54 protein-coding genes, 2 tRNA genes and 2 pseudogenes (1 of these 58 cut by a window edge) are annotated in these 57,671 nt (G+C 43.2%); 24 read left to right on the top strand and 34 right to left on the bottom strand.

Going from position 1 to position 57,671, the window contains the following annotated elements:
* The 12 genes from RMY63_RS20180 to RMY63_RS20125 form a co-directional block, all read left to right on the top strand.
* Positions 1-639, top strand: the 3' portion of a protein-coding gene (locus RMY63_RS20180) for a hypothetical protein (protein ID WP_322730408.1). It extends 438 nt beyond the left edge of the window; the window shows 639 of its 1,077 coding nt (coding positions 439-1,077); the start codon falls outside the window, past its left edge; the stop codon is at positions 637-639.
* Between the two features lie 128 nt (positions 640-767).
* Complete coding sequence (locus tag RMY63_RS20175) at positions 768-1,835, top strand: DUF2891 domain-containing protein (RefSeq protein ID WP_322730407.1); 1,068 nt, start codon at positions 768-770, stop codon at positions 1,833-1,835.
* A 203-nt stretch (positions 1,836-2,038) separates the two neighbouring features.
* Positions 2,039-2,617: a hypothetical protein gene (locus RMY63_RS20170; RefSeq protein WP_322730406.1), complete on the top strand. Its 579-nt coding sequence runs from the start codon at positions 2,039-2,041 to the stop codon at positions 2,615-2,617.
* A gap of 232 nt (positions 2,618-2,849) precedes the next feature.
* Positions 2,850-2,925 (top strand) — tRNA-Met (locus tag RMY63_RS20165).
* Positions 2,925-2,999, top strand: a tRNA-Met gene (locus RMY63_RS20160). The genes RMY63_RS20165 and RMY63_RS20160 overlap by 1 nt, the downstream gene beginning before the upstream one ends.
* 398 nt (positions 3,000-3,397) lie before the next feature.
* Entirely contained in the window at positions 3,398-3,718 is a 321-nt protein-coding gene (locus tag RMY63_RS20155) for a hypothetical protein (protein ID WP_322730405.1), read from the top strand.
* A gap of 391 nt (positions 3,719-4,109) precedes the next feature.
* Complete coding sequence (locus RMY63_RS20150; protein ID WP_322730414.1) at positions 4,110-5,636, top strand: slipin family protein; 1,527 nt, start codon at positions 4,110-4,112, stop codon at positions 5,634-5,636.
* A 140-nt stretch (positions 5,637-5,776) separates the two neighbouring features.
* Entirely contained in the window at positions 5,777-6,376 is a 600-nt protein-coding gene (locus RMY63_RS20145) for a hypothetical protein (protein WP_322730404.1), read from the top strand.
* Positions 6,377-6,507: 131 nt separating this feature from the next.
* Positions 6,508-6,795, top strand: a complete 288-nt coding sequence (locus RMY63_RS20140) for a type II toxin-antitoxin system HigB family toxin (RefSeq protein ID WP_322730403.1) — start codon at positions 6,508-6,510, stop codon at positions 6,793-6,795.
* Positions 6,795-7,028, top strand: coding sequence for a hypothetical protein (locus RMY63_RS20135; protein WP_322730402.1), 234 nt, complete (start codon positions 6,795-6,797; stop codon positions 7,026-7,028). Before RMY63_RS20140 ends, RMY63_RS20135 begins: the two co-directional genes overlap by 1 nt.
* An 11-nt stretch (positions 7,029-7,039) precedes the next feature.
* A complete protein-coding gene (locus RMY63_RS20130; RefSeq protein WP_322730401.1) occupies positions 7,040-7,219 on the top strand; it encodes a hypothetical protein in 180 nt (59 codons plus the stop codon).
* A 146-nt stretch (positions 7,220-7,365) separates the two neighbouring features.
* Positions 7,366-8,655 (top strand): hypothetical protein, encoded by a 1,290-nt coding sequence (locus RMY63_RS20125; RefSeq protein ID WP_322730400.1) that lies wholly within the window; start codon positions 7,366-7,368, stop codon positions 8,653-8,655.
* A gap of 377 nt (positions 8,656-9,032) precedes the next feature.
* Here RMY63_RS20125 and RMY63_RS20120 read toward each other — a convergent pair.
* Positions 9,033-9,587 (bottom strand): annotated as a pseudogene (locus RMY63_RS20120) (nitrogenase component 1); the annotation flags it as partial.
* A 988-nt stretch (positions 9,588-10,575) separates the two neighbouring features.
* On the opposite strand from RMY63_RS20120, the gene RMY63_RS20115 reads away from it, so the two are divergent.
* Positions 10,576-10,794, top strand: coding sequence for a hypothetical protein (locus tag RMY63_RS20115; protein WP_322730399.1), 219 nt, complete (start codon positions 10,576-10,578; stop codon positions 10,792-10,794).
* A 759-nt stretch (positions 10,795-11,553) separates the two neighbouring features.
* Here the strand turns inward: RMY63_RS20115 and RMY63_RS20110 are convergent.
* From RMY63_RS20110 to RMY63_RS20095, 4 genes are all read right to left on the bottom strand, one after another.
* Positions 11,554-12,354 (bottom strand): KilA-N domain-containing protein, encoded by an 801-nt coding sequence (locus RMY63_RS20110; RefSeq protein WP_322730398.1) that lies wholly within the window; start codon positions 12,352-12,354, stop codon positions 11,554-11,556.
* Positions 12,355-12,411: 57 nt separating this feature from the next.
* On the bottom strand, positions 12,412-12,588 hold the full coding sequence (locus RMY63_RS20105; protein ID WP_322730397.1) for a hypothetical protein: 177 nt from the start codon (positions 12,586-12,588) through the stop codon (positions 12,412-12,414).
* Positions 12,589-12,605: 17 nt separating this feature from the next.
* Positions 12,606-12,815: a KilA-N domain-containing protein gene (locus RMY63_RS20100; RefSeq protein WP_322730396.1), complete on the bottom strand. Its 210-nt coding sequence runs from the start codon at positions 12,813-12,815 to the stop codon at positions 12,606-12,608.
* Between the two features lie 229 nt (positions 12,816-13,044).
* A complete protein-coding gene (locus RMY63_RS20095) occupies positions 13,045-13,335 on the bottom strand; it encodes a hypothetical protein (protein ID WP_322730395.1) in 291 nt (96 codons plus the stop codon).
* Positions 13,336-13,351: 16 nt separating this feature from the next.
* On the opposite strand from RMY63_RS20095, the gene RMY63_RS20090 reads away from it, so the two are divergent.
* The 4 genes from RMY63_RS20090 to RMY63_RS20075 all read left to right on the top strand — a co-directional run bounded on the left by RMY63_RS20090 (position 13,352) and on the right by RMY63_RS20075 (position 15,219).
* Positions 13,352-13,546 (top strand): hypothetical protein, encoded by a 195-nt coding sequence (locus tag RMY63_RS20090; RefSeq protein WP_322730394.1) that lies wholly within the window; start codon positions 13,352-13,354, stop codon positions 13,544-13,546.
* Between the two features lie 202 nt (positions 13,547-13,748).
* Entirely contained in the window at positions 13,749-14,006 is a 258-nt protein-coding gene (locus RMY63_RS20085) for a hypothetical protein (RefSeq protein ID WP_322683263.1), read from the top strand.
* 50 nt (positions 14,007-14,056) lie between these two features.
* On the top strand, positions 14,057-14,287 hold the full coding sequence (locus tag RMY63_RS20080) for a hypothetical protein (RefSeq protein ID WP_322730393.1): 231 nt from the start codon (positions 14,057-14,059) through the stop codon (positions 14,285-14,287).
* Between the two features lie 545 nt (positions 14,288-14,832).
* Positions 14,833-15,219, top strand: a complete 387-nt coding sequence (locus RMY63_RS20075) for a hypothetical protein (RefSeq protein ID WP_322683265.1) — start codon at positions 14,833-14,835, stop codon at positions 15,217-15,219.
* Between the two features lie 111 nt (positions 15,220-15,330).
* On the opposite strand, the gene RMY63_RS20070 is transcribed toward RMY63_RS20075, so the two are convergent.
* Positions 15,331-16,737: a site-specific integrase gene (locus tag RMY63_RS20070; protein WP_322730392.1), complete on the bottom strand. Its 1,407-nt coding sequence runs from the start codon at positions 16,735-16,737 to the stop codon at positions 15,331-15,333.
* Positions 16,738-16,835: 98 nt separating this feature from the next.
* A pseudogene (locus RMY63_RS20065) lies at positions 16,836-16,973 on the bottom strand (nitrogenase); the annotation flags it as partial.
* Between the two features lie 44 nt (positions 16,974-17,017).
* Between RMY63_RS20065 and xisF the strand changes: the two are divergent.
* Positions 17,018-18,367 carry a fdxN element excision recombinase XisF gene (gene xisF / locus RMY63_RS20060; RefSeq protein ID WP_322730391.1) on the top strand — a complete coding sequence of 450 codons (1,350 nt, stop codon included), beginning with the start codon at positions 17,018-17,020 and terminating at the stop codon, positions 18,365-18,367.
* Between the two features lie 118 nt (positions 18,368-18,485).
* Here the strand turns inward: xisF and RMY63_RS20055 are convergent, their stop codons facing one another.
* The 11 genes from RMY63_RS20055 to RMY63_RS20005 form a co-directional block, all read right to left on the bottom strand.
* A complete protein-coding gene (locus tag RMY63_RS20055; protein ID WP_322730390.1) occupies positions 18,486-20,681 on the bottom strand; it encodes a hypothetical protein in 2,196 nt (731 codons plus the stop codon).
* A gap of 301 nt (positions 20,682-20,982) precedes the next feature.
* The gene (locus RMY63_RS20050; protein WP_322730389.1) at positions 20,983-21,438 is read right to left on the bottom strand and encodes a hypothetical protein; all 456 of its coding nucleotides are present in this window, start codon (positions 21,436-21,438) and stop codon (positions 20,983-20,985) included.
* Between the two features lie 88 nt (positions 21,439-21,526).
* Complete coding sequence (locus tag RMY63_RS20045; RefSeq protein ID WP_322730388.1) at positions 21,527-23,737, bottom strand: zinc ribbon domain-containing protein; 2,211 nt, start codon at positions 23,735-23,737, stop codon at positions 21,527-21,529.
* Between the two features lie 18 nt (positions 23,738-23,755).
* Positions 23,756-23,980: a hypothetical protein gene (locus tag RMY63_RS20040; protein WP_322730387.1), complete on the bottom strand. Its 225-nt coding sequence runs from the start codon at positions 23,978-23,980 to the stop codon at positions 23,756-23,758.
* A 107-nt stretch (positions 23,981-24,087) separates the two neighbouring features.
* The gene (locus RMY63_RS20035; protein ID WP_322730386.1) at positions 24,088-24,756 is read right to left on the bottom strand and encodes a hypothetical protein; all 669 of its coding nucleotides are present in this window, start codon (positions 24,754-24,756) and stop codon (positions 24,088-24,090) included.
* A gap of 85 nt (positions 24,757-24,841) precedes the next feature.
* On the bottom strand, positions 24,842-25,051 hold the full coding sequence (locus RMY63_RS20030; protein ID WP_322730385.1) for a hypothetical protein: 210 nt from the start codon (positions 25,049-25,051) through the stop codon (positions 24,842-24,844).
* 10 nt (positions 25,052-25,061) lie between these two features.
* Positions 25,062-25,226 (bottom strand): hypothetical protein, encoded by a 165-nt coding sequence (locus RMY63_RS20025; RefSeq protein ID WP_322730384.1) that lies wholly within the window; start codon positions 25,224-25,226, stop codon positions 25,062-25,064.
* A 65-nt stretch (positions 25,227-25,291) separates the two neighbouring features.
* On the bottom strand, positions 25,292-25,723 hold the full coding sequence (locus RMY63_RS20020; RefSeq protein WP_322730383.1) for a hypothetical protein: 432 nt from the start codon (positions 25,721-25,723) through the stop codon (positions 25,292-25,294).
* An 85-nt stretch (positions 25,724-25,808) separates the two neighbouring features.
* Positions 25,809-26,054, bottom strand: coding sequence for a hypothetical protein (locus RMY63_RS20015; RefSeq protein WP_322730382.1), 246 nt, complete (start codon positions 26,052-26,054; stop codon positions 25,809-25,811).
* Between the two features lie 121 nt (positions 26,055-26,175).
* Positions 26,176-26,520, bottom strand: coding sequence for a hypothetical protein (locus RMY63_RS20010; protein WP_322730381.1), 345 nt, complete (start codon positions 26,518-26,520; stop codon positions 26,176-26,178).
* 1 nt (position 26,521) lies between these two features.
* Positions 26,522-27,592 (bottom strand): hypothetical protein, encoded by a 1,071-nt coding sequence (locus RMY63_RS20005; RefSeq protein ID WP_322730380.1) that lies wholly within the window; start codon positions 27,590-27,592, stop codon positions 26,522-26,524.
* Positions 27,593-27,850: 258 nt separating this feature from the next.
* Between RMY63_RS20005 and RMY63_RS20000 the strand changes: the two genes are divergently transcribed.
* Together RMY63_RS20000 and RMY63_RS19995 are read left to right on the top strand one after the other, a co-directional pair.
* Positions 27,851-28,195 carry a hypothetical protein gene (locus RMY63_RS20000; protein ID WP_322730379.1) on the top strand — a complete coding sequence of 115 codons (345 nt, stop codon included), beginning with the start codon at positions 27,851-27,853 and terminating at the stop codon, positions 28,193-28,195.
* Between the two features lie 82 nt (positions 28,196-28,277).
* On the top strand, positions 28,278-28,454 hold the full coding sequence (locus RMY63_RS19995; protein WP_322730378.1) for a hypothetical protein: 177 nt from the start codon (positions 28,278-28,280) through the stop codon (positions 28,452-28,454).
* A 13-nt stretch (positions 28,455-28,467) separates the two neighbouring features.
* Here RMY63_RS19995 and RMY63_RS19990 read toward each other — a convergent pair whose 3' ends face one another.
* Positions 28,468-30,219, bottom strand: a complete 1,752-nt coding sequence (locus tag RMY63_RS19990) for an ABC transporter substrate-binding protein (RefSeq protein WP_322730377.1) — start codon at positions 30,217-30,219, stop codon at positions 28,468-28,470.
* A gap of 3 nt (positions 30,220-30,222) precedes the next feature.
* On the bottom strand, positions 30,223-30,918 hold the full coding sequence (locus RMY63_RS19985; RefSeq protein ID WP_322730376.1) for a hypothetical protein: 696 nt from the start codon (positions 30,916-30,918) through the stop codon (positions 30,223-30,225).
* A gap of 337 nt (positions 30,919-31,255) precedes the next feature.
* Here RMY63_RS19985 and RMY63_RS19980 point away from each other — a divergent pair, with 337 nt between their 5' ends.
* The gene (locus tag RMY63_RS19980; protein ID WP_322730375.1) at positions 31,256-31,486 is read left to right on the top strand and encodes a helix-turn-helix transcriptional regulator; all 231 of its coding nucleotides are present in this window, start codon (positions 31,256-31,258) and stop codon (positions 31,484-31,486) included.
* A 73-nt stretch (positions 31,487-31,559) separates the two neighbouring features.
* On the opposite strand, the gene RMY63_RS19975 is transcribed toward RMY63_RS19980, so the two are convergent.
* From RMY63_RS19975 to RMY63_RS19925, 11 genes are all read right to left on the bottom strand, one after another.
* The gene (locus RMY63_RS19975; RefSeq protein ID WP_322730374.1) at positions 31,560-32,213 is read right to left on the bottom strand and encodes a DUF4276 family protein; all 654 of its coding nucleotides are present in this window, start codon (positions 32,211-32,213) and stop codon (positions 31,560-31,562) included.
* The gene (locus RMY63_RS19970) at positions 32,210-33,298 is read right to left on the bottom strand and encodes an AAA family ATPase (RefSeq protein WP_322730373.1); all 1,089 of its coding nucleotides are present in this window, start codon (positions 33,296-33,298) and stop codon (positions 32,210-32,212) included. The genes RMY63_RS19975 and RMY63_RS19970 overlap by 4 nt, the downstream gene beginning before the upstream one ends.
* A gap of 174 nt (positions 33,299-33,472) precedes the next feature.
* Positions 33,473-34,408, bottom strand: coding sequence for a ParB/RepB/Spo0J family partition protein (locus RMY63_RS19965; protein WP_322730372.1), 936 nt, complete (start codon positions 34,406-34,408; stop codon positions 33,473-33,475).
* On the bottom strand, positions 34,405-35,163 hold the full coding sequence (locus RMY63_RS19960) for a ParA family protein (protein ID WP_322730371.1): 759 nt from the start codon (positions 35,161-35,163) through the stop codon (positions 34,405-34,407). The genes RMY63_RS19965 and RMY63_RS19960 overlap by 4 nt, the downstream gene beginning before the upstream one ends.
* A 265-nt stretch (positions 35,164-35,428) precedes the next feature.
* A complete protein-coding gene (locus tag RMY63_RS19955) occupies positions 35,429-36,874 on the bottom strand; it encodes a hypothetical protein (protein ID WP_322730370.1) in 1,446 nt (481 codons plus the stop codon).
* A 73-nt stretch (positions 36,875-36,947) separates the two neighbouring features.
* On the bottom strand, positions 36,948-38,114 hold the full coding sequence (locus tag RMY63_RS19950) for a DUF4407 domain-containing protein (protein ID WP_322730369.1): 1,167 nt from the start codon (positions 38,112-38,114) through the stop codon (positions 36,948-36,950).
* Positions 38,115-38,134: 20 nt separating this feature from the next.
* Positions 38,135-38,350 carry a hypothetical protein gene (locus RMY63_RS19945; RefSeq protein WP_322730368.1) on the bottom strand — a complete coding sequence of 72 codons (216 nt, stop codon included), beginning with the start codon at positions 38,348-38,350 and terminating at the stop codon, positions 38,135-38,137.
* A gap of 66 nt (positions 38,351-38,416) precedes the next feature.
* Complete coding sequence (locus RMY63_RS19940; protein WP_322730367.1) at positions 38,417-40,990, bottom strand: type IV secretion system DNA-binding domain-containing protein; 2,574 nt, start codon at positions 40,988-40,990, stop codon at positions 38,417-38,419.
* A complete protein-coding gene (locus tag RMY63_RS19935) occupies positions 40,962-41,231 on the bottom strand; it encodes a type II toxin-antitoxin system YafQ family toxin (RefSeq protein ID WP_322730366.1) in 270 nt (89 codons plus the stop codon). The genes RMY63_RS19940 and RMY63_RS19935 overlap by 29 nt, the downstream gene beginning before the upstream one ends.
* 120 nt (positions 41,232-41,351) lie before the next feature.
* The gene (locus RMY63_RS19930) at positions 41,352-42,014 is read right to left on the bottom strand and encodes a SprT-like domain-containing protein (RefSeq protein ID WP_322730365.1); all 663 of its coding nucleotides are present in this window, start codon (positions 42,012-42,014) and stop codon (positions 41,352-41,354) included.
* A 560-nt stretch (positions 42,015-42,574) separates the two neighbouring features.
* Positions 42,575-43,237: a hypothetical protein gene (locus tag RMY63_RS19925; protein ID WP_322730364.1), complete on the bottom strand. Its 663-nt coding sequence runs from the start codon at positions 43,235-43,237 to the stop codon at positions 42,575-42,577.
* Between the two features lie 281 nt (positions 43,238-43,518).
* On the opposite strand from RMY63_RS19925, the gene RMY63_RS19920 reads away from it, so the two are divergent.
* On the top strand, positions 43,519-45,009 hold the full coding sequence (locus RMY63_RS19920; protein WP_322730363.1) for an ATP-binding protein: 1,491 nt from the start codon (positions 43,519-43,521) through the stop codon (positions 45,007-45,009).
* An 84-nt stretch (positions 45,010-45,093) separates the two neighbouring features.
* Positions 45,094-53,499: a tetratricopeptide repeat protein gene (locus RMY63_RS19915; protein ID WP_322730362.1), complete on the top strand. Its 8,406-nt coding sequence runs from the start codon at positions 45,094-45,096 to the stop codon at positions 53,497-53,499.
* 269 nt (positions 53,500-53,768) lie between these two features.
* On the opposite strand, the gene RMY63_RS19910 is transcribed toward RMY63_RS19915, so the two are convergent.
* Positions 53,769-54,575 carry a mobilization protein gene (locus tag RMY63_RS19910; RefSeq protein WP_322730361.1) on the bottom strand — a complete coding sequence of 269 codons (807 nt, stop codon included), beginning with the start codon at positions 54,573-54,575 and terminating at the stop codon, positions 53,769-53,771.
* Positions 54,576-54,586: 11 nt separating this feature from the next.
* On the opposite strand from RMY63_RS19910, the gene RMY63_RS19905 reads away from it, so the two are divergent.
* Positions 54,587-55,375 carry a DUF6753 family protein gene (locus tag RMY63_RS19905; RefSeq protein WP_322730360.1) on the top strand — a complete coding sequence of 263 codons (789 nt, stop codon included), beginning with the start codon at positions 54,587-54,589 and terminating at the stop codon, positions 55,373-55,375.
* Between the two features lie 7 nt (positions 55,376-55,382).
* Here RMY63_RS19905 and RMY63_RS19900 read toward each other — a convergent pair whose 3' ends face one another.
* Positions 55,383-55,679, bottom strand: coding sequence for a hypothetical protein (locus RMY63_RS19900; RefSeq protein WP_322730359.1), 297 nt, complete (start codon positions 55,677-55,679; stop codon positions 55,383-55,385).
* A 14-nt stretch (positions 55,680-55,693) separates the two neighbouring features.
* The gene (locus tag RMY63_RS19895; protein ID WP_322730358.1) at positions 55,694-57,160 is read right to left on the bottom strand and encodes a hypothetical protein; all 1,467 of its coding nucleotides are present in this window, start codon (positions 57,158-57,160) and stop codon (positions 55,694-55,696) included.
* Positions 57,161-57,671: the final 511 nt, after the last annotated feature.

Below are 57,671 nucleotides of genomic sequence, written 5' to 3'. Positions count from 1 at the left end.
GCAGGACTTAGAAGCAAATCAGAACTAAAGCGGGAAGTTGGCAATGCTTCTGACAAAAGGATATCTAAAATTGTTGCAAACAAAATAGCAGAGCGTATTAACCGCAACTTAAAAATTCGTCCTTTCTCAAAAGAAAGACTTTTGCAATCTGTTGAACCTACTTTAGAAGGAATAGTGCGCGATCTAATAGGAAAAGTCCTACTAGAAAACATAGTTGCTGATGCATTATCTGATTTACAAGTACCTTTTATGCGTGAATCAGAATATGAAAGCCTTAGAGGAGTTATTTATGATTTCCGTGCTGACTTTGTAATACCAGATGCTCAGAATCCACTTGCTTTTATTGAAGTGAGAAAAAGTTCTTCGCGCCATGCTTCACTATATGCTAAAGATAAAATGTTTTCTGCAATTAATTGGAAGGGAAGAAATAAAAAGCTTCTAGGCATTGTGGTTGTAGAAGGAGCTTGGACAAGAGAAACTCTTCGTGTCATGGCAAATGTTTTTGATTACGTCACACCTTTAACTCGTGTTTCTCAAGTTGCAGAAGTTATCAGAGCATATCTAGATGGCGATGAGACAAAGCTGAAGTGGTTGGTTAATTTTAATATTGAAGAGGCAAAGTACAACAACGTCACCTAACACTGCGTTGGGGCAGATGGAATATATAAAGTGCAATGTAACCTACTAGCCAGCGACTTGATACTATTAACAAAGTTAGCGTCACCAAAATGCTAAAAAGGTAATTGTAAGACTACTGCTGAGAAACCATGCAACTTGAAGCAATAGAGATTGACGTAGCGATCGCAGCCAAGTTTGTTCAATTGGTGCTGAACTGTATTAACCAAGAGTATCCGCACAACAATATTTTTTGGTTTGAAAGCGATGAGGACATTAAGCCGCCACGCGAATTAATGCCAGCATTTTATGGTTGTTTGGATTGGCATTCTGCCGTACATGGGCATTGGTTACTTGCAAGGCTAGCTCGTTATTTTCCTGATGCTGAATTTCAGCCGACAGCAAGGCAAGCACTAACCCAAACCCTGACTCCAGAAAAAATTCAAGGAGAGATTACCCATTTTAATCGATGTCCCTTCTTTGAATGTCCTTATGGATTTTCATGGCTGTTGCAACTCGCTACGGAATTGCGTGAATGGGATGATTCTCAAGCTAAAGAATGGCTAGCGGCGTTAGAACCCCTAGAAACCTTAGTTGCTAACAACTTTTATCACTGGCTTGAAAAACTTGAACTTCCCAATCGCACTGGAGCACATTCTCAAACCGCGTTTCCACTTGGTTTAGCACTCGATTGGGCGCAAAGTCAGAAGAATAAAGACTTTGCCGATCTGATCGAAGACAAAGCCCAAAAATTTTATCAGAGCGATCGCAACTATCCATTGCATTTTGAACCATTGGGTTATGATTTTGTCTCTCCCTGTCTTGCGGAAGCGGATTTAATGCGACGCATTCTTTCACCAACAGATTTTGCAAATTGGCTTACCGATTTTCTTCCACATTTACTCACAGAAGATGCAGTAAACTGGTTGCAACCTGTACAAACAACTAAACCTAACGACTATTTACAATCTCATTTTCGGGGTCTAAATCTCAGTCGAGCTTGGATGCTTGAGGGAATAATCTCTCAATTACCCGATAATGATTCTCGACTCGATACCCTGCGTTCTGTTACTGTTTTACATCGCCAATGCGGGTTGGTAGATGTTGCAAGTGACCATTATTCTAGTAGTCATTGGTTGGGAACGTTTGTAGTTTATCTTATAACCGCACGTGGATTAGATAGATATAGAAATCTTACCTGGACTGGATTAAATAATTGATTATATCTAAAATTATTAAATGAGCCGGGTAGAACAATTCAAAATACTAGCAATTTGATAACATTAACAAAAAGGGCAATGTCTACGACGAACTGTGACGCTCTTGCGGACGCTCTCTACGAGACGCTGCGCAAACGTAGACTCGCTACCGCTACGCTAACGCTATCGGTGACGCCCTCTTCAGCAGAAAATGTAAAAACACTATGGCAAAGCGTAAAAAAAGTAATCTTCAGTGGATAAAAGAAACGCTTGAACTAAAACCTGACCATCGCTGGGAATCTCCATCAGGCTATAAAATTTTTGTAGCAGATCGAGGCGCTGTTCGTTTCAATGTTCCCCAGAATTGGGTTTTTGAGCCACAAGAGAAATCCTTCAAGTTCATGGATAAAAAACCACCTAACGATGATTGCTGTCTGGAAGTATCTTTTAATCGCCTGCCACCCAATGACTGGAGCCAGTTTCCGCTAAAATCCACCTTGAAGAAAGTCTTGGAAGACGACAGCCGCAACGTCATTGAGAGGGGAGAAATAGTTACCGTCAAGCGTCAAACCGCCAGAATTGTCTGGACAGAGATGAAGTTCATTGACACTCAAGAAGAACCACGGGAAGCTTTTTCGCGGACTTGCATTGGTTTGGGGTCAAATGTTCAATGCTTAATTACATTCGATTATTGGGCAGATCAAGCAGAACAATTAATACCCGTTTGGGATGAAGCGATGCGTAGTCTCACATTAGGGTTGTATATTCGTGACCCCATGACTGGTTTAGCTTTCCCAGACTGAAGCTCAAGAATAATTGCTCAAACTTCCTTGGGAAATATCATTGAGGGGGGCATAGGGGTACAGGGGATAATTTCTAACTCTTAACTCAGCACTCCCAATGCCCAATTCCTTTATGCTAAATTTGGAGCGGGATAGTAACAAAGTTACAAAGCTGTGGTTTAGGTTATATATGCCTAACTGGTGCGCCAACCTTTGGTATGAGCGTATATCGCCGAGTGCTTTAAACTATATTGCTTGATTAGCTCAGTTGGTAGAGCGATCGACTCATAATCGATGCGTCACAGGTTCGACTCCTGTATCAAACCCCAGGAAGTTAGCTCACTGGTAGAGCAATCGACTCATAATCGATGTGTTGTAGGTTCGATTCCTATACTTTCACCCAACCCTGTCCGGGTTAAAAGACAATACCCTTCCAAGGTAGCCAATATGGTACGGATCTTAACAGATTCGAGACCCCTCATTTTCTCAACTCTGCGGTGCAAGTGTTCTGCTGTTGGTCATTACTCATAAGGGTAATGTTCGGTAGCCACAGTCAAGGAGTAAGCGCAACTGCATTTTTCCCTAACTTGAGTATGTCCCTTCCTTTCCTACATCTAGTTTTCCTTCAGGATTCTAGATTGGCAAAGTGAACGGTATATCTGAGCGCGGTTCTTTTTTCTAGATTGCTATTAAGCAGTCTTTTGAAAAGTAACAGCAATCTTAATCCAGTTTTGGAGAAGCTTTTGCCCACACCTAAACTGTAAAAACTTGTACTTGCAGAGTAAAAAAATATTTTGTATTATGTACAGCAAAAATCTAACCACTACCCCATTAGCGACTGAAAGTAATCTAGAAAAGTTGCAAACTGATAATTTAGCACTTTTGCGATCGCATGGTTTAGCTGAATATAATACTGCCAAAAAAATCGCTTTGGCGATGGGCATAAGTCTGAAAAAACTACGCTTTTTAACAACTAGTACATCCCTAACTAAACATTATTTCCCTTTCAAAATCTCAAAAAAGGCAGGTGGAGATAGAATTATTTCTGCACCAAAGCCTGAACTTAAAGCTGCTCAAAGGTGGATTATAGAGAATATTTTTCCTACATCTGGTTTTCCTTAGGGGATTCTGGATTGGCAAAGCGAACGGCATATTTGAGCGCGGTTCTCTTTTTTTTAGATTGCCATTGAGCAGTTTGGAAAAAGTAGCAGCAATCTTAATCCAGCTTTGGAGAAGCTTTTGCCCGCACTGACAGAGTAAATATTTTTTTGTAGTATATAGTAGTACAAGTTGCTAAAACTAATCCTTTAGCTTTTGTTTACAAGGTTGTAAAGCCTAAAGAACCTCAAAATGAATTCTGTCTACTCCAGTAGTTAAGCTGTGAAACACAGGTGGTATTTGAGTTCAAGCAAGGTTATAAATGTGTTCAGCAAATCTTCTTAGCTAGTTGCGCCCAACCCAGGCATCACCTAACTTACTTAAGCTATCACACAAATTATTTATGCAAATTACCATGTGGGAAACGTTTTATATTAAACCTAACGAAATCGGCATCTTATATCACCGCAGTGACTTTAAGAAAATTTTGCAACCCGGTACACATACATATTTTGGTCGGCATTGGCAAGTAAAAATTTATGACCTCAATCAGCCACTAGCTCAGATTGAAAACCTAGAACTGTTGTTGCGAAATCACCAAGCCGAACTACAAGAACATTTATTAATTATCAGAACCGCATTCAACCAAGCTGCTTTAGTCCGCTACGGTCAGAATTGGGTAAGCGTTGCACCAAATAAATTGATTGCTTTTTGGCGTGGTTTTATTGAGGTAGAGTCTCATATATTCAACTTGGAAGAAAGCTTAGAATTACCTAGTTACTTTGTGCAGCAATTGCGCTCAGTTGCGTTGAGCGGACTGAAGAAGTTCCAAATCTCAGAGTATGAGATTGGTTTACTATATCTGCAAAATAATTTTGTGCGACCTCTAGAACCAGGAGAGTATGCTTTTTGGTCAGTAGATAGAGATGTTACAGTCCGAACCCTCAGCCGGATTATTCCTAACCCAGACTTTCCTCTGGAAGATGTTCTAATTGAAAAACATCCCAATTTTATTGCTGCCTACTGTGAAGCCGTGCAATTACTGGCTTCGCAAGTTGCAATTGTGCGATATCGAGGTAAAGTGATTTCTATTTTGCCACCCACCAGCCGCAAGCTGTTTTGGCAAGGTGTTGAGGTAGAAATTATCGACATCAGTGCTGATGCTCAGTTGCAGCCTACCTTAGTAGCTGAGTTGGTTGAGGGTTCAACAGAAGTGAAATTGCTCAGTCGCAACTGTTTGCATATTTGCCAAGTTCCTGCACAACACGTTGGACTAGTATACATTAATCAAGAGTTTCAAGGACAGCGATCGCCAGGAGTACACGCTTGGTGGTTATTTGGACGCTCTTTTCAAACCGAAACTATCGACCTGCGATTGCAAAATATGGAAGTATCCGGTCAAGATATCCTCTCAAAGGATAAAGTACCTCTGCGGTTAAATTTAACGGCTGGCTTCCGCATACTCGACCCATTGAGGGCAAAAAACGGGTTGGCAGATATTTCTGGGTTCTTGTACAAAGAATTACAGTTTGCTTTGCGTGGTGCAGTCGGCGAACGCAACTTAGATGCTCTATTAGAAGATAAAGGTGCAATTGATAGAAGTATCTCTGAATACATTCGCCAGAAAGCCGCAGACTATGGAATTGAAGTAGATTCTGTAGGTGTTAAAGATATTATTTTACCTGGTGAGATTAAGACTATCTTGAGCAAAGTAGTCGAGGCAGAAAAAGCCGCTCAAGCCAACGTAGTCAGACGTAGAGAAGAAACTGCTGCTACTCGCAGTATGCTAAACACTGCCAAAGTGATGGAGGATAACCCCGTTGCATTGCGTCTAAAGGAACTCGAAGTATTAGAGCGGATTGCAGAGAAGATCGATCGGATTCAAGTTAACGGCAGCTTGGATAGTATTTTAACAGACTTGATTCGGATGAATCCGCAATGATTTGGCAAATTAGCCTTCAAAAATTTTCAAGTACTACTTCGGGAGCATTATCACACAGAATCCTTTGACAACTCTACAACAAGGGTAAAATAAAAGTAATTTCCTTTTATAACGTCATATACTCAAAGCAGTACAAAACTATGGCGTATAGCGACTTTACTCTAGAAAAAGCTGCGGCTGTTTTGGGAATCACCACCCAAGAAGGAGATTTGTTTCCCAGGCTTGTACCTCTTTCTATTCCTTCGTGGTTAAATGAAACTTTAGGAAAGCGAACCCAATTAGCTCTGATTAGTGAAAAAGCTCGAAGCGAATTTATTATTGTACCGATTTTATTAGCCTGTCGGGATCTCAGCCAAGATAGCTTGGCTATTTTCTCTGGACAAAGACTTGATGTTGATCCTGCACAGGGTTTGATTGGGGAATGTGATTTTATTTTAGCAATAGCTCCACCTTTACCACCGTTGCGATCGCCAATTATCACTGTTGTGGAAGCAAAGAAAAATGATGTTGAAGCTGGGTTAGGACAGTGCATCGCGCAAATGGTGGCGGCGGATTTATTTAATCGTTCATCTGGACAAGCAGAAATACCCGTGTATGGATGCGTGACAACAGGAGAAGTATGGCAGTTTCTGCAACTTTCGCAAAAAGTCGCTTTGCTTGATAAGCAAAGATATTACTTAGATAACGTAGGAGCTATTTTGGCAATTGTACAGACAATTGTTCAGAAATTCAGTAGTTAATTTTTATAACACTTTCTTTTCACAAGTGGATGAATCTACTTTTGAGTTGGGGCGATGATTAGAATATAAGATTAGCGATCGTAGGTGAATTATATGGATAACAGAATTATTAAAATATCAAGGATTTTCAGATGCACGTTATTACTCGTAAACGGCTGAATGAATTTGCTAAACTTTATCCAGATACAAATAATGCCTTGGCTCAGTGGTATCAATTGATTAAGGGAAATGAGTTTGCCTCATTTGTGGAACTCCGTGAAATGTTTCCATCAGCAGATCAAGTCGGTAAATTGACAGTGTTTAATATTGGCGGTAACAAAGTTCGACTCATTGCTGCAATTCACTACAACCGCCAGAAAGTCTACATTCGGGCTGTGTTAACACATTCAGAATATGATGAAGGAAAGTGGAAAGAATAATGCAAAGTTTCAACCTCGATCAAACCATCACTGCTTGGTCATCCATTGCCGAAAACGTCTTTGTTCCTCACACAGAAGAGGAATATGAACGTTTAGTTGAGATCCTCGATTGTCTCATCGATCAAGTCGGTGAAGACGAGACGCATCCACTCGCGTCTCTAATGGAAGTTATCGGTGTTTTAATTGAAAACTACGAAACTGAATATATTCCTGAGTTAAAGGCGATCGCTTAACTTCACCCAGTATGAATATACAGTGGTGTGTTGTCGAATTGGGGCGATCGCAACAACAGTCTACTTCTTTTACTGTGATGTCTACGACAGGCTATTCGGCGATCGCACTTTCTCGTAAATTAGTTTTATTAACACGCAACCATCGGGATTTCAGCAAGATACTTGGATTGTTAATACAAGATTGGACATGATTCATGTGGTGCATTGCGCGAGGGACAACGCACCCTACTAGCTTAACTAATTACTACTCAGACCGCTGAGGTATCTGTGGGGAACGTAGTTGCAGAATCACTTATGGGACGTGTATCGTGGATTAAAATGTATGTAGATATTATTGATGGCTACAATAAAAATTTTGTTTCTAGCAGCCGATCCCAGTGATTCTGTCCGATTGCGGTTAGGACAAGAATTACGAGATATCCGCGAAAAACTGCAACTTTCTAAATATCGAGACAGCTTCTCTTTAGAATCCCGTGAATCTGTACGCACGGGAGATATAACTCAAGCAATTTTCGATGTTGAACCTCAAATCGTTCACTTCTCAGGACATGGTACTAGTACTGGAGAGCTTTGTTTTGAGGATATTTTAGGGAAAACAAAACCAGTAAAACCTGACGCACTTGCCAACCTATTTAAATTGGTGGCTAGTCAAGTAAGTTGCGTAGTCTTAAATGCCTGTTATTCAGAGGTTCAAGCAAAATCTATTGCCAAACATATCTCCTTTGTCGTTGGCATGAATCAGGCTATCGGAGATAAGGCTGCAATTGCATTTGCCGTGGGATTTTATAAAGCACTAGGAGCAGGTCGTTCGGTTAAAGATGCTTACGAATTTGGTTGTGTAGAAATTCAGTTGGCAGGCATTCCTGAACACTCCACTCCTATTCTTTTGGAAAAAGAGAAGATAATAAGGGAAGTAGATCACAACAAAACAAGTTTGTCTATTAGTACGACTTCCTTTTTTTCGGAAAGATTTTCAAAATCTTTTCCTGGTGTTAGAGGTATTCAAACATTCAGTTCATCCAGTGAAGCGATTACAAGATTGGCCAAGCTACTAAAAGATCCTTTGACATTGAAAAAAGGCAATTCGGAAACTCAACCAATATGGTGGTTTAGAGGTTATAGAAATCTTCAAATAGAATTTTTTCAACATCTAGAAGATGACATTGTTCTCATAAATGAGCAAGAATTAAAAATTAAGAGCGTTACATCTGTCAATAGTCGTGATTATTATCAATGCTTTGTTTATATTGAAACATACCCAATGGAACCCAGTGGTCTTTATAACTATGAAAAACATGAGATCCAGAATTGGATAGAAAAACATGGGTACTATTCTGAAGAATTTGGAGTTTATCAAAGGGAGTTTTTAGTTAAAAGATCTGAGTATGATGATGGTGCTGCCACTCTTGACGGAAAACTTATAGAACTAGATTGGAGAGCAACTGAGCTAAGAGCTAGATATTTATCCCCCTATAATTTAGTTATTGCGGCTATTGACAGTCCCATAAATAATCTTTCATTCGATAACTCTTTTGAAGAGATCATGAATAATATTCTGAGAGGTAATGCAAGCATAGAAGATTTAAATCGAGCTGTTCTTGAATTGCCTAAACGGTCACATAGATAAATTTTATGCTAAGTCTTAATTCCTGTCATTGACGTAGTGAACAATTTAAATGCAACGGACAGACGAAAGCCGCTTGTGCTGAGTTCACTGTTACTTGCGATCGCTGATTTGAGCCGTTAAAGCAAATTTAGGTTTGACATATCCCAGATGAATTATTCTCGGTTTTGCTAATTGCACCCCTCATCCCTCAATTATCATATTGTTAAGTGAAGCCGATCGCACCATTTAATCTAAAAAATAGTCATTAAAAATAGTCTTTAATTTTACAGTTTTTCTTTGAGCAAAATGCAATAAAAATTTAAAAACCATACTTCATAAGAGTTATACTGTCTGAAGCATCAAAACAGATTGTTAGTGAATAACCCTGTAACTTGCATTTAGGCTAGAAATAGGCTCTTTTTTCTCCCGCCGCGAAAAACCCTTGCATTATATGATGTTGAAGTGCGATCGCTAGGTTCGGAGTAATCCCAAGAGTGCATTTGACGGAAAGGTAGACCCATCTTTTGGAAGACGTACTTCTCTTTCACACCAGAAGCTACCAAATCAGGCTTCAGCGCTTTGATAAATTCCTCGAATTCGTAAGCGGTAACGTCGTCATAAACGATGGTGCCGTTTTCGATGTAGTGAGTGGTACGTTTGTAGTCGTCATTATGAGCGAACTCATAACCTGTACCAATCATCTTCATGCCCAAGTCTTGGAAAGCTGGGACAACGTGGCGAGGACGTAGACCACCAACCATGATGGCAACAGTCTTACCTTCCAAGCGGGGGCGGTACTTAGCGACTACCGCATCCATTGTTGGCTGATACTTGGCGATAACCTTCTCAGCGTTTGCTTGGATTGTTTCGTCAAACTTGGAAGCGATTTCCCGTAAAGATTCAGCAATCTTGGTGGGACCGAAGAAGTTGTATTCTAACCAGGGTATACGGTAGATTAAAGCCTGAAATCCTTATATATCAAACAGTTATACAAGTCTGCGTTTCGTGTGGCTTGTTTTTGTCTTAAAGCTTGTGATTTAAACATTCAAAACTCTAGTGAAATGGTAATTTGATTTGCAAATTGTGGCTTAAGGTTGTGAAGTTTTGGCTGTATACCCAACAGAATTAGGAATCGAGCCTTAACTCTCGACTGGAGATGCAACAGTGGTGCATAAGTCAAAATTCGCAGCCGGATAACATATATGTTGTCCAGCAAATTTTTGCAACAGAGTGCAGGTTATCTGTCAAACTTTATACACTTGTTTAAAACACAAGTGTATTTGGTATGGAAGTACTGGGAAGGCCGATAAGCCAAAACAAGATGCTGCACCTAATGGATAGCGTAAATCCGCGATCGCAAACTTGGTTTACTTTGTGCGGTTGCAGGATTCGTACAAGCTACGCTCTACCGTTAGAAAATTTTGATTTTGGTGAAAACTGCTGTACAGTTTGCGCCAGGATGCAACGCAGTAATGACTTGCAGAAGCAACGCCTTTTTGTGAGATGGGTAAGCAGGGGAGGCAAGGGAAGAGAAAGAAATAAGTGTATAAGCAATCCGCTGTGGTAGTAAAAATGTACTAAAAATGTCTCTTTACTCCCCCTGCCCCCTGCCTATTTCATGAGGATCTCACTTTTTGCGTTGCTCCCTGATTTGCTGCACTCTCAGTTAGCCACAAATTTTGATAAACGTTTACGCGGACAAGTTAACTTGTCTGCACGAACTGCTCACTCTCTTCAGAAGTAGAAAACATTCTTTAGACAGGTTAACCTGTCTAAAAAATGTTTTCACTTCAAACCTACTCAACCGAGAGGTTATAAGTCCGCAACTAGACTGCCTTTAAAATCCGTAGACGTTTCTGGCGAAACCTATTAGGTTTTTATCTTTATTGTTTACGGATGTTTTTCGACGCGAGGGGTTAAGACTCCGCCAGCGCGATCGCGTTGCAGATAATTTACGGTAGCCTTCAGCGATCGCTCGACGTTTTTGTACACAATCGGCGGCGACTGCTCTTGGTGCTGCACGTTGCGGCAACTTCCAACTTCAACTTACAACTTCAGCAGCTAGTTGGTGGAAGTCGGAAGTCAAAACCGGAAGTTACATCTACTCAATTGCGATCGCAATCCAGCAGGCGTGTACGCCATTGCGTTGTCGTTGAGTGAAACTCAGTCAAGGGTTAAGGCTCGACCGCGAGAGTAAGCGATCGCGCATTTGTCACCGCCCCTTTACTCCCCCCCCCTGTTTGTGACTAGGGGGTATTCTTTAACGATAAAGCTGACTGTGTACACACAATTATTTTCAGAAAAGTTTGGCAAATCTAATGGATCAAATGGATCATCTGGATCAAGCCAGTCACAGCAAGGCTTTGAATATGATCCATTAGATTTTTTTTTAATGGATCATAATGGATCAAATGGATCACTAATATAAGAATTGTAACTTTGTACACCCGTTAATATTTATTGCCTTCGTATTAGCAACAGGTAAATGTGCTGCTTTAGACTAATAATTCTTCTTACTGATCCAGATGATCAGAGATTTGACTGGCATACTGTATGTCAGTCAAATCTCTCGTCAACTGAAAAATTTGACAAAATCCGTGGTTTATCTGGATCACTGATGGAAAAATTGTATTTCTGCACACCTATTAATTTTGGGTTTAGTCGTGTTAACAACAGGTAGGCGTGCTGGTTTAGACTAAAAAGCTCTGAGTGATCCATTTGATCCATTAGAAAAAAATCTAATGGATCATCTAGAACCTAGTCATAGCAGGCTTGATCCATTTGATCCATTTGATCCATTAGATTTGCCAAACTTTTCTGAAAATAATTTTGTGCAAACACAGTTGTCAACGGATGTAGATCGCCAAAAAAAACAACCCCCCAGTCACGAACAGGGGGGGGTATCCTGAAAACCAAACCTCAACTTAATTTTTGCGGTCTCGGATACTCTTTTGTCGGTACAAAATGTCTTATATCAATAAAGCTCCGAAACGTCGGTTCAAATCTCTGCTGATTCGCAGCATCCATTAAAGGATAGGTATTGGCTATGGCTAGAACCTTAACGATTGATCTTGCATCCTCATGTGTGACCTTGACATGAAGTTCTTCTTCAAGCTTGATTTTGAGAAACCGTAACTCTAAAGGACTCCCATTTAATTGAATTTCTTCAGTAAGAGTGTTGTAGCGTAGCTTATCTCCCCAAGCGTCTCTGATCATGTAATAAGCTCTCATTAACTTAGACCCAAGAAACTCGTAACGCTCCTGGACTGCCTTGTTAATGATGTCCAGTCCCTCGGTCGTTTCCTGCCTTGAGGCAATGTCAGCGGCGAGAGTGGGGTCAGCAGTGACGTACCTGATAAAAGTCTTGGCTACATAGTTGGCGAAGTCTGGATCGAGGTAGCTGGCTAGGTGAACTGCCATGACACGGTGAATCCAGGTTACAGCCCTGTACCCTCTACCACTAGTGTAAATTAATTCTTTAGATACCGAGTGACTAATTTCTAGCCGCTCGGTATCATCTGTATAATCTACTTCTTTAGATACCGAGTGACTAATTTTTAGTTCTTTAGAAAGTGCTGCTAGTCTAGCCTTTGTTTCTGGCAGCTGCTTCCAGTTATTAAGTCGATACCCAAAATGCTTACACCATTTAGTAGCATTGATGTAATCGTCATCTCGCCGTGCGTCTTGCACCCATTTGTCAAATTGCTCTATTTCTGACATATAATTCTCCTTGTTTTTAAAAGGTTAAGCAATCCCCGCTCAGACATGGATTGCTTTTTATTCTTCGTAGCGCTCATAGACTACCTTGTTAATGATGTTCAGCCCCTCGGTCGTTTCCTGCCTTGAGGCAATATCAGCAGCGAGGGTTGGGTCAGCCGCAGCGTACCTGATAAAAACCTCGGACATATAGTTGATAAAACCTTGATCAAGGTAGCTGGCTAGGTGAACTGCCATGATTGGGTGAACCCATGTCACCAAGTTTTACCTACGCGCTCAACAATCCAGGGTTCAGCATTTAACTCTGTAGTTTTCAAAGACTCTAATCTAGCTTTTGTTTCTGGCGATCGCTTCCATCTGTCAAGTCGATACCCAAAATGCTTGCACCATTTGGTAGCGTTGATGTAGCCGTCGTCTCGCCGTGCGTCTTGCATTAATTTCTCAAAAAGCTCTTTTTGTGACATATAGTTCTCCTCATTTTTAAAATATTGAGCAACCCCCGCTCAGGCAGGGGTTAGTTTTTTGTTCACGGGCACTAGGTGATACCCCCTCCAACTGAGAATACTGATCCAGATGATCCATTAGATTTTTTTCTAATGGATCATATTCAAAGCCTTGCTGTGTCTGGCTTGATCCAGATGATCCATTTGATCCATTAGATTTCTCAACTTTTCTGAATTAGCAGATCATTGATTACATCAGCTCTAGCTCATGGTCATCGACCCACTCCCGCTCATTGTCATCTGGCTCAAACCAAGGATGATCTTCTGGGAGGGAGACGCTGTACTGCCAGTCCATGCCAGTCCAGGAAAGTCCCAGGACTGTTACCGGGTACAAAATCTCACCCTGCTTCACCTTTATCTTGTGCAGCACGGTTTGACCAATGTAATATTCGGGCTTGCTGAATTCTTTACTCACTCGCAAACGCCAAAACTTTGACGCTTGACGAAAATTGCCCAAACTGGGCGCGTCTAACGCTATCATTCTTATTGCCTCCTTAATGGGACTGAACAACTGGCAAGGGGGAAGTCGTGCCAGTCAGAGGACTTCGACCTCCTCTGCACTGGGGCGCATTCAAGCGCTGACTTCATTTGTAGTATCAGGTACTGGAATCATTGAACCAGACTTCGTTTCAAAAAGCGATCGCTTACGCCATCGCGCTATTTCTGGGACAGATGATCATTTATCTATCTAATGTGGGTAGGAGAGAACTAGGGGGGCGATACGACACTACGATTTACTCGCTGCAACCAAAGTTTACTACTGTTTACTTTTTTGTCTACGACTAGCTTAAGCTAATTACTGAAGATTGTCAACGATACTGTATACAAAGCTGTGGACAAATCATTATAGTTGACCTAATATGTCAACCATAGGTGTTTACAGGCAGTCTACAAATGCGTGGTAATATAATTTCATTTCGCTTCGACGATGCTGAGTTAGAAGCACTGCAAGCTTTACAGACTCCAGAGGACAAATCCCCAAGTCAGACAGCTGCAAGATTAGTAAGGGGTTCATTTAGTCGGTCTATAGCTGTATCTACAAAAACTCCAGATGTAGACGTACTGGAAGCGTTTAAGCAAGAGGTGGCAGCGAGTTTTAGTGAAGTGCGATCGCAACTGGAGGAACTGCGGGGAAAATTGAAAGCCCGGTAGTAGAGGAGAATAGCACTACCGGGCAGCCAAGCAACGTTGAGTCAACTGTAGTGAACAGTGAAAACATCGACCAGTTACAGTCCCAAGTCAAAAGCCTGGAGAGGGAAAACCAGCAACTCAGGCAACAGTTACAGACAACAGGTAATTTCGCGCAGCCGGACTATGAAGCAACCCGCGATCGCACACTCAACAAGCTAAAAGTTGGCAAGCAATCAACGGCAGGAAAGGCGATTGAAGCCTTTATTAAAGAGCTTACGCGTGCGTCAATCGGCTCTCTATAACCTGACTTAAGTAGCTCATGTGTGCATCTACAGTGCGCCTACACCTTGTCTACAGTTGACTTAAGTAGCTCATGTGTGCATCTACAGTGCGCCTACACCTTGTCTACAGTTGACTTAAGTAGCTCATGTGTGGCACACGTCTAGCTTATATATGCCACATGTCATGCTCATGTGTGGCACTATTGAGGCTCAATACCTCATCTCTCATCTGTCTACACTGTCTACAGAAAACTTGCCCTAAAATTAGGGCTGTAGACGGCTAAAAACCGCTCTGGACAACATTTTTAGCCACTGTAGACAAATTTTTTAGTGTAGTTTTTAACAGAAATTCACCGAAGATATGTTTTTTTTCTAATACATTGCCCAAAAACGTAGCAGTGCTAAATTAACAGCTTATATTTGGCACAATATTAAAGTTAATTTGCTAAAAGCTAAACTGTTCACAGAAACTTTAAAGTAAGATCAGTACCCTTGCTGTATCAGTCTTTAGGAGCGACAAAGTAGAAATGAAGTAACAAATTTTATTCTCCTAACCAGTATTTTTTATGAAATTTTCGTCTAAAGTCTTGGCAGTTTTCACTTCTTCTTTGGGCTTATTTTCAATCAATTTTGCTGTTTCTCTACCTGCTCAAGCGTCAGTTACATGTGAAGGTGGGACAATTAGTAATTATTCAAATGGTTCGTTGGCAAGTTGTATTCTTGGACAAGATACGACCGTGCAGGTTTACAGCCCCAGTTCTGGATCATCTAATTTTGAGTGCCAAGCCCAAAAATTTATATCTTTTGATGACAAAGCACAGTTTACGAGTTGCCAGCTTTCACAGGAAATCCAACTTAGAAAAAGTAACTCAACTGAAACATGTCCGGCAGGATATAAAGTATACGTTTCAGTTTCAACTAACGGTATTCAATCCATTACTTGTAGTCCCTAAGAGGATGTTTTAACTGGGGCCATCGCAGGCTAGTCAAGTCTAGCTTGACTAGTCAGAGTTAGACTGAGCGTTGAGCTTGACTTTGAAGTATTGCCGCTTGAGTTTAGAAAGTTAAGTAGACAGCAGCTCGCTAATTTGATGCCGTGCCAGAGCTTGCCTGAGATATTCCACCTCAGCCCTTAGTCGTGCATTCTCCTGTATCAACGTATCCATGTCATCTTTTTTATCTACTGCCTGCTTAATTACCTTCCTCCGGTTCTCCAAGCTGAACCACTTCTGATAAATTTCAGTGTGAATCTCTACAGAATGCCCCAAATTGTCAGCAGCCGCTTTAATTGGAATGCCCATCATGTGCGCTCGAATCGCCCAAGCGTGGCGTAAATCATAGGGCGTAAACGGAATATTTACGCGCCTAAACCAGGATGAACAATTAACCCGAATAGTGTTGATATCTGTAAAGCTAGTTCTGTCATCCGTTTGAGCTTTCAAAAGTTTTAAATACTCTACGTTTTTTAAATCAAACAAGTAAACCCATTCAGGATGTAACGGTAAAGCTTCTCTATAACCAGTCTTAGTATCTGGGTGAACCTTCCATGTATTATCTTTATTTTCAGGACTCAACCACCAATCAACTTCAGGATTTACAAACAGTTCTCTTGGGCGTAGTCCATAAGTAGCAAGCATTCCATATACCCATTCCCACATCTTCCAACTGTCTAAACAACTCTTTTTGATTGTTAGGCTTCTAGTCAAAGAATAATGATGAAAAGATTCCTGATATTTGATGATATCCTCATCACTGGGAATGTCCCTAGCCTGACTTTTGGGTTGTGTAGCTTTAAAATGTTCAAGACTGAAACTAGTTAAATTAAGAGTTGCTTTTAAAACCTTCAACGATTTAACAGCGCTGTATTTGGCAGAATCTCCCGTCAATTCTGCAAACTTTTTATCAATCTCCGATTGAGTCAATAAAGTATTTAGCCCAATCAATCGCCGCAAATACTCCTTGTAGTAGAAAAAGGTGTGTTTACTTTTTTCTGTTAATTTGCGTGTTTTGAAATACTCAGTTTCAAACTCTTCTAAAACATCACCAAGGGTTTGGGATCTGTTGGCGACCTTAGCGACTTTACCCAGATATTTATCAGTCCATTCAAACTGTTTACGGGCAAGCTGCTTGCCTAGCTCGTTTGCCTCTTCCTCTGCTGTTCTCAACCCGTCCAAGCTTGCAGGGATATTTAGCGAAATCTTGTACTGCTTAAAACCAGTTCCTTTAGTGTCGCGATCGCCGGGTTTGATTGGTAGAGATGCTTGCAATTGAATTGTGTCCCGTGCCACGACCAAACCCACTTTGACCTTAGCGGCTTTTAGACGGGCCCTAGTGTCTGTCAAACCTTTATCAAATTTGCGTTCCAGATGCTGCCGAGTAGCTTTCATGTGTCTCTGCGTTCCTAAATAGCTGCCATCGGTAGATGCTGGCGGAGTGAAATCCTCAAAAACGTCCTGTGCCTTGCTTTTCATTGTGTCTTAAATGTGTCTTAAAATTTAGTCCATTTAGAACAATGTTTAAATTGAGCAAAGTTAGACGTGGACTAAATCCTGGTATCACAAGACATTAAATCATACTTTGTACAGGGTATACCATAAGCTTCTTCCATGTGACGGCTGATGTAGTTCATCGACCGGTAGCAGTGGATGAGGTTCATCTTCACATTGGGGGTCATCAACATTTCGTTGATGGTGCCATCACCAGACCACGATGGTGAGGTATGATTAACGGTTGTGGTTGAATGCGATCGCTATGATTTACGGTTATGCCCGCGTGTCCACGGTGGAACAATCACTAGAGTATGACGCATTGAAACAGCAAATAAAGCGACTGGAGGACGCTGGCGCTGAAGTGGTGTTGGTGGATGTGGAGTCTGGGCGTTCAAGCAAAAGAAAGGAATTCAACAAGCTTTTGAAGTTGGTTAAAGAGGGGAAGGTTAGGGAAGTCATCATCACCCGTATTGACAGGTTGGGACGCAGTGACATCGACGTAATCAGGACTATTCAACTGTTTAATGACTGTGGAATCATACTGCGGATTCTGGACGCACCCATTGATGTTAGTTCATCGTTTGGGCGTTTTTCCGCAAGTCAGATGGCAGCATTAGCCGACTTTGAAAGTCGGCTGTTGTCGGAACGCACCCGACACGGGATGAATTATTTTCGATCGCAAGGCAAGTTGCAGAAGGCTTGTTTTGGGTACAAGCTCAACAGCGATCGCAAACTGGAACCGCATGAAGCCAACTTCTCCATAGCTAGGAAGATAATCGATTTGCTGCTGGAGGGGTACAGCTATGGGGCGGTGTCGAAGCTACTTTTTGAGGAATATGGCATTGAATTTTCGCTGTCTGGGCTGCGGCATTGGGTAAACAATCCTGCAATCCTCGGTCATACTCGTTACTTCACGGAGATGGAATATCGCCGCAATCCTCGCAATCCACGCCCACCCCAAATTATCCGGAATACCCACGCCAGCATCACAACAGAATCGGAAATCAGCCAAATAAAGCGAAACGCCAAAACCAAACCGCGATTATCTCTTAAGAAAGAGAAGGATTACCCGTTGAAAGGTTTGTTGCGGTGTACCCACTGTGGCGGCGGAATGTATCGCGTTATCTCCAGATACAAATCTGGGGAAACACACTGGATAAGATGTGCTAGGCACGCTCAGAACGTTCATTTTTGTCCAAACAAAACCAACGCGAGGTTGACTACCTTAACTAAACAGCTGATACAACGAATCACCCAAAAATCAAAGGAAATTACCGAGCAATCCAATGTGAGCGATCGCAGCCCTGAAGAGTCGGAAGCATTGATCGACCTCAAGCACCAACTAGCAGGACTTGAGGCACTTAACTCAAATAATCCTGCCATTGTCGCAGCTGTGCGGGACATCCAAAGCCAGATAGAAGCCGAGGAAATACGGCTAAAGTCTGCCCTCGCAATCGACACTGACAGGCTTAAACTAGCCTGGTCATATTCTCAGGCAACTTTCTGGGATTCGCTTGATGATGACGATTTACGACAAGCATTTAGGTCATTCGTTGAGGTGGTATTTGTGGATGATTCAGGCAACGTTGTATCTATAGAATTTGGATGGTGAAGGTCATAGTAGGCGATCGCCAGCTTTCTCAGACGCTTTAGAAATTCTTCCCTAGACATTTTTCTCTCCTGAAGCGATATTTCAAGGTTAATCAAAAATCAAAATTTTTCTGTATCAGCTAGATCGCGGATAGCTTTCCAAGTTCGTATTTGAGCAGTTGCAACCCTCCATCTGCTTTTTCCTGACTGCTAAATATCGCTGTGGCGATCGCAATCAACCCATCCCGTGCGAGCCTGTCGCGGTTGCTGGTAAACCAGGAATGCGCCTCCTCGCTGAGTAGGGGTGAATCCGCTTCGATCAGAAGTATTCGCAGACCCAGCTGCTCTAGTTCCTGCCGACGAACCGGGGCAAAATGCACGCCAAATGTCATACAATGCATCCGCACCCGCTTTTTAGCTTGAGCAAGCGCATCAAGCCTTAACTTTGTCGCTTGTCGATACTGCTCAGGGGTGAAACTACAAGCGTCATCGGCTGACTCTCCCGCAGCAGGTTGTTGTTCTGAGAGCATGTCAACCCCGGAAGTAGTAGAGAAAGCAGAGATATTACTCGTCTGTTCCACTAACGGGAAAGGCGCTGTGGTATCACCGGATACGGAAGAGGGATTTGCAGCTTTGTAATCGACGCTGCTATCAGCTGTAAAAACATCCTCTAAAACAGTTGGTGTAGACTGTGTTTCCAGCATTGATAAGGGTGGCTTATTGTTAGAAAACGTCGTGCCGGAGTTGCAGAGATATTGGATTTGCTGATCAATTGATTCTTGATGAAAAATTGTCTGTTGATCAGAAGCTTTCAACTGATTTGCAATTTCTTTTGCTGGAGGCAAACACACAACCTTCATATAGGGGGGGAGCGTGTAAATCGTTGACACACAAGGCTGAACTTCTTGTCCGACAAAGGTTTCTTCTTCCTCTCCTCCTGCCCACGGGTCAGGAAGTTGGGGGTATTTTTCCGGCAGTTGGCAGGCTGAAAATGCCACAGCATCGCTATTTACACCCGTTTCTTCCCCTGTGGATTCATGCAAGGGATGCCAGAGTGATAAGTAATCTGGTTTATGGAGTGTTGTCTGGGACACTCCTACCCCGTACCGCTCTTTGGATGCTGTAATGATCGCCCTGGCGCGATCACTGGCCGATGCAGGAAATCTCCCCTCCCCTTTCAACGCCATCACGACAGAACAAACACGGGCTAGGGTTTCAGCATGGCGTTGGTGGTTAGGCGAAAACACAACAACATTATTAGCAGCCTGGGCGCGATCGCCTAACAAATCTTGGTAAGTACCCAAGCGGTTCGGGATAGAGGCATAGGGACTGTAGAAGTTCTCACAGCTTCGCGCCCACTCCGTTGCCCGTTGACGGATTTCATGCTGGTGGCGGCAGAACTGGTGATAGCCAGTGGCTGCTTCAGCAGTGGCAACAACATAATCGACCAGCGGTTCCCCTAGCAGGTGGCGAAAGACAATACCGTAGCAGGCAATGTCCTTCAAAAGCGCATTGGTTTGGTGAAAGTCTGTCCACCCCTGCCGGAAACGTTCTTCCAGGTGCTGCTTCCAGCAACGTGGCAGATTGCTAGTCTGCCCTCTGGTAAATAGTCGTTGTACTTGATTCTTTGCCTCGGCGACGCTCGCGTGCAAGGCAACATAATCCTGCCCCTCCGCTGACCAGTCGGCAGCATCGAGAAAATCTTCCAAGCTGGCACTGCAAGGCTGGTATGTGCTGTCCAGCAAGAAGGAACCATCCTGGAGAGGCAGACGATGGGCATTGAAGTTCGTCGGCTTACCCTTGCCATAGGGCTTGGCGTTGGGGAACAGTTCCAACTGTCCTCCCTGGAGTTTCATTCCTGCACTCCGCAATGCGAAAGTAACGGCACAGGCTAGAGAGAAGGAATTCAGTTTTTCCCGGAAGAAATAATAAACGTGGATGCCACCGCTCACACTGGACTGTACGAGGATCGGTCGCACCAAGCCAATTTCCTCCAGTACAGTCAGAACAGCTTTGAAGTTCTCCAGGCTGTTGGCAGAATGGTACTGGCTGCCGATATCGATGTCTTGGAGCAGGTAGTTGGTTTCTGTACCGAATCGTAATCCCAGCAAAATATCCGGGTTCTGGTACAAGCTCCACAGATTGCGTGGTTGCAAGGGGTAACGGGTTTCGGTCTGCCATGCTGGGCGCTCTCCCGTCTGGGGCGTGGGTGCATGGATGAAGCCCCAGGGATGCTGAAAATAGTGGAGGAACCGTTGTCCTAAAGCACTATTCGGGGAGAGTCCATCGCTACAGGTCTGTAGCCGATCGTGAGTTTGTGCTGAAACAATGCTCATTTTTCTCCTGAAAAAATTCTGTTTCAGCAGCAGGAAAATTTGTTGTGTAATAACCATGTGCTATCATGAGGGCACTTGTTCGGTTGATAGGCACGATGGAATATCGCGGACTTTAGTAAAGACCGTGCTGCTTCCTACTGCATATTTCGTTAATTTGGTTTGATGCTAAGAAAAGCCTGTAGACTGACAGGTTTTCAGCCGACAATAAAATCCAGGAAGTTCGATGCTAGTCGAATTTCCCTGTATAAAAACTTGAGCAATGACATAAACCCCAAAAACTTTCTTTTGGGGTTTGTTTATTTTAGTGAAGCCTTTCTGGTAACAAACTCTTGGGTTTAGTTGGTTCCTGGAATTGCCGCACGATGATAGTGGGGATAATCCTTGCCCGTTGGCAGAATAACGATTGACTCCTGCCACAAGACCATGTTGCAGCAAAGCTCAAGGTGGTAACGGCTATCCCCAACCAGAATGTTGAGACGATAAGGTTGTCAATCTGTACCCCAGGACTGTTGTTGCGGCTATCTTCCAGTGTTTGGATTTCCAGCAGCAGAGCGATCGCCTTGGTTATATCGTCAATAGGCTTATTGTCCCGAACACGACGAAACAGTTCAGCTTTAAGATATTTGAGCTTATCCTCATCAGACACCAGCCCTGATACAACACTTTCATGGTGATGCTGCCTTATCTTTGGGGCAATCTGTCTCAGAAATGTATCTAGTGTGGTCAAGCCTGTTTCCAAATACTGCCTGACATTCATACGACTTCCTCCTGTACTTCCTTCAACAGTTCTGATTGATTGCCTGCTGTATTGAATGCAGGCTCAAGGCAACTGTGATCGCACCTTGTTAGGGTGTGGTATTGTCCAAAAACTCCTTAATCTGTGGCAGGCTCGCAAGGTTGCCATCGTCAAAATTCTCAATCAGCCAACGAAATAACGTTTTGCCATGCCGCGAATAGGAGCGTGTCGGATGCTCCCTCCCCTCGCGGCATTTCAGGTCTTCGCGGATAATATCCCGCGCTTTCTTACCACCCCTCGCGGACGCGGACACGGACGCAAAAAATGTCTCTGGTGTCATTTCAGGGAAATATTCCCGTACCAACCGGACTGTCCAGACAATACCGGACTGTTTGTGCTGACCAGAAGACATCACTTCACCACTGTCCGGCTCAACTTCGGACACCTCTTCCTGTCCGCCTTGTCCGTCGGACACTTCACGCTTGTTCATCGGACTGTCCGAGGGTAATTGCCAGTTTTGCTCCAGCCAGCGAGCAGCTTTCTGCCACAAGTCTGACGGCTTTTCGCCCTCTTCTGGCGGTGGTTCTAGTGGGGTCAGCGGGGAACCACAGGCAAAGCAAAACCGACAATCTGGTGGGTTTGGGACGGAACAGGCTGGACAGAGGACAGGGTGGGTGTTGCTGCTGTCCGGTGGTACGGGTTTGGGGTTTGGGTGGTCTGTTTCAGCCTGGTTGAACAGGGTGTAGACATATTCCGGTCTGATCCAGTCCTCACGAATCGTAATTGGCTGATCTTCAATCAGTTTGCCGTCTTCATCTTTCAAGCCACTGATAAAACCACGAAATAATGGTTCATAGTCCAGTCCAGCGGTGTTTGACACCAGCATCAGCCGGATGAGTCCCCTGTCCCGTGCGCCAGACACCCCTTCTGCTCCTCCCAGCGCTGATAGGGTGTCGTCATGTCCTATGAGAATAGGTGCTTCCTTGCTTTTGCGAGGAGCCGTCAAGACTTTCTTAAGCAGATTACCTGCTGGTTTTTTTGACCCGTCATAGTCGCCATACATTGTCACTTCGTCAAAGATGCTGGTGAGCCAACCATCTTCTTCTGTGCGCTGACTGCATCGGTCATAAAAATCCCGAATCCCCTGCCCTACTGCGTAATAATCTTCATGTGCCCCTAACCCATCAACCCCCAGCGCCACGAGATATTTCCAGGCTTTCTTGCTATTTTGATGGAAATGTGGGTCGGTAATCGTTGTCAGTTCGTGTCCCAAGAGATAATGACGGCATAGGGCAAGGAAGGCGGCAAAATAACTTTTATAGCTGCCCATGTCGCCATAGATAAGGATGGGGCGTTGCAGTATCTGTTTAATCCAGCCGCCTTCGTGCTTCTCAATCAATCGCCATAGTTTTTTCTTCGCGTCCTCCTGCCCTAGCTGTTTTGCCTGTGGCTGGGGATTAACTTTATTTTTTGGGTTTGTCACCTCATCGAGAGACTGTCCGGTAAGGGCTGGCTGCTCATCACCCCTCCCCTGTCCTGTTTCCTCCTGCAAGGCAGGTAATTGAGGATGGTGTAATTGTTCTTCCAGCCGTGCCAGTTGTCGGCGGGTCATCCCCGTGAAGGCTTCCCGCAACAACAGTTCTGCTTCTGCCAGATTCCACGCCAGTCCTTCGGCAAACAAACCGGAAGCACCCTGTTTCTGTTCGCGGTACTGCTTTTCATGAAATTCCAGGTCAATGGTTGCTTCAAGGTCAAGTTTAGGTTGCTCGTTTTCCATCACTTGCAGCAACCAGTATGCACCCAGGAAACTGATGCCGCAGAATGCAGCCAGGATACGGCGCAAGCCAGCATGTCCGCCTCGGTTTCGATAGGCTTGCAACATCCAGCCTTTAAATCGGGCTTCAGCAGTAACGTCCAAAAATCGTTTGGTAGAAGCACTGCTGAAAATATTCTTGGCTTGCTCTGCCTTCAGTCCAACCCCATAGGCAAAGGTTTCCCAGCTTGTTTGAGCATCTTCGGATAACCTGGTCAGATCGCTCTGGAAAATTAATGGCTGCTGTCTGCCCTTTCTACGTCGGCGCTGTCGCTGCGCTTGTTGCCGCTGTGCTAATTCCTCTACTCTCCTTTGTGCCTGTTGCTGAAAATTATCAAAAATTCTGGCATCCACAATGTCGGTGCGGCGGCACTGGGTATTGGGCAGGCAGTATTCGGTGATGGGATGAAAATTCAGGTCATATCCGCCAATTGCCCCAATGCCCGAAAAGACTCCAGCAGTTATTAATATTGTTGTTGCCAATCCGCGCTGCTGCTGGAGTTGCATGGTATCACCTCCTTTTCATCAATAAGCTCCGCCACCGACCATCCCGAACAGCGTGGCGACACTACCTGCGATCGCCTCACCGCGTCCGTCCCCATCCTGCCGGGAAAGCAGAGCAACGACCGTGCCAGCCCTCAATCCTCCTATTAGTAGCCATGCCCACAGGCGATTATCGTTGTCCCGTGACCACAGGGAAATGTTGAGAGAAATCGCAAACCAGACGGCGGTAGCTATCCCGGTTTTCATGATCTTCAACCGTTGGAGTCGGGTACTGGCTTTCTGCTGCTTCTCCTCCTCATCAGGAAGAAGAGCCGCGTAGCTGTTGAAATCACGCTGTTTGCCAAACATACGCTTTACCCAATTCCAAACACACGAAGAATGCCAAAACCTTGACCGCGTTGGCGGGTGCGATCTACCGCTCCAAACCCTTTACTGAGAAGCAGTCGGCGCTTGGCTCTCTCTTCTGCTTCCGTTTTGCGGAAGTCACGCTCCTGCATGGCGGTATCATTACTCGTATCGATTTCATCTTCCCGTGCCGTGAGATCGGCTTGTAGTAACAACAATTTATTTTTGGATTTCCGCGCTTCTAGCGACAGTTCACCGTACTGCTGGGATTCCAGATACCCTAGTTCGTTTTGATACTGGGCGGTCATCAGGTGGACGCTGTGTTCATGCTTTTTGCCTGCCAGCAGGACATCTTTCAGGTACTTGTTTATTTGATCCTTCGACTTTAGCCCCTTGGTAATGATTTCCTTCAAATGGAATTCAATCTGGGCAACGTCTTCAAAAATTTGTTCCAGATGCTGCGCGGCATAGTGCAGCACCTCTTTTTGCTCAGAAATCCAGGCTCTGGTGTCTGCCAGATGGGCTACATCTTCCACTTTCAAGCCACCCTGCGCCAGTTGCCCCAGAATATCTTGCCCGGTATAGCGCTGGATGTGCTGTCGTGCTACCTTCGCCCCGGATGTTTCCATCAGGGCAAGGCGGGTTTTTGTTCTCGCTCCTTTCTGCCGTGTTGCCATGTTCGTTCCCTTCCCTTTCGTGGTGAGATGCTATCAGATACCGCTATTGGCATCTGACGAGTCTTAACCGATTAAGTATTTTGGCTTATCGACTGTTGAAGTTCCGCAATTTGTCGATGACAGCATCCGTTCGGTCTAGTGCGCTCTGGCAGACATGATGCGCCTGCTCTGAGGCTTGTAGCCGATCTGATTTCTGCCAGAGTTGCATCATGAGAAACGCCATCATCAGCACTAGCGGTACGGTGAGATTCAGGTTGTTAGTGCTATTACTGCTACGCTCCTTGTCCTGCGTCATCACCTAGTCCTCATGTCCCCTCAGTACCCAGCTTGCCGTTGTCGTTCGCCCAGTTCCAGGCGGCGGACACTGCTGCTTGTTGCTCAGGTGTGCGTTCGGTAGGATTGTCTGAAGTTCCTGCTACTGAATCGGTGGCAATCACCTCGGTGGCAGGCTGTACGAGATGGTGGGGCATTCCCATGTCGGTAAATGCCTCCACAGTGGTCTCATACAAACTTTTATCCAGGAGTTGCCGTGCCATCATGCTGCCTCCTTTTTTGTCAGGAGATGGTCATGGTGCAGCTGTGCCGTGAGGGCTTCCAGCAGACTTTCAATCCTTGTCTTATCGAGCATGGCGATCTGTTCGAGGTACTCGCACAGGTGCGGTTCCTCTTGCCACAAGGCAGGATAGGTTTGGTCAATGGCTTCCAGGATTAAGGTTTCCGGCGGCGATGCTAGGGCAGATTCACATATCTCCAGCTGGTACAGGTAGTTTGCCAGCACGGCGCGGAATGCCAGTTTGGTTAAACGCTCCATTTTTTCAAACCGTGCGCCGTACTCTTCGATCAAGTCATCAAAAATTAAATCTTCTTCGCTCGATAGCTGGCTGCCTGTCGAACCAAGTCCGTAATATCCAAGGGGCTGGCTACCAAATCTGTAATGCTCTCCTGGATACAAATTCTGTGTCATCATAAAGCGTACTCCCTTGTTGTCGTCATACCTCATGTGGAGTCAGCAGCGCCTGCATGTTTTGCCTACAATCCAGGCGTTGTCTGTTTTACGGTTGTGTTTCCCTGACAAAGCTGATGACATTACGGTTGGTGAAAAATTCCTGTAACCCATAGGTAAGCTCATCCAATGCCTGAATAGCATCTCCCAGCCGCAAATCCGGGTGAAACTGCCCTGATTGCACCAGTGCCAGCACTTCCGGCGTACCTGCCACGAGGTTAATCTGCTGGCGGATGTCAGCAATTTGTTTCAAAATGGCAGGTTGCGATGTTTGCGTTGCAAGAGTGGTTGTCATCGTTTCTCCTGTAGTAATGAATTTGCAAGAGGGTAAAACTGTAATGTTCTGATTCTTCGGGTTCTCGGTAGTAGAAAACCGTCCTTTAGTTTTTCTGATGAGTATCGGATCGCCTGCCCTTTTAAGCAGCCTCCTGCTCGTAAAGGTCGCTCAATGCTGCATCAAAACTGAAATCTTCTGGCGTGAGAGAGTGTGACACCGGGGTTGAGGATTTCTGCGGCGACACGATCGCAAGATTGCGGACGGAGCCAGACAACAGCCCGATTGCCCAGTCCAATAAAGTACTGAAAGGAATTTTCCTAACGACTCCCTGTGCTAACTTATGCTCGTACAAAAGCCGATTGACGAGAGTGCTGTAGTCTACTGCCGTAAGAGTGCCAGGAGACTTGTGGAGTACCCTGTCAGCATGAGTCTTGAGATAAGCTTCGATATCGTAGTCAAGCCGGACACGGCGATTTTCTGCCATTTTATTTTCCTCGCTCTAACCGTCCTTGTGCCATTCGTTGTAATCCAATAGCATTCGCCCAACAGGCTTCGGGGACAGGGGTAATGCCTGCCTTCTCGAATTTCTCCTGGGCGAAGGGCAGTACCGCACCACCACCCCATGCAATCAGGCTTTGGGCTGCGTCGCCCCATTCCTCGACTTCTGCCAAGGCTAATCGAATGCGATCGCCCAGCCAGGTATGCAAATGGCGGGTGTAGAGGTGCTGTAAACTAAAACCCCGCGTGCCATATTTGAAACTGCGGTCTTCAATGGCTTGGCGGATGAGTTCGATATTGGCAGATTTTCCGGTACCAAGGAGTTTCACCAGTTCCACATCGGAGGCGATCGCCTCCAGTAAATCGACGCATCCCCCCACTGCCAACACGTTACGATGGATGATTTTACCTTGGGGGGCAAAGACGGTGGGAATCACCGTGGAGGTGCCAAAGTCCAGGGCGATGACGTGTCCCGCAATGTCAATCAGGGGGTCGGGTTTGTAGGCAGCACAAAAGGAATAACTGCCCGCCCCTTCGGGAACCACAAGGGAGACGGTGAGAGAAACCTGGGTTTTGGGCTTGTCCCGTCCACCAAACAGCACGGTATGGCTGCCACTGGTTTTGCTGGTGACGAGTTCGCGGAATACCTGGGTGTTGTGGCTGGACAGCACCAGGTGCAGGTTCCAGGTGTCTTGATGAGGTAAGGTTGCCAGTGCCCCCAATATCATGTGCAGGACGTATTCGGCTTTAAGCGCGGGGTTGTCGCTGAGTTTGATATGACTGGTGGGGGCTTTCCAGGCGGCAAGGCTGCCGGTGAGGAATTCGCGCCCTTTTAAATCGGGGCGATCGCCGTCGTCGTAGATGAAATGTCCGCCTTCGGGGGAGGTGAGTTCGTCGTGAAGTTCGCCCCCGATTTCGACGATTTTGGCGGGGGTACGGACGCGGTGTTGTCCGGTGCCGATGGCGAGTTTGAGTAAGCCAGCGCCTGTATCAACTCCGGTGGCGATAATTGAGATGGGCAAAGCGTTTGCAGCTTTCTTTGACTGCATTAAGAGCATGGTTGTACCTCCTGATTGTTTGGAATTCTTTAAATTGGCTAAAACACGCCAAATAGTAATGTGATGCTCTCAGTCTGAATCTGACTGGTTTAGGTCATTAGCGAGATACTATGACTATAGCGGACTAATCCGCTAATCCGCTAAAAAGTTACTTTTCTTAATAAATTTATCGCCATAATAGCTATCTAATGGCTAATAGCGGTGTAGTGGACTGGCGGTGTGCAGATTATAGTAATAAGGTAGTAGCACCCGCTTGGCATGGAAAAAGAAGAAAAAGTATATCTTCGGACGCGCATCCCGAAAGAGATTCACCGCGAATTTAAAAAAGCCTCGATTGACGATGGGCGCACAATGGAAGATATTGCTGCCGATTTGATTCAAGACTGGCTTGATGAGCGAAATATATCCCAAGAAAATGTCTCAAATCGCAACTATGACCTTGCCGCTACTACGTTTTTGACCATGCTGGCAAATGGCATTCGCCCATCCGATTCAGAGCTTCAGGAGGTAGCACACGCCACCAACATTGAAATAGAACTACTATATCTGCTGTGCGATAAACTATTCAACGATATACCCATAGCAGAAACAAATGAAGGCTGATGTGGGGATATCGATCTGCTAACTCACAAGGAGGGGTGGGATTTATCAATGTTCGGAGTAACCCCGTATATCCTGTGCCACCATGCCAAAAATTCTGCCCAATATGACCGAAATCAACGCATATTACAAAGATGCGAAACGTCGCTTTAAACTAGCCTGCACGGTGATCGACAAAACCATACCTGAAGTGATGGTCGAACTGCTTGAAACCTGGCTGGAAGAGCAAGAGCAACGCAATCAGAAACCCGATAAAAAATGAAATTTATTTGATTTTAGTGTTGGCAGTCTTTTTTCAAATTGTCTACTTGCCCTGATGTATATTTCTCAGGAACAAAAATATAACCATAAGCAGAACACTCATATAATTCCACAACCTTGGCTATTTCAAATTTATCTCCAACAGATACTTGTGTTCGTTCTCCATTAGAAAATTTGAATTTTTCCTTATTGGCACCTTCTATTTCTATTTTTGGCAAAGTCTCATGCAATTTTTGACGCTTTAGCATCAACTTATTTGATGAAGCTACTTTGGGTAAGGCTGTAGCCAAAGCTTTTGCAGCGTCATAAGCAACCACTGTACGCTCACTAATTTCTCTAATATTCCATAGACTTTTAAATTCCTTAACAAAAGGCGAATTAGGAAGTATGGTTTCAGACTGATAAATAGAAATAAACAAATTTTTAGCATCATTTCCTATAAGAAGTGTATCAATGCTAGAGAGGGTATTAGACCCTAATATCAAATGTTCACCACGATTAGCCTTAATTAGCTTTATAGCGTTGGGCAAGCTGTATATGCTAGTCCCTCCATCTGGAATAACAATAAATGCTACATCGTTTTTATTTTTAAATTTTTCAATAGATATATTAGCCTGAAATAATGGATCGGATAGAAGAAAATATTTATCATCAAATCCTTTGTTGATTTTTTCTATGCCGGTTGAACTCAAAGACTCATCAATATTACTATTAAAATCATCACTATAAATACTTTTTCTGTTGTAAAATATCACAAATTTTTTATATCTTTTTTCCCTTAAGAAACTGGCAAGAGCAGATGTATATTTTGAAAGAGGTGGGACTGTACGGTAAAAAAAATTATAATTCGTATTTCGAGACAGCTTTGTATAAGTGGTGCCAGGAGAAATATATACTAATTTTTCTGCTTCGTAAATTTTACTTGCTTCTAATGTTGCATCACTAGTATAATGACCAATTACTGCTAATATATCTTGTTTTACTAAATACCGTGCAACTGCTTTAGCCCTATTTATATCGTTTCCATCATTGACTATTAAAATTTTAAGACCTTTATTAAACTTTTTGTTCTCTTTATTAAAAGAATCCTGTACTTGAGCAACCCCTCTTAAAATATCTAATGAAACTTCTAAATTTGTTACAGGAATAATAACAGCAATTGTATCAAATTCAATGTTTGTATTACTATTAAGATTCGCATTATTAAGATATATCAATGTTTCAGGATCATGAGGCTGTTTTGTTCTGGCTTTATCAAATTCGTCAGCAGCACCTCCAAAGTTGCCAGCAGAATAGTTTTTCATTCCTTCTTGTTTACTATTTATAATCCCCCCTGAAAATAGAGTTTTTTCCCCGTAACTCATATGTTTTTTGATATCTGCATCGTTATTATTTTGATCAGATGTAACGTTAATTGGTTCCAAAGTTTTTTTGGGATTGAATATTTGGTTTAATGAAAGGGAAAATATTATTAGAATTAATATCAATACTATTATTTTTATAAAATTAGGAACCAATCTTATAAAATAATTTATCTTATTCTTTGCAAAATAAAATATTACCCAAGGAGAGACAGATGAACCTTCGTGTATCTGTTGATAACGAAGTTGTCGCTGGTGAATTCTTTGCACTATTATGTTTATATCATTTTCTAGGCTCCTCCTTCGACGTGGATCACGTTCACAGCGCAGCTGCTCCTCTAGTTGACTCAAATCTTCACGATCTTTATTATTTTCTTCTCTCATATATTCATCAAACCAACTCATAGATTACCTTCTTTGCAATTTAGCTATCAATAATTGCCAAGCTGACTTGATGTTAAACCCACTTCCCAATTCAATTTCACCTTCGTATTCCACAAGCGTAGGAATAATAGGCAACGTAATTTTTAATTTATGCCTAACATCTAACTCAGGGTTTTTAATAATTTCAGCAATCCCTGCCTGACTCAGAGGTAAAGAAGGCAGACGTTCTTCCAGAACTGCCAACATCTGCTGCATCTCCGGTTCCGAAACCATATTGCTATCCAGTGCCTGTAGTAAATTTTCTGTCAAAACTAATTGCGTCTGGTTGAGTTGCTGGGTAATAGAGCCAATAATAACTTTCTCGGAAGTGTTGTAGCGTTCCAACAGCGCTTGACGCATTTGATGCTGATTTTTATAAATTGCGATCTGCCCTTTTAGCAAAACGTTGATTTTTTCATCCATCTGCTGTAACTGCTTATCCACATACAGCAATTGGGTTGGTTGATAATCTTTTATTTTCTGCTTTAGCTCGCTATACTCCTGCTGATATCGAGTAACAAACTCTTGCTGCCGTTCAATTTCTTTTTCACACCTACCTAAAGCACGAGGATCAGTTTCATAGCGCAGCAATGCCTCGTATTGCTTTAGTAGTCTTTGGTCTTCAGTAATATTATTTACTAAATCTTGTAGTCTCTTCTCGTAAAAACTAACTATTTCCATAGGTTTTTATTCCTAGTTCCTGGAATCAATACGGAGCTAAGTTCAAATATTGACAAAATTAAATCATTTAACCGAAACAATCTATCTCTGTTTCGATTATTACTAGAAGTAACCTGATATATCTGTAATTTTTACTATTTGAGAGAAAATTTAGGCAATAAGCATCGTTTATCCATCAAACTCAAAATTCTAGTTAGTATGATAATAGACAATATTTTGAAAATTGTGTGCCAATACTGGTGAATATTTTCATTTTAATGTTAATTTCCATCTCAATACGGGAAAAATACTAGTGCATACAACATGCTTAAATTATTCTTCCTTTATAGAAATTAAAATGACTATAAAATGGAGACTGAACCGCTTAATGGCAGAGCGGCGTATTTCAGGAAAAGACTTAGCAAAAGAAATCAACGTCCATCCAAACACCATCTATCGGCTCCGCCAAACTGACGAAATGCCATCGATAGACGGAAATATGTTGGAAAAGCTGTGCAATGCTTTAGAATGCGAGCTAACTGACCTAATTGAACGTGCGCCGAATGGTAATGCAGCAGCTAGCCATTGAAGGTAAAAATTTTTCTGATAACTGTCAAACCTTATCGGTCAAACTATTTACCACTACTTTGTCGTTAAAAGTCTCAAATAACTGGAGCTATGTTTTCAAGCCGCAGCAACCACTGGTTAAAATGCTGACATTCCTGACGTATGGTATCCAGCCCGATATCAATAGCAAGCACCGAACCATGTAGTGGTTTGTCGTATCCATCGCAACAATTGCGAATGCGTTTTGATGGGGCTGTTAGGGGATTATCATTAATATGCTCCGGTGAAGGAAAGGCGTTACGCTGGGCTTGCAAAATACTGACTACACTGGCATCGAACCACGCAGCAAATGCTTGTGGCTGACTGTAAAGTAGCCCCTCAAACTCGTGAACCAGCAAATTCGGGATAAAATTCTTGTGACCGATATCTTTGCCCATTTCCCCCTCAAGATATTCAGCCTTCTGAAACGGGTCACTGGTTTTTGGCAGAGAACTGCTTCCTGGAAAATCATTAGGCAAGCCGTACAGATCAAACATTGTGGTGACGAAGGCTGTTCTGTCTTCAAGGCACTTGCGATTTAATTGCGGCTTGATTTTGGCGTAACTCACCACACCCCCCTTCCCCGTTGAACTGGTTTTCACCAGAATAGGATTGAGGTATATGTTTTTCTCCTGAAAATACCCGTAGAGCAGTTCCCTGATAAACGTCTCTTCGGTTTGTCCTTCAACGAAAACATTCACTCGGATCATCGTGAAGGTCTCCCGCCCAGGACGTTCTTCTTCCAAAGCTCGCCCAGGCTATAGTCCTCAAGCCACTCCTGCAAATCGTGCTTATCTAGCCTGCGAAGTAATGTTTTCCCTTTATCCCGGTCTACAACAATCACATCATTTGCATCAAATTCGTTAAGCAGTTCCACGGATTGGGTTGAAACAATCACCTGTTTAGAGGTGGTACGTATCAATGATGCCAGGACAGTAATAGCATACGGATGCAGACCCAGTTCTGGCTCATCCACCAAAATTGTTTCAGGCTGAAGCTCTTCTGGTTGCAGAAAAACAGTTGCCAGACACATGAAACGCAGCGTGCCATCTGAAAGCAGATGTGCCTTGAACGGGATATCCTGTCCCCGCTCGAACCATTCCAGTTCAATAACCTCCTTGTTTTGTGGCGAAGGACGCAGATAAAAATCTCCAAAGAACGGGGCAACAAGTCGGACAGTTTTGACGATTTTTTGATAGGATGCCGGGTAGCTGTCACGCAACAGATACAGAAAGGATGCAAGATTACGGGCATCAGAGCGCAGGTAAGCATTGTCATTAATACCATGCGGCTGTTTTATATACGCACTGTCGCTGGTGTCATGAAAATGATACACTCGCCACTGCTGCATGGCTGACAAAACGTACTCGTCAATTCTCGTCCCTGTGCCAGTGAAAGCCTCTGTCTCAAAATGCCCCCTACCTATTTCATATTCACCGCTCACGTTCCACCAGAAGGACTCAGAAGCGAACATCAGGCGATTATCTTGAGTTGGTTCAAGTGTAGCGAAGTATCCATTATTGCCAAAGTATAACTGAAACTCCAGTTGTTCCGTTGTCTTACGTCCAAAATGCAATAACGCATCAGGGCTACCTTGGCGACTGACAAAAACTTGTAGGTTCTCCTCAAGCAACTGTCCAACCATACGGAAGAAGCCGATAAAATTGGATTTTCCCGCCCCGTTAGCGCCAATCAAAACATTCAGTCTGGAGAGTTCAAAGTCGCACTGGGCGATAGACTTGAAACCTTTTAAAACTATTCTCGACAGTTGTTTGTCATTGGTCGTTCCCGTCATGAATAGTCTCCCGATAGACAGGCTTTTTATCTGCTGGTTTCATTTTATTTGCTAACTTAGCTGAGAAAAGCATTTTTTGCTTTTTGAGCTGCTCCCCCGGAGCGGGTACTGCTATTTTCCATCATCTATTTGAAGGGCAGCTACAATTCATACTATTTTTTTACTTAGATTGTCTTAAAGTAGCTTTTCTAATCCTTCTAACAAAGCTTCAAACTCCTGCTGTTTCTCCAGGTCGTCCCAGGATTTAACCTTCTTCGCCTTGGTATAAATTTCTTTCAGTCTCTGCGGATACATTAAGGTTTTATCTACAGTACCGCCCTTCCCTTTCGCTGCGGCTGCTTTCAGCTTGGCAATTTTCTCTTTGATTTGGCTTAAGGATAAACCTTGAGCGATCGCTTCTTTTAGAAGAGACTTTCGCTTGCTCACTTCTTTAATACCTGCGATCGCTCTGGCTTTTGTATATTCGATAGTACCTTCTTCCAAGGCTTGCAGAAGCTCTTCGGACAGGTTGAGCAAGGGCAGTCTGTTTTTAACATACGATTCCCAGGTCATTTTCCCCAAGGAAGCCAGAACCTGCTCTATAGCGATCGCTTCGGGAGGCATAACGTTATGCCCTGGCTTATCATGTGCGTGCTTCATCTGGGTGAGCAAGGATTTTACCTTATCCAATGGCACATCCAGTTCTACTGATAGGAGGTTTAAGATACCTTGCGTTTCCTCCACAGGATTTAGGTCTTCACGTTGAAGATTTTCGATTAGGGCTACCTGAATAGCTTCTTTATCATTCAACGTCCGAACAACAACTGGAACTTCTGTCAGCTTCAGTTCTGTCGCGGCACGATAGCGTCTCTCCCCAGCAACTAGCTCATAAACATCGTCTTTTACAGGACGAACAATTAAAGGCTCAAGAATACCATACTGCTTGATAGATGTTTTAAGGTTTTCCAGTCTCTGCGGGTCAAAATAACGTCGTGGCTGGCTTTTCGGCAGAATAATACTTGCTAGCGGCAAAAAACTACTCTCTTGAGGCTTTTGTTCAGTCTGACTCACAAAAGCATTAAGGACACCACCAAATTGAAACTCTTCAGGCGTTTTGTTTTTAGTTGTCATGAGAGGGTATCCACTTTTTTAGCAATTTGCTGTAGCAACTCGATTGCAGGATGTTTTGAGTTATAAAGAGCCAAAGGTTTACGGCTTTGAGAAGCGTTAGCAAAGTCAGTTGCCCTTGGAATCGCTGGCAGTACAGCGCCAATTTTGGACAACTGTTCATTGATGGCTTTCAAGCTTTGTTCTCCCTGAGACGTTCGGCTATCGTACATGGTGGGCACAATACCAGCAATTTTTAATTTTCGGTTTGCTAAGTTCAAAACCTCAAGAATAGTATTTAAAAGTAGCTGTGTTCCCTTCAATGCTTTAAATTCTGTTTGGATAGGGATTAGGACGTGCGTTGCTGCAACAAGACTCATAATGCTCAAGATTCCCAAACTTGGGGGACAATCAATCAATATAAAATCATAATTGTCTTGCACATTTTCCAGCGCCTGTTTGAGGCGAAGTTCACGCATGATAGCCCCTGCCAATTCCATTTCTGCTTTGCTGAGAATGATATTAGACGGGGCTAAATCCATGCCATAAATATCATGAATAATTGCGATATCTTCCTGTTGAACTAGAGCATGATAAATCGTTTTATCGAGTTCAACAGGTTCAAAGTTCATGAAGGTTGTTAAAGAGCTTTGGGGGTCTATATCAACGAGCAAGACCTTACGACCACGTTCTGCCAGATGATAACCAATATTCATCGTCAACGTGGTTTTAGCCACACCACCCGATTGATTAAAGAAAGCAATGGTTAAAGCTGCCACTTTTCATATGCCTTGAATAGATTTTTGTTACTTCAGACTAATACCATTTCGCAGGTTTTATACAACTTGTAACCACATACAAATCAAGTATTTCAGCAGTAAATATTCAGTAGTCTGAGCGATAAACACAGCAAAGCAAGGGTACAACTTGTATCAAGTTTGGATATATTCACTTACTATCAAAAAGGTTGATTTAGCTAAAAATGAAAACCTTATGTCATTCGATTACAACACTATTAAAAGCCAGCGTTTAGCTGGCTTTTAGTTAAGCTTTGAGTACCAGCGCCAGTGCTTTTTGATGTCTTGCAACATCGGCTTGATACCTGTTAGCGGGATAAATTAGCAGATACAACCACAGAGGAAAGGTAATAGAACCGAGCAGCATAAACAGGATTAGATTTTGCTGCCATACCAGAAGAGACAATGCAGTACCTGTGACGGCGACAGCCGCCAGTGTTCCCGACATGATTGTTAGCCCCGTATAACTGACGGTAAACTTCTCTCGTCGCATTTGTACCCAACAGTTCACCATGAAACTGTAAAAACTTAACACCAGGATGCCTGCGATCGCTATTGGTGTCAGGGTAATGGCCAGGTTCACCACGAAGCCTACCAACCAGTACAGACCCAGTACCAGGGCTGCCAGCACAATCAGGACAACCCCAAAAAATACCCCTTCCAGAACGAAACAGCAGAGGCAAACGATTACCAGTAACGCGCCTAAGCCAAACAATACTCCTGCCAGCAGGTATGCCACATTCACTTCTAGGGCTTGTCCAGGGATAAACCCTAGCGTGATGGTCAGGGGTATCTGGGTTATTGTCCTGCCAAAATTTTGCATCCCAGACGACAGTTGCACCCCATTAAACCAGATACAGCACAGCATGACACTAATGGCGAAATACCCCAGTAGGGCAGAGTAGGGGATATGACGCGGTGGATAGACCGGAGAAAGTACAGGTGTCTTTTCAAACTGTTGATACGCTTGCCTTGCATCCTGAAAACTTCCTGTCTGCCTATCTCCCAATAACCGTTGAACACAATCCTGGAATTGGGAACTGACCAAACGGCTGACCGAAGAAGAATGTTTTTGAAAGAGGACAAAATCGGAAGTCACTTTGCCCGTCAACAAACGCACCACGATAGCACCCAGTTTTTTTAGATCGTGCTGCCATTTCTGTTCGCATTTCGGGATGACAACAATTTCCCGCCTCTTGCCAAAATTGAGAACAGAAACCTGAATCTTGCCCTGTGGTAGGTAATCTACCACAATATCACCTTCATTCAACGCATGATGAAATAGATTAAGGGTCTGCCCATAGGCAAGAATATCTAAGACCTGAAGGTTAAGGCTTTCCAACTGGGGTAGGGTGAGATGGAACCCTTTATCCAGGCTGATTCCGGGTTTGTATTCCAACACCAAGGTGATACTGCCGACATTGGGGTTGTTCTCATCTCGCACCAAAAAAGTGTCAAAACAGATTGGAATACCCGGATGCTTGAGTGCCTGTAAGGTCTGCCTCTCTTGTTCAGCCATGTGGGCAACCTCTGCCTCATCATCAGTGAACCCGAAGCGATATACCTTGAGAACAACTAACCTGTTGTGATGCCCATTACGAGCCAGGTATAGAGTGCGGTCTTCGTAGTAATAGTTACCCAATTCTTCAACAATTGTGTACCCGTAAGCAGTAAAGTCAGGAGTGTTATCCATGTGTTTCTCCCGTAGTAAAGAGTAAAGCCCGTGTTCTACACGGGCTTTAGGCAACTAGAATGGGTTAATCAGCCTAATGCCAGAACAGGTTTTCCAGTTTGCGACGCAGAGCAGAAAAATCCCACGTAGAGGCTGCCTTGTCCTGGTGACTGTTAGTTGGCGTATCAACCGCATTTTTGATTTCGGCAGCAATGCGATCAACAACGGCTTCGGTCATCTCTGCCTGCCGGACTGCCATCCCTGGGACACGCTCAATATCACGAACAATGCTGATAACCTGTTGCTGGGATGCCCGAATCATTTCATCCCGTACCATTCCGGCGATCGCTTCCCGATACTGGCGCACCATCAGGGATTCGCGGTCAATCTGCTCAACACTGACCTCGCGCAGTTTCTCCTGAAGGCGGATGCCCGTTGTTTCCAGATTTTCCAGGGCAGCATCGTACACGCTGTACTTTGCCATCAGTTTGCTGACAATCGGCAGAATCTCAAACAGAACAAACAGCGTTGACAACACCCATCCTGTATAGCGGACAGCAGGTTCAACCGCAGCCAGGTGTTCCAAAATAACGACCTGCCTCAGCAGGGTTAACTTGATTTCCTTCGGGTTAATTTTCTCCCTGGTACTGAGGGCGTTGTTCTTTTCGGTAATTCGTTTGTCAAGCTGGGCTGCTTCACGGGTTTTCTGGGCAGCAGCTTTCCGGTAGTCACGGGCACTCGCCCGTTTGGCAGGAATCACAGAGGCATCAAGCTGGTTGGCAGTTTTGAGTGCTTCTTTTGCATCCGCTTCTGCGTTTTTCTTGGCTTGCTCCAGCGTTGCCCGTTCCTCCTTCAAGGTACTGATGATGCTGATGTGGTCAGCCTGCTGGATTTCTGCCTGAAACACCCGCAATTCCAGTGGCTTCGAGACCGTCAAGCCTACGAACAACGCCAGCACCAGCCGGGGCGCTGCGATCGCCATCTGTGCCAGCGGTTTGTTGCGCCGCTTCCGCATGGTCATCAGCATCAGCCTGTCGAGCAACAGGATACTACCACCCCAGAAAAGTCCCAACGGCACGGCCACCAACCCAGTGCCAAAAACGGCATACAGGGCGTAACTACCAGAACAGGTTGCGATCAACGACGTAACCAACACGCTTGCACCCTGCGCCGCATACTTTTGTTTTTCCGGTGGACTGTCGATTTGTTCCAGCACAGAAGGATTTACACCAGAACAATACAGCAGAATTTTTTCAGCCATTGTCTTATCCTCACTATCCGTTAGTTGCAGTCACCCAACCGACTGCCTAAAATGTCGTGGCAATTTTTTTCCTCCGTCTTCTGGTTATTGCCTGTCACCAGGGTGGCGAAAGATGAAAGAATGGGATTATCACGGGCTTGCCAACCCAGGCGGAAGCAAAACACGCCATACCAGCCAAGAAACAGGAGCGTCAGCAGGGTGGTCAGTACCTGGGCAATGACTTTCAAGGGATTCATAAAGAAAATGATGGGTAGGGTGGATAAACAAAGCGGGAAGAGGCTTCCCGCTTGAGAAACAGATATTTACCGTTTGCGATCGTCGCGTTCCTGGTGGGGTGGTTCGCGGCGTTGCGGAGGTTTACGGGGTTGGCGTTCTCCCGTGCGCTTGATACGGCGGTCTGGCGATCGCCTGGGGAGTTGCTGGAAGGAATCGGGTTGGGTTGTGTACCAGGAGGGGATATTTTCCTCCGGTTCTTCAGTGAAAAAGGTTTCCTCTGCGCCTACCTCAACACTTCCCCCCAGCCACGGTGGTGGTACTGGTGTTACGGGAAGAGGGGAGGGGGGTGATGCCTGCCCCAGTTTTTCTTCGAGTTCCTTGAGCCGTAATTTTTGGAAGACCTCCGTCAATCCCAGTCGTTCCAGATCAGCGTCCGTCCAAGGCATCAACTGCATGAACTGTGGGTCTTTGGGAACGAAGTTGGGGTAGGTGTCATCCGGTCTAGGGAGCAGTTCCTTCAACTCCTGGACTGAATACGTGTGCTGATGGACAAACCGAGAGATGAAGTAGCCAGACAAGCCAACATTGTTGCTAAAATCTACTGGCTGAAGGTTCTGAAAGTTGGACGGCAGTACCGCTCGCTGGAAACGGCGCTGCTCACTGATACCAGATTTTTCCCCATGCCCGACTAGCCCCCCTACATCTTGCTCCCACTGATAATTTGAGGTCATAATTTTGACTTCGGCATCACCAATGAGCTTGGAGCAAAACTCCGCTGTGTCCTCGTCCTCCACTCGCAGTAAAGCTTTATGGCGGCACTGAGACACAATCGTTGCTGTTTCATCGGCTCCATATACAGCATTCATGCGCCGGATATTTTGGATGCCCAGTACCAGGAAGCCCCCCTTCTTGCGAAGTTCGGCTGCCATCGTGGACAGGCGTTCGACCTTAAAGCTCGCTGTCTCATCGAGGAGGAGCAGTGTTTGCGGCTCCTGCACAGAAGGAGCATTGAGCAACGCTTGGGAGGTTTTCAGCAGCCAGAGCCTGTTTAAGGCATTGACCTGGTTGGGTGCTTCTTCATCACGCCCCAATACGGCAATACCGCCACCTTTGAGAAATTCCTTAACACTGATGGATTCTGTACAGGTTTCCCACAGTGCGGCGATAATGGCGTATTTTTTGATCTCGGTGAGGATGGTACTGAGAATTGAGGCACTGGTTTTATCGGTGGCAAGCACCGCCAGAGCATCCTTGGTGCGATCATCACTTTCCAAAATCGCCCGCAATACCGTCTCCGACTGGCAGGCGCGGATGATGTCAGCCAGCCGCCAACACCCAGGGGCATTCAGGGTGTAAAAGGAAATAACGCCATACAGAACGGCAACGGCTGCTTCCCGGAAGTACCTTCCGTTATCACCATCCCCCGCCTGTGGGGCAAGAATCTCAGCCAACGTCCAGGCTTGCGTCAAATCCGTAAAATCTTCAGCCAGGTTCCACCTGACGCTGCGAGCATCAAGGGGATTGAGCAGGTACACCTTCGCCCCCACTGCCATACCCTGGAGGAGGGCAGGGGCTTCCCGTGCGGCATCATAGATAATCGCCTTGTACGGGCTGCCGGGATAAATCTGGTACAGAAAGTTCTTGACCAGCAACAGCAACGTCAGGGTTTTTCCTGACCCGGTTGCACCAAAGGCTACCACATGGGTTGGTAGTTCGCTGAATGGTATCTCTAGTCCGCCAAGCAGGACAGTCAATTGTGGTTTGCGCTTTGTCATGCCGCGATAAAAACGGTCGGCATCCCGCCGTTTGACCACCATGCGCCCGTCAAGGGTCACGGTTTGCTCGGATGGGGCAACCAGCCAGGGGCGTAGAAAGTGGGGGGTGAGAAAGGCAACCAACACACCGATCCAGGAAGTCCACCAGTAGAAAAAGGTGATGACCGCAAGATTCAGGAGGAACCAAATCCAGAATGTTCGCAATTTTACCCGGTGATGGTGGAAAATGAACATCAAGGTATAGCTGGCGATAAAGCCAAGCCAACACGCTCCCCAAAATACGCTCCAACCGTGAAAGTTTTGGTGGAGAGCAAACGTCCAAGACTCCCGATAGGAGCGCCCTGTGTAATACGCGATAGGATCAGTTGCCAGATAGAACAGCCCCACACACCACACCGCTACCCACAGGTTGACCATTCCCTCATTGTTCACCCAGGCAAACAACCTGGTCACAAGGGCATAGACGCAAATCAAAAACAGGATGAGGCACCACCAGCCATCCTGGTCTTTGGGATTGTTCCAGGCAAGGGGGTCGGGGATAAACTGGTCACTGCTGCGGGGAGCAACGATCAGAACCCACAGGAGCAAGATACCCACAACCGCAAAAACATTGCGCCAGTAGGTTTCCAGGAAATGGTCAACATCGGCGGCGATGTCTGCAAGCCATTTCCGAATTTTTCTTACGTTCATAGAAGGAAAATAAAAGGGCACGGTTTGATCCAATGCCCTGACTACAAGAAGCACCGTTATGGCGGCATAACGGCCTTCAGAAGGAAAATTCGCTTGTTCATAAGATGGGATATAAGGATAAAAAGTGCAGAGGCTATCACTGCCAAGACGATTTTTGGTGGAGCATCTATTTAAAGATGTCTGGGTGCGTCCCACATCGAATCAGTAACACGGTGTTACCGACAATTTGATACACAAGAAGCCAGTTCGGCTCGATATGCACTTCCCACGCACCCTTGTATTCGGATTGCCATAAGCGATGTTTTCTGAATCGGGCTGGTAGGGGGATATCCTGCTGAAAGTAATGCAGTACCTGGCGTAACTTTTGTAAATCTTTCCCACGTTTGCCTGCGTTTCGCTCACCCTGGCGGGCTTTCTTGGTGTATTCGATATTCATTGTTTTTAGGAGGAAATATTGTGTTTTCTTGATGTCTTCAGAGCAATCCACCGAGATGAAGTGCGGTTAGGTTAGTCAACGCAGATAATGATCAACGTTTTTCGGTCGTACGCTCAAACTTCATTTTTGTTCTTGAAAGCGCTGCCCACAAGCATTACAGGTGATTTGTAGCCCTGACTTACCCCACACGTTGCACAAACAGGAGCAGATATACTTCACTTTGTCTCGACTAGCCCGTTTGCTTTTCGCATAAAGAAAAGGTGTTGACTGCCAAGGAATGAGGTACGCTGGGGGTATCTTCTTAAAAGCATCTTCAAATCGTCCCCCTGCTACAATTTGGTGCGTTACCTTGTATCCGGTCTGTTTCTCAGGCTGATTGATGTTATAGGGAATAAGCCCAACTGCAACCATCTTGGCTGCCCACTCCTTGCAATGGTAGCCAGGAGTATGGGCTTTCTTCCCAAACTCAAACTTCCACAAATGGCACATTTCATGAACCAGCGTGGACATAGTGTTCAGCAACGGACGTTTAAACTCATCGGGGTTTAAGCTTATCTCGTGGGTAATTAACTCCTTGTTCTGCCAACGGGTTGGCGCGAAGAAGCCGTAGCAATGGGCATGACGCGAGAAATTCAAGATACACCGAGGAAGTTTACCTTCAAAAAGAACGCTATTAAAGTAGTCAAAAGCTGATTGGTATGCTGACCACTGTTCAAGAGAAGGATTACTATCTGTAGCTTTTTTATCATACGAACAAACCTCCTTTTTTGTCGTACGCTCCAAAGAGCGCAATTTTCTAAAAGTTTTTTGTTGGAAGGCTGCCTAGCCAGGATGGGAACGCATTCCCTATCTGGTAAGGCTATTCGTACATTTTTACCAACCCGTTTTTACTACGCCACCCTACTGAGGTACTCCCGTTCAGCTCCCGGCTGGTCTTACTCACTTGCTCTTTCACCAGGGTGTCGTGGCTGCGATAGTTCCAGGTAAATGTCCCAATTGTCAAGGTTCAGGGTGTCTGCCTATGCCAAGCCAACGCCTGAATGCAGACATTGGCAGTCATTGCAGACATTAAGGGGTGGTATTCCACCGTTATTTATACTGTTGGTGAGAAGAATTCGTTTATTTAAATGCTCTTCAGACCTCCTGAGTATCAATATTGCAGAATAGAAAATGAAATGGAATACATCAAAGCGCATTGTGAAAAATGTCAGTATGCACCAAGATGCAATGAAATGCATTGTTGTTAGAATTCTGAAAACTTTTAATTATTTATGCTATAATATGAACCCTTCTTCAAAACCTACTACGTTGGATCAGCTTTTTTAAGCGTAGTTTTTACATACTTACCTTATATTGCATTGCAGGTAGCCTTGTTCCCATAAGTCGTACAGTAGGTTTTCCGATTGCTCTTGCTGTGCTAATTCTTTCAAGGTGATTCTTTCATCTTTGAGATTTTTGGAGGAAGACTTTGTATCTAAAGTGAGATCCTGCTGTTTTTGTTCTCTCTTGTACTCGAACAGCTGCTCTCCACAATGAAACTCTGCAACACAGTTTATCCATTTTAAGTATTCTTTGATAGCACTTGCTTCGTCAATTTCTTTTAAATTCAAAAATTTTTCATTGAAGCCTTCACTGTTAGCATTAGCGCCAGCATACTCTCTTGTTGCTACAGGGATATTTTGAGCAAGTGCTTTTTCTATCAATTCTTGTTTGCACTTTAATTTAAAATACTTTGCTTTTTGAGGTACATCTACACCAAGTTCTCCAGTTTCAAGACCCAAATCTATACTTAAGCCGGAAACGTTACGCCGATGAACTTCATTTACTGCTTGTGCAAATTTTGGAATATAACTTTTTAAGGAATCATCCTTGAAACACTCCTCTACTATCGCATCTAAATTTTTGCCTTGATTTGTTGCAATATATTCTCCCAATTGACGAGCCGGACTTTTCCCACATACCCCTGTAGCCCATTCAGTGAATCTTTCCAATTTTAAATTTATCATAATAAATTTCTTTCTTAAGGATGCTTTCTGAAGCGAATGAAAGCATCACTTTTTTGAAACATTGCGGGTTCGGATTAAGTTATAATTATCCATATTTAAATATTAATATACAAACATTAATATTGCTAAACAATAAATTAAGTTTTGCATAAAAAATTTATTTATTTTTATAAATACTAAAAAATCTGAAATACTGCTACAATTTCTATTATTAGATACCCCTTGAATTGTCAAAATCCAAAAAGTTATCGGATTTTTTTGCATTAACATTAATACAAAGTATGGGAACTCTTAGACCCTCACCTAAAGGATTAGAAAAATTACAAAACGCTTTTGATGAGAAACACAAAGAAAAAAGAAAAACCTGTGGCAAAGATTACACCTACCAAGAAATTGGCGAGAAGGTTTACTTAGACCCCAGAAGAGTTAGCGCGCTTATTAGAGATGGAAAGTCTGTAGAAGAGGCTAACTTTAGAAATATCTGCAAAGAGCTTGACTTGGACTGGACAGAAATTGCCGAACAGCCGTCAAAACAACTCGTACCTCAACGAGAGCGTTCTTCCATCTCTGGCAAGAGAGAACAATCAGAAGGTTCTGGTCATAACCCGATGCTGTCGTCTCCTCATACTCAAATCTTCCTCGATTTGATGGAAAAGAAGCTGGAACGCTTTGTGGGACGCAAGTACGTCACAACAGCCTTCGAGCAGTTTACGGCGCAGTATGATCGGGGCTATTTTCTTCTTATGGGAGAGCCAGGAGAAGGCAAAAGTACAATTGCTGCTCACTATGCTACAACGAAATCTTGCCTATTTTACTTTAATGTACGAGGAGACAGGCAGAACACTGCATCCCTGTTTCTGGAGAATATCTGCTGGCAACTCATTGAGTGCTACGAATTAGACAAGCCTTCTGCCTTGCCACCGGATGCCACCCAGCAGAATGCTTTTCTGAAAAAACTTCTGCGAGATGCCAGTCAGAAAACAGACAAACTCGTGATTGTAGTAGATGCGTTGGATGAGGTAGACTTGGGCGCACAAAGCGATTATTCCTCCAACGTCCTGTATCTACCGCAAAACCTGCCGAAAGGCGTGTACTTCTTCCTCACCTTGCGACGGGATGTTGAAGCCCTTAAGCATCGCCTTGTCTTTGATACTTACCAAGAAAGCATCAAGTTAGAAGATTTTGCTGACAGTACAAAAGATATTGAGGACTATATCCGTAAATTTCTACAAGACTCTGTGTATAAAGACAAGCTTATTGCCTGGAGGAAAAAGCAGAACATTGCAGAAGAGACATTAATCCAAACTCTAAAGAACAAAAGCGTTCGTAATTTCTTATATATCAGCTTGGTTTTACCTGAACTAGCAAAACCAGACGGTATTTACAAGGATGCAAGCCTAAAGGAATTACCGCAAGGACTAAACAAACATTATGATCGTCACTGGGTACTGATGGGGATGAATCGGGAACCGCCACCCATAGACAGGCTCAGAATTATCTGTGTGATTTGTCAGCAGCGCGATGCGTCTTCTTGTGAGCAGATAGCATTTCAGGCAGGGGAAGAAGAGCCTAAAGTTCAACTTATCTTGAATGGTTGGATGCAATTTTTAGAACAGCCCAAAAAGTATCATCTGTTGCGCTACAAGTTTTATCATGAAAGCTATAAAGATTTTGTCTTCAGTAAAAACGAAGTGCAATCTGCCTGTGGCGATCCCATAGACACAGACAAGCGGATATTGGAAAATATTGTCCCGCCCGATGTTTGTTTTTAACGAAAGACTATGCGAGATGTCAGAACCTGGCTCTTGAGCTTATCAGAAGGGAACCGAGAACGCACATTAAAAGACCTTTGCGACTTGTATGCCAACACAGGGCAGCCAAGAGCTTTGTTTGGCTTGTTGACAAATTTCGACTTTCTGGACATCAAGACAACACAACTTGGGGTACAATCCGTCATCAGTGATTACGAACACTTAACACATCCTAACATTTTTCATCATTCAGACTATCAGGGAGAAACCGTTGCAGCACTGCGCCTTATTCAGAAAGCACTTCAGCAAGCAGCCAATATTTTAGAAGAAGACTCCAAACAATTACCTAGCCAACTGTTAGCAAGGTTACTTCCTCTTAACAATCCTTTGTTGCAAAAATTGTTGGAAGGAGAAGGAAATGCTAGAGGTGCAAAAGATTGTGACATCTATCCCTGGCTGGAGCCTTTGATTGTTACCATAGACACTCCCAATCAAGCAGTACAAAGGACTATCACAACTAATCATGATGGTGATATTGATGCGATCGCTATCAGCGGCGATGGTAAATTGGCACTGTCGGCAAAAGAGAATCAGCTAAAAGTTTGGGACTTAGTTACAGGAGAGAATAAACATACGCTTGAGATAGACACAAGTGAGATTTGTAATAAAATTTCTGTCGCTGCTTTAAGTTGGGATGGACGATGGGCAGCTGTTGGGCTTTATGCTTATATTGATGACAAAAAGGTTCAAGGTGTAATTCATCTGTGGGACTTAGAGGAGGGTAAATTCCTTTGTCGCTTTTCTGAACACGAAGGAACGATCAGTGCCTTAGCAATTAGTCAAAATGGTCAACAGATTGTTGCGGCATATAAAACGAAGCACTACCGGGAAATTGACCCCAGAGTTTGGATACTTGATGAGTGGCATTCCAGAGTAGTTACATCAGTTACTTTACGTCATATCCTTTTCACTCGCGCAATACCTTGCATAGCTGTCGCCATAACCCCGAATGGTCAATGGGCTGTAACTGCTTCTCATAAATTCCTTTCGCTATGGAATATTCCTCAAGAGCGATTAGTAAATTCAATCAGCCTTACTGGCAAAGAAATTATTAAGATATTGACGATAAGTTCTGAAGGAAAAGTAACGGCAGCTTTTGATAACGGAACATTCAAGATTTGGGACTTCCACAATACTATGAGCTTTGGAGGTATTTCTTCAGAGATAGCTCTAGATTTATTCTATTGGTGCATACGTTACCCTTATTCAAAAAAATTTATAGCCTGGGTTCTCTTTTTACTGCAAGAAATGGAAACTCTCCTTGAACAAGATCGTTCCCGTAATCGATATGAGTTTGATAGTGACGACGAAGGTTTAGAGCCTGTATTGTATTTTACGGTAAGGAATTTATATTTAATTCACTGGTGCATACGTTACTCTTACTCAAAAAAATTAATAACCTGGATTCTGTTTCTTCTTCAAGAAAATATTGTAAATTTTTTCTACCTCTTAGCGAAGTTAATTGATTTCTCATTTGGAAACTTTTCTGAAATTAGAGATTTTAGTGACTATCGAAGTCGCTTGTCAGATTTAGAAAAATTATGGACATCGCTTCGAGTTTTATCATTTACCAAACCACAAGAAATAATCATAATTAATCTTAAAAATTTTAATTTACTTGATAGCTTTACCTCTAATGGGCTTATGGGGCTTTGTAAAACAAAAACAGGTGATATCCAGGTTACAGATTTAACATTAGTAAGTTCTACTTTGACTAAAAAGGGAAATAAACGGTCAACTCATTCAATAACTCAAAGGTTACGCGAACCTTGGGAGAATGTTGTAGCAGTCAGTTTAGATGGACGTTATATCTTCTCATTTTTTAAAGAGAATACTCTTAAAATGTGGGATATTACTGGTAGTAGAGTGCCATTACTTTTAAAGCGTAAAAAGATATCCTCCCTGTGGGAACGTCTTGTCATGGCGTTCAACATAGGAATAAAGGTTAGAAAAAAAGAGGCTTCCTTACCCCTGCATTCTTTTCTTTTTCATAAAGATATCGTTGTTAAAAATATTAATGTGGTCGCTAAAAGTCTAAGTGGACGTTGGTTATTTCTGGTATCAAACAATACTTTTGATGTTCGAGACTTAGCTTCACAAGACCTTGGTGTGTTATCCCATTGGAAATTAAAAGATGTTAGTCCAAACGGACATTGGGCACTTTGGCAATCATGTGCCAGTACACTTCGCTTAACAAATCTTAAGACAGGAAAGGTATTTGGTTTTTTACAAGACTGTTACGACAATAATTTAATAACTACAAACTATTGGATTTCAAAGGTTGAGAAAAGCTGGAAAGAAGCTAATTGGAAATACAGACAAGAACCAGTCAATAATGCTCCTATCAATTCAGAAGGCGTAAGCATCAGTGCCGATGGGAATACTGTTCTTTTTTGCGATAGCGGCTTTCTTGATACCTGGTTATGGCAGCCTTTCCAGTGCCTTATGCAATGGCATGTTGATACGGATATTGTACATCCAGTACTGCCTGCTTATCAGCAACCTAAATTAACTGGTCAAGAAACTTTGCCACAACAAGAATGGATTTTAAGCATTACAGCTTTTACTGTCTCATCAGATGGGAAAAAAGCCTTCTTTGGATTGAAAAATGGCGAACTCAAATTTTGTGACTTTGTAAATAATAAAGTTCTTTATTCATTTACAGGACATAGGATGAGTATTACGTCTGTTAGCTTTAGCCAAGATGATCAATGGGCAGTTTCCTGTTCCTTAGATCAAACATTGAAAGTCTGGAGCTTGCCTACCTGTACACAAGTAGCTAGCTTTACCATAAACAATCCTTTATATTTTTGCAAGATAACCTTGACTTTAGATGGAAGGCTTCTTGTCGTAAGCAGCAACGAAGAGAAGCACGTTCAAGTTTTCAACTTAAGACTTCCTGATTCTTACGATTTAATATCTCAGGAACAACAATTTGATGCGGAGGAATCAAATCAAGAAATAAATTCCTCGCCAAGAAAGCTGTTACTAGCACCACAAAATTACTGGCAATCTACCTTTGGTATACCATTACGATTAGATCAACTCAAAAACCTGTCTGAGGAGCTTAATTCTGAGGTAGGCATAGATTACTCGCATCTTCGAGAGCTTTTAAGGACAGCTAAATGGAAAGAAGCTAATCAAGAAACCAAACGGCTTATGCTTAAAGCTCTTAATCGAGAGAACTTAAGTACATTCAACCTAATCCAAGATAATACATTATATCAGGACATTAGAAATTTTCCTGGCACTGATCTACTGACTATTGATCGACTATGGTTGAAATATAGTAATGGACGTTATGGTTTCAGTCTCCAAATGCGAATTTGGCAACAATCACAGAACAGTATCACTACTTCTTTTTTTTACAGAGCTATTAGGCAAAGTATAAATAATCTCATCCCTTGTGAATCTCCTGAAAACCGTCGAGGAAACTTCCCCTACTTTTGGTTATTTTCTTCACGTTTTTTACGAGAAGATTTTTTTATAAGGTTAGCAGAATGCTCTGGTTATCTTTATACAAATTCTCCTAAGCTCAACAATAAAGTTATAGAAGCAAAAGAACGCATCTCTACTTGCAACGAAGAAGATAGTTTCTATAGACGCTTGCACATCTTATTAGCAGAGAAAGAATGGGAAGAAGCTAATAAAGAAACTGTTCAAAGGTTGTTATCAAACAACCAGATTAGTCTGGAAGAACTACAAAAAATAGATGACCTTTGGATAAAACATAGTAACCAGCGATTTGGGCTTAGTACTCAGAAAAGGATTTGGGAAGAGGTTGACCAAAATTTTGAATTATTTTTTGTATGTGTTGGCTGGAAAAATGAATATCTTTCTCGCAATTTTGAACCAATTACATTTGATTCTCTCGCCCCTGAAGGACATCTCCCAGTAACAGATGTTTTTGAGTCTGAACGATTTCTGAAAAAAATCTTCTCTTGCCTCGAAACACATTTCCCCGCAACACGCCCCTATCCTATTCAAATCAGAGCTTTTCCTCAAGAAAGGTCAAGTTCTACCAATAACAATATTATAGATCTATCACAATCACAAATCGAGCTTGAAGTCAAAGTAAGAGGCACAGGAATTTTAGACTTAAGGCTTTATCATCAAAATAATTGTATTTATCGTAAATATTGGATTTATAAGAAAAATCGTCTTCATTACAATTATATTTCGATTGAGTTACCTGATTCTTGGAAATGGATAGAAAGATATTTGACGGGTAGCCTTATCTTAAAACCTTTCTCTGGAAAAATCTTATTCTCCCCTTTTATTAGTATTAAAATTTACAGAGCCTTAGAAAGGTATGAGAGAATAGAAAATTTTAATATCATTACCCAGGGGTCAATACTTCATCAACGATTAGAAATAAAGAAACATTTTTTAGGAGAAAATCATCGAGAAACAGAAAAAACTTTAGAAGAAATTGTAAAGCAATATGAAGAGGCAGGGTGTATCGAAGCTGAATTTTTTAGATATCAACAATGGAAACTTCAAAAGAGTAGACAAGAGATAGAAATAGGTAACGAGACTTCTGCCATTATTATTTCTCTGAGTCCTGATGAGATAGTCCCATCTACATCTTCTGAGAAACAGCCCATAGAAACTAGCCTGATAAAGTTAGAAGAAACTATCTCTGAACAGGACGAAGAGAAAAGTAACTTTTACGCACGACTACGTTATTTATTAGCAGCTAGAGAATGGGAAGAAGCTAATAAGGAAACCTTTCAAAGACTGAAGGATTATTCAGATGAATTACAAATAATAGACGACCTTTGGCTAGAACATAGTTATCAACGATTTGGTTTTAGCGTTCAAAGAAGAATTTGGGAAGAAGTTGACTGTAAATTAGAAGTATTTTGCGAACGTATTGGCTGGAATTGGATATACAATCCTCCTGACGTTTCTATAGAGCCATTAACATTTCATCTTTCTGCTCCAGAAGGACATCTGCCATTAGATCCACAAAGCATAGAAGCATATCAGAAAGTAAATTATTTTTTGGGAAGAGTAGGATTTAATTTGAGCGCATCAAGTATAAAACCAAAACGGATTCATTTTGATACTTATTTTTCTAAAACCGCCCCCTACTCAGTTCATCTTAAAGGCTTACCGAAACAATGGGCACACCTTAAAATACAAGTAAAAGGTACAGGAATTCTCATTTTGAGGCTATATCAAAATGGTTACAATATTTTTAGTAATCATTGGATTTACAAGGAAAACAAAGTTCATGATTGTAACCTCATTCATATCCCCTTACCTTCTAATATCTGGGAAAAAGATTTAACAGGTAGTTTAGTATTAAAACCTTTTTCAGGACAAGTTTTATCGTACCCATTTGTGGTTGTCAGAATTTCTTGCCCTATAGATCAACAAAATATTTATGATGTCAATCGATTGGAAGACTTAAATCAAGATTTTGAACTTTATCAATTATTAGAGATGCAGAAGCGTCTTCTGGGAGAAAGTCACCCAGATATTGAATTAACCTTAGAAAGGTTAATTCAAAAATGCAAACAGATAAAGTGCTACGAGGAGGCTGAACTATTTAAACAACAAAAACTAGAATACCAACAAAACCAGAAAAATCGACAAAGAATAGAAGTCGGTAATGAGTCTTCTGCTATTATCCTTTTTCTTAATCCCGATGAAGAAGCTCTTCAAGAAGCATTGAAACCATCATATATTACCCATTTACCAGAAATTAAACTAAGTCATAATCATATAAAAGCGACAGCAAACAGGATAGACGAAAAGCTTACAAGAACAATTCAGATCAAAAATAGTGTTCCCCAGAGTCTCTTATCGGGAACATGGGAAATTGTAGCTCATCCTAACGATCCACCACACACCAATAATCATTCATGGATTTCTATTACTCCAAAGAATTTTTCAAGTAATCAAGTAATATGTAAAATTACTGTTGATACCAGTAATTTAGCAGCGGATAGCGTTTATGAACGTTGGCTTTATTTACACACGAACGCTTCTGTTGAGACTTGCCAAATCAAGCTAACGGTCAAAACAGCACCTCTTCCAAAGATAAAAAAAGAAAAGCTATTTACTAGTCAGATTGCTGTATTATTAATTTCTTTCCTTGAAACTTTTGTTGTCAGTACTTTGACGAGTAATGAATCATTAAAAGTTTGGGGTTGGTATGGAACTAGTATTTTGATTTATTATGCTATTCTATCAATTAAGCTTTTAGCTACACCAGCTTCTTTTTATAATTATGAAGGTACTTCTCTGTATGGCATCCCCTTACGAAATAAAATAAATCCCATTCTTCTAAATTGTATTTTAGGTTTTTGTTTTGTAGTCTTTATTTTCACCGCTCAATCATTTTGGTCATTTTGGTGGGTTTTTCCCACAACGGGAATGTTTGAATCGGTGAAATACTCGTTTTTGCTTGTCTTTTATTTAAGTTCTTTCAAAAATAAATACTCTCTTTATAATTCAATAATTGCCTTACTAACTATTGGATTTTGTAACGCTTTAGGTTACAGTCTAAAATATCTAAATCCCTCAGATATATCCCTTTTAATATCAGCAAGCCCTTTCGCTGTATTATCATTAGTTGTAACAGGATTTACTCTAGCAACTCTTGTTATTTACCCATCTTTAAAAAAATGGATAATCATTGCTCGATATCACCTATTAAAACAACATCTTATTGATCCAGTAGATGCCACACCACCTGTACCAAAGGCAGTAGAAGTCATTGATGCGGTTAAAGATCAGGATTTAATTAGCGAAGCCGAACCTTTGCGTCAAGAGGTTTTGGAGTCGAATAAACCATTACATAAAAATGTTTTTGAGTTGGATCAACGTCTATCAGGATATGAACACCCTTCTGCTGAAACTAACCTCAGCAGTTTGGCAGATCTCTACATTTCACAAGGACGGTACAACGAAGCCGAGTCTTTGTATCAGCAGGCTTTAAAGTTGAATAAGCGCCTTTTAGGAGAATATCATATTGATGTTGCAACTAGCCTCGACAGATTAGCATTAGTATACCTATTACAAAAGCGGTACAACGAAGCCGAACCTTTGTACCAACAAGCTTTAGAATTGAGAAAACGCCTGCTGGGAGATTATAACACTTTAAAATTGAGAATACTCTTGCTGGGAGATTCTCATATTGATGTTGCAACTAGCCTCGACAATTTGGCATTAGTATACCGATTACAAGAGCGGTACAACGAAGCCGAACCTTTGTATCAACAAGCTTTAGAGTTGAGAAAACGCCTGCTGGGAGAGGAGCATCTTGATGTTGTCGATAGCCTCAACAGTTTGGCATTTATATACCGATTACAAGAACGGTACAGCGAAGCCGAACCTTTGTATCAACAAGCTTTAGAATTGAGAAAACGTCTGCTGGGAGAGGAGCATCTTGATGTTGCCGATAGTCTCGGAAATCTGGCTTTTATTTATTTCCTCCAAAGACGATACAGCAAAGCCGAACCTTTGTATCAACAAGCTTTAGAATTGAGAAAACGTCTGCTGGGAGAGGAACATCCACTTGTTGCTACTAGCCTTAACAGCTTGGCATTTGTGTACCAATTACAAGAGCGGTACAGCGAAGCTGAATCCTTGTTTAAACAAGTCTTGGAGTTAAATAAACGCCTACTGGGAGAGGAACATACTTCTGTTGCCTATAATCTCAACAGCTTGGCATTAATATACCAATCCCAAGGACGATACACTGAAGCCGAACCTTTGTTTAAACAAGCTTTGGAGTTAAATAAACGCCTGCTTGGAGAGGAGCATACTTCTGTTGCCGATAGTCTCAACAGCTTGGCATTAATATACCAATTCCAAGGACGATACATTGAAGCTGAAGTTTTATTTAAACAGTCCTTAGAAATGAGAAAACGTTTGCTGGGAGAGGAGCATCTTTATGTTGTAATTAGCCTCAGTGATTTAGCAACTCTATATGATGAGCAAGGTCGTTACAATGAAGGAGAACCTTTATTCCAACAAATTTTGACAAGGTATAAACCTTTACTTGAAGAGGAGAATCCTGTTGTTGCAAATCTCATCAATAGCCTAGCGTATTCCTATTCGTCCCAGGGACGGTATACTGAAGCTGAAACCTTGTGCAGACAAGCTTTAGAGATGAGAAAACGTATATTTGGAGAGGATGATTCTTCTGTAGCAGGTAGTCTCAACACACTAGCGAGACTCTACAATTTTCAAGGACGGCACAGTGAAGCTGAACCTTTATACCAGCAAGCTTTGGAAATGAGAAAACGCCTGCTGGGAGAGGAACATCCCTATGTTGCACGTAGCCTTAACGGTTTGGCAGGTGTTTACGTTTCTCAAAATAAACATAAAGAGGCGAAATATTTATACCTTGAAGCATTAAAGATTTTTGAGAAAAAGTTAGGAGAAAATCATCCTGACACAATTAACTGTCGAAATACTTTTGAAAGTCTGTAAAAAGTCTTCGCGCTGGAGCTTCAGCTTCCACCTTACCGTGCTTTTACCGATAATTTAATCCAGTTGAACACCAAACAGCATTTTACATGACGCTTGTTGTCTCCCTGAACCTGGTGCTACATCATCACAAGTGTCAAATTCTTTTCCGGAATATACCGAGTTACAGCATCTTAGCTGATTTTGTCACCATACCTGACAACTTTTAGGTATGGTGACACTTACAAATTAGGAATTTCGCGTAATATTATAAGTCCTCTTGAAGATTTGCGTTAGCAATGGGTAAACACTTCTACCGCCTCAAAACTAGCATACGCCTCCCGCAAAAACTTCTTCACGCGCTGCCTGTCAATCACCCCAAAATCAGGATGCTCCGTTGCGCCAATGATCAGCGGTGATTCGGACGCAGCCTCTTGGATTGAGGCATGATTCTTCCCTTTAAAATTATCACCAGCAGACTGGGGCTTACGAGAACGACAACTGTTGAAGGGCAGGGACTCGCTATCAATTCGGTTCCGCACGACAGAGCCAATAAATTTCGGGAACTCGATAATGGTGGTGTTATACTTCTGCATCAGCTGTTGCAGATCCTTGTCCTGGTCAAACGCCTCCCAGTCATCGGCCTTACCAAGGTTTTTGACCACCACATAGCGCACGCCATCCTTGAAATATTCCAGCGTCTTTTTCAACAGGTTGATACTATCGAAACCGCCGTCACTGACAAACCAGAAGACAAAATTTACCCCTGTATCTGCGGCAATTTCGAGCAAGTCATTGGCTTCAAACCACGCTTTGATCGGGATTAACACCTGGGCGGGAAGGTTAACGATGGTACGTTTCTTCAAGGCGGCATTAAAAATCGCGTTCGCCGTATCCTCGTAGCGTTCCCCTTCAGAAAAAATGCCCAACTGACAGTCCAACACCTTACCATAAATGCGCCAGATATCCGGGTTGGAACGGTCGGTATCAAAGGCGACAAAATCCAAACCATGATCCAAGAGGTACTGAATGACGGCGCGACAAACGATACTTTTGCCCACGCCGCCCTTTTCTCCGCCGAACAAGTGCAGATCAGCCATACGTTATCCGAATGCTGCAAAAAGCCTTTCTTTATATCCCATGCTACCATTCAGATAATGAGGCTGGTTGTCAGGGTATGATGAACGGCAATAAGGGGCAACCCGACCTGCTTGATCGCGTGTTGGCAGGTAAAAGTGACGACGTGAAGGCACGGGTACTGGAACTGGTGTACCGCCTGGGGATCGATTCCAGGGACGAGTTGTTTTTGGTGATGATTGCGTTAGGCCAATTGCAAATATTGGTGGAGGATGCCCCAAATGCGTGGGAGAACCTGTTTTTTGACTTTAAAAATGAGCTAAACACATGGACAGACACGAACCTGGACGCATTAGACAGTCTGATCCGCAAGGCGGAAACCGAGGAGATGCTGGCGAAAAGCTCGCAGCAATTAGTGAGCGCCTTGGCAAACTTAACGGTATCCTGCAATCAACTTATGAAAGAGTTGCAGATGTCAGCGCAAAGCTCCCGCAACTCGTCTTCGACAGCGAACACCTCCTGGGAATCAAATTTGCTGCCCATGAAACAGGACATGACCGTTCTGCGGGAACAGGGCGATCGCCTCAGTCGATCCATCAACGACCTGACCCAGAAATTGAGCGATAGCCAGCAGCAGGTCAGACGGTTATGGCTGGGACTGAGCGCTGCTGGAGTAATGCTGCTGGTATTGGGGTGGAATTTGTGGGGAACAGTTGCTGATACAAATCAGCGGGTAAAGTGGATTTTGGAAAAAGAAATCAAACAGGAATGTCTGGCTGGAAGAAAAGCTAAAAATAGCGCCGAATGTGCTGGGCTTCAATAAAAACTGTTTATTTTTTAAAAGGGAAAAGGCTACTTTTAGTAGCTTCCTCTGCAAGAGCTTTTTTCTCATCTTCCTGACGCTTGAGTTCTAACAGTTCCCGCAGTTGTTCTTTGGCTTCTTCCCTATCAAAGGGCGGGATATATCCTTGCTGTGCAGCCTGCTTTTGAAGCGAAACAATATATTCAGATTGCGTGGTTTCCAACAAAGAGCCGTTTTTGACGCGGATAGACAAGCCCGTTTTATCAAGCTCATGCAGCTTACGGCTGAATTCTCTTTTAATAAAAAATATGTCGCCTGTATTCATATTTTTACCAAAATTTACCTTTCAATTTCTTTATTGGGCACTGATACATGTCTGTCAATTGTTTTTTCCTGAGTGCCAGAAAGTGGGGTATCAAGATGAAGTCTGTCGAGTCTTGTTTCGTTCGTTAATGTTGGATCATTCTTTTTCATGTCGTCAACTATCTGCTGAATTTTTTGATAAGAAGGGTTATTTTTTATTTCCTGTCCTACTTCAACAGTAGTTTGAAGACCAAAATTCTTATCAAATACAGAAGAAACGTTTGCCTTATCCAGGGCTTCAACGATATTTTCAGAAGAATGTCCTGCAATTTTTAAACGGAAAGCGATGTCCTTTTCTTCTGCCTGGGTCAGCGGCTTCCAGCCGTTCAGTTGGTAGCGCCGTGCCGCTTCGATTTGAAACTCTCCCAGGGTGGACGGTATCAGAGCAGGATTTTTCTGGTAACGGTCAAAGGCTTGCCAGGATGCCAGCATACGGTCTTTCTGTATTTGCCCGAAAGCTTCCACTAGTTCCTGGGGTGTGCAGCGATCATCAGGAGATAGATCATGCTCGGCACGCCACTTCGATAGATCCTGACGTGCTTTGTCTAGTTCGGCTGCGGGATAGCTACGATTAAACCGTTCGGTGACAGTATTGATGTACTTTCCTTCATCCACCCCCGTGATGAAAGGACTTTTCTGGCGTACAGCAGCCGTGATTTCAGAAAGGTTGTACCCGCTCGTATACAAGTATTCCGTAGCAAGCCTTTCCAGTTTCAATACTGCTTCGGGATTGGTTCTACGGTCAAGCGCATTCTCTCCCAGTTCCTTGCGTGCGGTATCAAGGAAATACTGGTACTTTTCAGCCGCCGTGCCAACAAAATACTGCTTGCGAAACTGCTCTGCTCCCCTGGCAGCGTCTGTAAAACGCCTGTTTTCTTCCTCTTGCCAGCGCGGAGCATACCCGATTCTAGAGAGGGATTCAGCCATACTAGGTTGGCGCAGTGTTTCCAGTTTCCGATGCAGGTCATAAACGGTAGGGTTGTTCTGCGGATCAGTATCCCCCTGACGCACGCCCTTCCGAAAGGCGTTACCTGCTTCTTTTTCCGTGGCTGCCAATTCTGCCAGTCGTTTGCTCTCTGCTTTCCAATAATAGGGGGTTTTGGCAACATCTTCGTCCCGTGCAATGGGCGTTGCAATATCGTCAAGCTGCTCTTTAAGCCATCCCGTACCTGTACTTTTGGCAACCTCGAAGATAGAGCGTGATTCTCTGCCTTCCGCTTGGGCAGCTCTGTTTTCCTCCTTGACAGCATCGTAGACATCCTTGCCAAGCCTAACAGTATCAATCAGTTTATCAACGGAGGTATTTTCGTAGACGTACCGGGACACCCTCCCGATCCGCGCTACTGTTGCGGCACGGTTCCAGAAGCGGGAAGACTTTTCGGGTTCTCGTGGGGGAGCAGGCTCTTGAGATGGCAGATTGGGACGGTTGTTGTCGTCATCCATACCCGGATATCTGGCGCAACGATATTTCGATTCTAGAACAGTAGGATGCCGGGTGGGGCAGCAGGTGTTTTTAGGATGCCCTTAAATCGCGTTTATCTGCGTCAGGAGAGCGTCTTGGTGTTTTTGATGAGGTGTATATCGTTTTTAAGCAGGAAACTTTTGTACGGTTCAAAAAAATGGGTTTATGGCGATTTTATATCTTCAGTTTTTTATGAACGAACTTTTTACATTTTTTGGAGAAGATATTTTAGCGAGCAGTGCGTGTGTTCTGGTTAACCTGACACAAAAAGCGGTAGCGTGTATATGTGTTTTTAAATGCTTATTATATTTAATAGTGTCGTGTTCTATCTGAAACTGAGGTTTCTCATATTAAGCTATATGTGTAGTGTATAGCTTGATGAAAGCAGCCCCATCAGCCAGATACAGGCATAAGAAGGGGGAGTATTTTAGCGGTAAAAGGGGGAGTATTTTAGCGGTAAAAGGGGGAGTATTTTAGCGGTAAAAGGGGGAG

The sequence above is a fragment of the Nostoc sp. ChiQUE01b genome (assembly GCF_034531255.1).
Lineage (GTDB): Bacteria > Cyanobacteriota > Cyanobacteriia > Cyanobacteriales > Nostocaceae > Nostoc.
Note: the sequence above shows the minus strand (reverse complement) of the source record. Positions and strands in the feature narration are given on the sequence as shown.

Coding starts and splice junctions, on each gene's coding strand:
- RMY63_RS19975 (WP_322730374.1), bottom strand. CDS start 32,213: ATGATCCGAGTGAATGTTTTCGTTGAAGGACAAACCGAAGAGACGTTT.
- RMY63_RS20000 (WP_322730379.1), top strand. CDS start 27,851: ATGGAAAAAGAAGAAAAAGTATATCTTCGGACGCGCATCCCGAAAGAG.
- RMY63_RS20095 (WP_322730395.1), bottom strand. CDS start 13,335: ATGATAGCGTTAGACGCGCCCAGTTTGGGCAATTTTCGTCAAGCGTCA.
- RMY63_RS19955 (WP_322730370.1), bottom strand. CDS start 36,874: ATGGATAACACTCCTGACTTTACTGCTTACGGGTACACAATTGTTGAA.
- RMY63_RS20030 (WP_322730385.1), bottom strand. CDS start 25,051: ATGACGCAGGACAAGGAGCGTAGCAGTAATAGCACTAACAACCTGAAT.
- RMY63_RS20075 (WP_322683265.1), top strand. CDS start 14,833: ATGAAATTTTCGTCTAAAGTCTTGGCAGTTTTCACTTCTTCTTTGGGC.
- RMY63_RS19945 (WP_322730368.1), bottom strand. CDS start 38,350: ATGAATCCCTTGAAAGTCATTGCCCAGGTACTGACCACCCTGCTGACG.
- RMY63_RS20050 (WP_322730389.1), bottom strand. CDS start 21,438: ATGAATGTCAGGCAGTATTTGGAAACAGGCTTGACCACACTAGATACA.
- RMY63_RS20005 (WP_322730380.1), bottom strand. CDS start 27,592: ATGCTCTTAATGCAGTCAAAGAAAGCTGCAAACGCTTTGCCCATCTCA.
- RMY63_RS20110 (WP_322730398.1), bottom strand. CDS start 12,354: ATGTCAGAAATAGAGCAATTTGACAAATGGGTGCAAGACGCACGGCGA.
- RMY63_RS20130 (WP_322730401.1), top strand. CDS start 7,040: ATGAATATACAGTGGTGTGTTGTCGAATTGGGGCGATCGCAACAACAG.
- RMY63_RS19985 (WP_322730376.1), bottom strand. CDS start 30,918: ATGGAAATAGTTAGTTTTTACGAGAAGAGACTACAAGATTTAGTAAAT.
- RMY63_RS20140 (WP_322730403.1), top strand. CDS start 6,508: ATGCACGTTATTACTCGTAAACGGCTGAATGAATTTGCTAAACTTTAT.
- RMY63_RS20045 (WP_322730388.1), bottom strand. CDS start 23,737: ATGCAACTCCAGCAGCAGCGCGGATTGGCAACAACAATATTAATAACT.
- RMY63_RS19990 (WP_322730377.1), bottom strand. CDS start 30,219: ATGAGTTGGTTTGATGAATATATGAGAGAAGAAAATAATAAAGATCGT.
- RMY63_RS19895 (WP_322730358.1), bottom strand. CDS start 57,160: ATGGATGACGACAACAACCGTCCCAATCTGCCATCTCAAGAGCCTGCT.
- RMY63_RS19970 (WP_322730373.1), bottom strand. CDS start 33,298: ATGACGGGAACGACCAATGACAAACAACTGTCGAGAATAGTTTTAAAA.
- RMY63_RS20085 (WP_322683263.1), top strand. CDS start 13,749: ATGCGTGGTAATATAATTTCATTTCGCTTCGACGATGCTGAGTTAGAA.
- RMY63_RS20020 (WP_322730383.1), bottom strand. CDS start 25,723: ATGATGACACAGAATTTGTATCCAGGAGAGCATTACAGATTTGGTAGC.
- RMY63_RS20100 (WP_322730396.1), bottom strand. CDS start 12,815: ATGTCACAAAAAGAGCTTTTTGAGAAATTAATGCAAGACGCACGGCGA.
- RMY63_RS19965 (WP_322730372.1), bottom strand. CDS start 34,408: ATGACAACTAAAAACAAAACGCCTGAAGAGTTTCAATTTGGTGGTGTC.
- RMY63_RS19980 (WP_322730375.1), top strand. CDS start 31,256: ATGACTATAAAATGGAGACTGAACCGCTTAATGGCAGAGCGGCGTATT.
- xisF (WP_322730391.1), top strand. CDS start 17,018: ATGATTTACGGTTATGCCCGCGTGTCCACGGTGGAACAATCACTAGAG.
- RMY63_RS19900 (WP_322730359.1), bottom strand. CDS start 55,679: ATGAATACAGGCGACATATTTTTTATTAAAAGAGAATTCAGCCGTAAG.
- RMY63_RS20040 (WP_322730387.1), bottom strand. CDS start 23,980: ATGAAAACCGGGATAGCTACCGCCGTCTGGTTTGCGATTTCTCTCAAC.
- RMY63_RS20175 (WP_322730407.1), top strand. CDS start 768: ATGCAACTTGAAGCAATAGAGATTGACGTAGCGATCGCAGCCAAGTTT.
- RMY63_RS20170 (WP_322730406.1), top strand. CDS start 2,039: ATGGCAAAGCGTAAAAAAAGTAATCTTCAGTGGATAAAAGAAACGCTT.
- RMY63_RS19910 (WP_322730361.1), bottom strand. CDS start 54,575: ATGGCTGATCTGCACTTGTTCGGCGGAGAAAAGGGCGGCGTGGGCAAA.
- RMY63_RS20135 (WP_322730402.1), top strand. CDS start 6,795: ATGCAAAGTTTCAACCTCGATCAAACCATCACTGCTTGGTCATCCATT.
- RMY63_RS19950 (WP_322730369.1), bottom strand. CDS start 38,114: ATGGCTGAAAAAATTCTGCTGTATTGTTCTGGTGTAAATCCTTCTGTG.
- RMY63_RS19935 (WP_322730366.1), bottom strand. CDS start 41,231: ATGAATATCGAATACACCAAGAAAGCCCGCCAGGGTGAGCGAAACGCA.
- RMY63_RS20035 (WP_322730386.1), bottom strand. CDS start 24,756: ATGGCAACACGGCAGAAAGGAGCGAGAACAAAAACCCGCCTTGCCCTG.
- RMY63_RS20070 (WP_322730392.1), bottom strand. CDS start 16,737: ATGAAAAGCAAGGCACAGGACGTTTTTGAGGATTTCACTCCGCCAGCA.
- RMY63_RS19905 (WP_322730360.1), top strand. CDS start 54,587: ATGCTGCAAAAAGCCTTTCTTTATATCCCATGCTACCATTCAGATAAT.
- RMY63_RS20090 (WP_322730394.1), top strand. CDS start 13,352: ATGGGACTGAACAACTGGCAAGGGGGAAGTCGTGCCAGTCAGAGGACT.
- RMY63_RS20010 (WP_322730381.1), bottom strand. CDS start 26,520: ATGGCAGAAAATCGCCGTGTCCGGCTTGACTACGATATCGAAGCTTAT.
- RMY63_RS20105 (WP_322730397.1), bottom strand. CDS start 12,588: ATGGCAGTTCACCTAGCCAGCTACCTTGATCAAGGTTTTATCAACTAT.
- RMY63_RS19925 (WP_322730364.1), bottom strand. CDS start 43,237: ATGATAAATTTAAAATTGGAAAGATTCACTGAATGGGCTACAGGGGTA.
- RMY63_RS20155 (WP_322730405.1), top strand. CDS start 3,398: ATGTACAGCAAAAATCTAACCACTACCCCATTAGCGACTGAAAGTAAT.
- RMY63_RS19995 (WP_322730378.1), top strand. CDS start 28,278: ATGCCAAAAATTCTGCCCAATATGACCGAAATCAACGCATATTACAAA.
- RMY63_RS20025 (WP_322730384.1), bottom strand. CDS start 25,226: ATGCCCCACCATCTCGTACAGCCTGCCACCGAGGTGATTGCCACCGAT.
- RMY63_RS20015 (WP_322730382.1), bottom strand. CDS start 26,054: ATGACAACCACTCTTGCAACGCAAACATCGCAACCTGCCATTTTGAAA.
- RMY63_RS19920 (WP_322730363.1), top strand. CDS start 43,519: ATGGGAACTCTTAGACCCTCACCTAAAGGATTAGAAAAATTACAAAAC.
- RMY63_RS20150 (WP_322730414.1), top strand. CDS start 4,110: ATGTGGGAAACGTTTTATATTAAACCTAACGAAATCGGCATCTTATAT.
- RMY63_RS20145 (WP_322730404.1), top strand. CDS start 5,777: ATGGCGTATAGCGACTTTACTCTAGAAAAAGCTGCGGCTGTTTTGGGA.
- RMY63_RS20125 (WP_322730400.1), top strand. CDS start 7,366: ATGGCTACAATAAAAATTTTGTTTCTAGCAGCCGATCCCAGTGATTCT.
- RMY63_RS20055 (WP_322730390.1), bottom strand. CDS start 20,681: ATGAGCATTGTTTCAGCACAAACTCACGATCGGCTACAGACCTGTAGC.